The organism is Paenibacillus sp. J31P13, from assembly GCF_056269295.1.
The window spans coordinates 173,015-230,685 of the sequence record NZ_JBWDNR010000001.1; the positions used below are offsets into that span (position 1 = coordinate 173,015).

49 protein-coding genes and 2 pseudogenes (2 of these 51 running past the window's edge) are annotated in these 57,671 nt (G+C 43.6%); 36 read left to right on the plus strand and 15 right to left on the minus strand.

The annotated features are described in order from the left end of the window. The 4 genes from AC0YOD_RS00590 to AC0YOD_RS00605 form a co-directional block, all read left to right on the plus strand. Nucleotides 1–502: the 3' portion of an ABC transporter permease gene (locus AC0YOD_RS00590; RefSeq protein ID WP_475798323.1), read on the plus strand. Its footprint begins 416 nt before the window's first position; the window shows 502 of its 918 coding nt (coding positions 417–918); its start codon lies off the left edge, out of view; its stop codon occupies nucleotides 500–502. Between the two features lie 12 nt (nucleotides 503–514). Continuing rightward, entirely contained in the window at nucleotides 515–1,408 is an 894-nt protein-coding gene (locus tag AC0YOD_RS00595; RefSeq protein WP_475797317.1) for a carbohydrate ABC transporter permease, read from the plus strand. A gap of 104 nt (nucleotides 1,409–1,512) precedes the next feature. Beyond that, nucleotides 1,513–3,147 (plus strand): ABC transporter substrate-binding protein, encoded by a 1,635-nt coding sequence (locus AC0YOD_RS00600; RefSeq protein WP_475797318.1) that lies wholly within the window; start codon nucleotides 1,513–1,515, stop codon nucleotides 3,145–3,147. A gap of 25 nt (nucleotides 3,148–3,172) precedes the next feature. After that, the gene (locus tag AC0YOD_RS00605) at nucleotides 3,173–4,609 is read left to right on the plus strand and encodes an alpha-L-fucosidase (protein ID WP_475797319.1); all 1,437 of its coding nucleotides are present in this window, start codon (nucleotides 3,173–3,175) and stop codon (nucleotides 4,607–4,609) included. An 85-nt stretch (nucleotides 4,610–4,694) separates the two neighbouring features. Here the strand turns inward: AC0YOD_RS00605 and AC0YOD_RS00610 are convergent, their stop codons facing one another. Then, nucleotides 4,695–5,525 (minus strand): helix-turn-helix domain-containing protein, encoded by an 831-nt coding sequence (locus tag AC0YOD_RS00610; RefSeq protein ID WP_475797320.1) that lies wholly within the window; start codon nucleotides 5,523–5,525, stop codon nucleotides 4,695–4,697. A 115-nt stretch (nucleotides 5,526–5,640) separates the two neighbouring features. Here AC0YOD_RS00610 and AC0YOD_RS00615 point away from each other — a divergent pair, with 115 nt between their 5' ends. The 6 genes from AC0YOD_RS00615 (at nucleotide 5,641) to AC0YOD_RS00640 (ending at nucleotide 14,941) form a co-directional block, all read left to right on the plus strand. Further along, nucleotides 5,641–7,893 carry an FAD-dependent oxidoreductase gene (locus AC0YOD_RS00615; RefSeq protein WP_475797321.1) on the plus strand — a complete coding sequence of 751 codons (2,253 nt, stop codon included), beginning with the start codon at nucleotides 5,641–5,643 and terminating at the stop codon, nucleotides 7,891–7,893. A gap of 72 nt (nucleotides 7,894–7,965) precedes the next feature. After that, the gene (locus AC0YOD_RS00620; protein ID WP_475797322.1) at nucleotides 7,966–9,507 is read left to right on the plus strand and encodes a response regulator transcription factor; all 1,542 of its coding nucleotides are present in this window, start codon (nucleotides 7,966–7,968) and stop codon (nucleotides 9,505–9,507) included. Nucleotides 9,508–9,542: 35 nt separating this feature from the next. Beyond that, nucleotides 9,543–11,321 (plus strand): cache domain-containing sensor histidine kinase, encoded by a 1,779-nt coding sequence (locus tag AC0YOD_RS00625; protein ID WP_475797323.1) that lies wholly within the window; start codon nucleotides 9,543–9,545, stop codon nucleotides 11,319–11,321. 297 nt (nucleotides 11,322–11,618) lie between these two features. Beyond that, entirely contained in the window at nucleotides 11,619–12,479 is an 861-nt protein-coding gene (locus tag AC0YOD_RS00630; protein WP_475798324.1) for an ABC transporter permease, read from the plus strand. After that, the gene (locus AC0YOD_RS00635; RefSeq protein ID WP_475797324.1) at nucleotides 12,473–13,333 is read left to right on the plus strand and encodes a carbohydrate ABC transporter permease; all 861 of its coding nucleotides are present in this window, start codon (nucleotides 12,473–12,475) and stop codon (nucleotides 13,331–13,333) included. The genes AC0YOD_RS00630 and AC0YOD_RS00635 overlap by 7 nt, the downstream gene beginning before the upstream one ends. A 66-nt stretch (nucleotides 13,334–13,399) precedes the next feature. After that, entirely contained in the window at nucleotides 13,400–14,941 is a 1,542-nt protein-coding gene (locus AC0YOD_RS00640) for an extracellular solute-binding protein (RefSeq protein WP_475797325.1), read from the plus strand. Nucleotides 14,942–15,014: 73 nt separating this feature from the next. On the opposite strand, the gene AC0YOD_RS00645 is transcribed toward AC0YOD_RS00640, so the two are convergent. Continuing rightward, on the minus strand, nucleotides 15,015–15,815 hold the full coding sequence (locus tag AC0YOD_RS00645) for a helix-turn-helix domain-containing protein (protein ID WP_475797326.1): 801 nt from the start codon (nucleotides 15,813–15,815) through the stop codon (nucleotides 15,015–15,017). 114 nt (nucleotides 15,816–15,929) lie between these two features. On the opposite strand from AC0YOD_RS00645, the gene AC0YOD_RS00650 reads away from it, so the two are divergent. Next, nucleotides 15,930–16,745 (plus strand): phytanoyl-CoA dioxygenase family protein, encoded by an 816-nt coding sequence (locus tag AC0YOD_RS00650; protein WP_475797327.1) that lies wholly within the window; start codon nucleotides 15,930–15,932, stop codon nucleotides 16,743–16,745. A 92-nt stretch (nucleotides 16,746–16,837) separates the two neighbouring features. On the opposite strand, the gene AC0YOD_RS00655 is transcribed toward AC0YOD_RS00650, so the two are convergent. Continuing rightward, a complete protein-coding gene (locus AC0YOD_RS00655) occupies nucleotides 16,838–17,824 on the minus strand; it encodes a Gfo/Idh/MocA family protein (protein WP_475797328.1) in 987 nt (328 codons plus the stop codon). Next, nucleotides 17,821–18,816 (minus strand): Gfo/Idh/MocA family protein, encoded by a 996-nt coding sequence (locus AC0YOD_RS00660; RefSeq protein ID WP_475797329.1) that lies wholly within the window; start codon nucleotides 18,814–18,816, stop codon nucleotides 17,821–17,823. Before AC0YOD_RS00660 ends, AC0YOD_RS00655 begins: the two co-directional genes overlap by 4 nt. Before the next feature lie 131 nt (nucleotides 18,817–18,947). Between AC0YOD_RS00660 and AC0YOD_RS00665 the strand changes: the two genes are divergently transcribed. From AC0YOD_RS00665 to AC0YOD_RS00700, 8 genes are all read left to right on the plus strand, one after another. Further along, the gene (locus tag AC0YOD_RS00665) at nucleotides 18,948–19,832 is read left to right on the plus strand and encodes a helix-turn-helix domain-containing protein (protein WP_475797330.1); all 885 of its coding nucleotides are present in this window, start codon (nucleotides 18,948–18,950) and stop codon (nucleotides 19,830–19,832) included. Nucleotides 19,833–20,067: 235 nt separating this feature from the next. Beyond that, nucleotides 20,068–22,290: a helix-turn-helix domain-containing protein gene (locus tag AC0YOD_RS00670; protein WP_475797331.1), complete on the plus strand. Its 2,223-nt coding sequence runs from the start codon at nucleotides 20,068–20,070 to the stop codon at nucleotides 22,288–22,290. Nucleotides 22,291–22,477: 187 nt separating this feature from the next. Then, entirely contained in the window at nucleotides 22,478–23,452 is a 975-nt protein-coding gene (locus AC0YOD_RS00675; RefSeq protein WP_475797332.1) for an ABC transporter permease, read from the plus strand. A 27-nt stretch (nucleotides 23,453–23,479) separates the two neighbouring features. Further along, a complete protein-coding gene (locus AC0YOD_RS00680; RefSeq protein WP_475797333.1) occupies nucleotides 23,480–24,343 on the plus strand; it encodes a carbohydrate ABC transporter permease in 864 nt (287 codons plus the stop codon). A gap of 106 nt (nucleotides 24,344–24,449) precedes the next feature. Beyond that, complete coding sequence (locus tag AC0YOD_RS00685; RefSeq protein WP_475797334.1) at nucleotides 24,450–26,036, plus strand: extracellular solute-binding protein; 1,587 nt, start codon at nucleotides 24,450–24,452, stop codon at nucleotides 26,034–26,036. A gap of 115 nt (nucleotides 26,037–26,151) precedes the next feature. Continuing rightward, on the plus strand, nucleotides 26,152–26,409 hold the full coding sequence (locus AC0YOD_RS00690; RefSeq protein WP_475797335.1) for a hypothetical protein: 258 nt from the start codon (nucleotides 26,152–26,154) through the stop codon (nucleotides 26,407–26,409). Between the two features lie 20 nt (nucleotides 26,410–26,429). Beyond that, entirely contained in the window at nucleotides 26,430–27,590 is a 1,161-nt protein-coding gene (locus tag AC0YOD_RS00695; RefSeq protein WP_475797336.1) for a glycosyl hydrolase family 28 protein, read from the plus strand. A gap of 10 nt (nucleotides 27,591–27,600) precedes the next feature. Continuing rightward, the gene (locus tag AC0YOD_RS00700) at nucleotides 27,601–27,888 is read left to right on the plus strand and encodes a hypothetical protein (protein WP_475797337.1); all 288 of its coding nucleotides are present in this window, start codon (nucleotides 27,601–27,603) and stop codon (nucleotides 27,886–27,888) included. Nucleotides 27,889–29,014: 1,126 nt separating this feature from the next. Here the strand turns inward: AC0YOD_RS00700 and AC0YOD_RS00705 are convergent. Continuing rightward, entirely contained in the window at nucleotides 29,015–29,662 is a 648-nt protein-coding gene (locus AC0YOD_RS00705) for a transcriptional regulator (RefSeq protein ID WP_475797338.1), read from the minus strand. A 1,066-nt stretch (nucleotides 29,663–30,728) separates the two neighbouring features. Here AC0YOD_RS00705 and AC0YOD_RS00710 point away from each other — a divergent pair. The 3 genes and pseudogenes from AC0YOD_RS00710 to AC0YOD_RS00720 all read left to right on the plus strand — a co-directional run. Next, nucleotides 30,729–32,003, plus strand: a pseudogene (locus AC0YOD_RS00710) (family 8 glycosyl hydrolase); the annotation flags it as partial. 42 nt (nucleotides 32,004–32,045) lie between these two features. After that, nucleotides 32,046–32,534 (plus strand): annotated as a pseudogene (locus AC0YOD_RS00715) (CBM96 family carbohydrate-binding protein); the annotation flags it as partial. Between the two features lie 186 nt (nucleotides 32,535–32,720). Then, nucleotides 32,721–34,049 carry a multi antimicrobial extrusion protein MatE gene (locus AC0YOD_RS00720; protein WP_475797339.1) on the plus strand — a complete coding sequence of 443 codons (1,329 nt, stop codon included), beginning with the start codon at nucleotides 32,721–32,723 and terminating at the stop codon, nucleotides 34,047–34,049. A gap of 85 nt (nucleotides 34,050–34,134) precedes the next feature. Here AC0YOD_RS00720 and AC0YOD_RS00725 read toward each other — a convergent pair whose 3' ends face one another. After that, a complete protein-coding gene (locus AC0YOD_RS00725) occupies nucleotides 34,135–35,337 on the minus strand; it encodes an ROK family protein (RefSeq protein WP_475797340.1) in 1,203 nt (400 codons plus the stop codon). 312 nt (nucleotides 35,338–35,649) lie between these two features. Here AC0YOD_RS00725 and AC0YOD_RS00730 point away from each other — a divergent pair, with 312 nt between their 5' ends. The 4 genes from AC0YOD_RS00730 to AC0YOD_RS00745 all read left to right on the plus strand — a co-directional run bounded on the left by AC0YOD_RS00730 (nucleotide 35,650) and on the right by AC0YOD_RS00745 (nucleotide 38,734). Continuing rightward, a complete protein-coding gene (locus AC0YOD_RS00730; RefSeq protein WP_475797341.1) occupies nucleotides 35,650–36,261 on the plus strand; it encodes a chromate transporter in 612 nt (203 codons plus the stop codon). A gap of 12 nt (nucleotides 36,262–36,273) precedes the next feature. Then, complete coding sequence (locus tag AC0YOD_RS00735; protein WP_475797342.1) at nucleotides 36,274–36,813, plus strand: chromate transporter; 540 nt, start codon at nucleotides 36,274–36,276, stop codon at nucleotides 36,811–36,813. A gap of 117 nt (nucleotides 36,814–36,930) precedes the next feature. Further along, nucleotides 36,931–37,818, plus strand: a complete 888-nt coding sequence (locus tag AC0YOD_RS00740) for a formylglycine-generating enzyme family protein (protein WP_475798325.1) — start codon at nucleotides 36,931–36,933, stop codon at nucleotides 37,816–37,818. 298 nt (nucleotides 37,819–38,116) lie between these two features. Then, on the plus strand, nucleotides 38,117–38,734 hold the full coding sequence (locus tag AC0YOD_RS00745; RefSeq protein WP_475797343.1) for a DNA-3-methyladenine glycosylase family protein: 618 nt from the start codon (nucleotides 38,117–38,119) through the stop codon (nucleotides 38,732–38,734). A gap of 55 nt (nucleotides 38,735–38,789) precedes the next feature. Here the strand turns inward: AC0YOD_RS00745 and AC0YOD_RS00750 are convergent, their stop codons facing one another. From AC0YOD_RS00750 to AC0YOD_RS00760, 3 genes are read right to left on the minus strand one after another with little or no spacing between them, the layout of a single operon-like run. Continuing rightward, the gene (locus AC0YOD_RS00750) at nucleotides 38,790–39,608 is read right to left on the minus strand and encodes an SPL family radical SAM protein (protein ID WP_475797344.1); all 819 of its coding nucleotides are present in this window, start codon (nucleotides 39,606–39,608) and stop codon (nucleotides 38,790–38,792) included. Between the two features lie 30 nt (nucleotides 39,609–39,638). Further along, entirely contained in the window at nucleotides 39,639–40,190 is a 552-nt protein-coding gene (locus tag AC0YOD_RS00755; RefSeq protein ID WP_475797345.1) for a methylated-DNA--[protein]-cysteine S-methyltransferase, read from the minus strand. After that, on the minus strand, nucleotides 40,147–40,770 hold the full coding sequence (locus tag AC0YOD_RS00760) for a bifunctional transcriptional activator/DNA repair enzyme AdaA (RefSeq protein WP_475798326.1): 624 nt from the start codon (nucleotides 40,768–40,770) through the stop codon (nucleotides 40,147–40,149). Before AC0YOD_RS00760 ends, AC0YOD_RS00755 begins: the two co-directional genes overlap by 44 nt. 241 nt (nucleotides 40,771–41,011) lie before the next feature. On the opposite strand from AC0YOD_RS00760, the gene AC0YOD_RS00765 reads away from it, so the two are divergent. The 3 genes from AC0YOD_RS00765 (at nucleotide 41,012) to AC0YOD_RS00775 (ending at nucleotide 43,823) form a co-directional block, all read left to right on the plus strand. Further along, nucleotides 41,012–41,653, plus strand: coding sequence for a carbohydrate-binding family 9-like protein (locus tag AC0YOD_RS00765; RefSeq protein WP_475797346.1), 642 nt, complete (start codon nucleotides 41,012–41,014; stop codon nucleotides 41,651–41,653). A 262-nt stretch (nucleotides 41,654–41,915) separates the two neighbouring features. Continuing rightward, entirely contained in the window at nucleotides 41,916–42,809 is an 894-nt protein-coding gene (locus tag AC0YOD_RS00770) for a hypothetical protein (RefSeq protein WP_475797347.1), read from the plus strand. 135 nt (nucleotides 42,810–42,944) lie between these two features. Beyond that, on the plus strand, nucleotides 42,945–43,823 hold the full coding sequence (locus AC0YOD_RS00775; RefSeq protein WP_475797348.1) for a DMT family transporter: 879 nt from the start codon (nucleotides 42,945–42,947) through the stop codon (nucleotides 43,821–43,823). A 101-nt stretch (nucleotides 43,824–43,924) separates the two neighbouring features. Here AC0YOD_RS00775 and AC0YOD_RS00780 read toward each other — a convergent pair whose 3' ends face one another. Beyond that, nucleotides 43,925–44,389 (minus strand): c2 calcium-dependent domain-containing protein 4C-like protein, encoded by a 465-nt coding sequence (locus AC0YOD_RS00780; RefSeq protein WP_475797349.1) that lies wholly within the window; start codon nucleotides 44,387–44,389, stop codon nucleotides 43,925–43,927. A 750-nt stretch (nucleotides 44,390–45,139) separates the two neighbouring features. On the opposite strand from AC0YOD_RS00780, the gene AC0YOD_RS00785 reads away from it, so the two are divergent. The 3 genes from AC0YOD_RS00785 to AC0YOD_RS00795 all read left to right on the plus strand — a co-directional run bounded on the left by AC0YOD_RS00785 (nucleotide 45,140) and on the right by AC0YOD_RS00795 (nucleotide 50,683). After that, a complete protein-coding gene (locus AC0YOD_RS00785) occupies nucleotides 45,140–47,047 on the plus strand; it encodes a putative thiazole-containing bacteriocin maturation protein (RefSeq protein ID WP_475797350.1) in 1,908 nt (635 codons plus the stop codon). After that, nucleotides 47,044–48,987: a TOMM precursor leader peptide-binding protein gene (locus tag AC0YOD_RS00790; RefSeq protein WP_475797351.1), complete on the plus strand. Its 1,944-nt coding sequence runs from the start codon at nucleotides 47,044–47,046 to the stop codon at nucleotides 48,985–48,987. Before AC0YOD_RS00785 ends, AC0YOD_RS00790 begins: the two co-directional genes overlap by 4 nt. 61 nt (nucleotides 48,988–49,048) lie before the next feature. Further along, a complete protein-coding gene (locus tag AC0YOD_RS00795; RefSeq protein ID WP_475797352.1) occupies nucleotides 49,049–50,683 on the plus strand; it encodes a SagB family peptide dehydrogenase in 1,635 nt (544 codons plus the stop codon). 73 nt (nucleotides 50,684–50,756) lie between these two features. Here the strand turns inward: AC0YOD_RS00795 and AC0YOD_RS00800 are convergent, their stop codons facing one another. Next, a complete protein-coding gene (locus tag AC0YOD_RS00800; protein WP_475797353.1) occupies nucleotides 50,757–51,314 on the minus strand; it encodes a hypothetical protein in 558 nt (185 codons plus the stop codon). Nucleotides 51,315–51,441: 127 nt separating this feature from the next. Between AC0YOD_RS00800 and AC0YOD_RS00805 the strand changes: the two genes are divergently transcribed. After that, nucleotides 51,442–51,999, plus strand: a complete 558-nt coding sequence (locus tag AC0YOD_RS00805; RefSeq protein WP_475797354.1) for an STM3941 family protein — start codon at nucleotides 51,442–51,444, stop codon at nucleotides 51,997–51,999. A 90-nt stretch (nucleotides 52,000–52,089) separates the two neighbouring features. On the opposite strand, the gene AC0YOD_RS00810 is transcribed toward AC0YOD_RS00805, so the two are convergent. Further along, nucleotides 52,090–52,536, minus strand: a complete 447-nt coding sequence (locus tag AC0YOD_RS00810) for a tellurite resistance TerB family protein (protein ID WP_475797355.1) — start codon at nucleotides 52,534–52,536, stop codon at nucleotides 52,090–52,092. Between the two features lie 192 nt (nucleotides 52,537–52,728). On the opposite strand from AC0YOD_RS00810, the gene AC0YOD_RS00815 reads away from it, so the two are divergent. Further along, a complete protein-coding gene (locus AC0YOD_RS00815) occupies nucleotides 52,729–52,998 on the plus strand; it encodes a hypothetical protein (protein WP_475797356.1) in 270 nt (89 codons plus the stop codon). Between the two features lie 132 nt (nucleotides 52,999–53,130). On the opposite strand, the gene AC0YOD_RS00820 is transcribed toward AC0YOD_RS00815, so the two are convergent. From AC0YOD_RS00820 to AC0YOD_RS00830, 3 genes are read right to left on the minus strand one after another with little or no spacing between them, the layout of a single operon-like run. Beyond that, a complete protein-coding gene (locus AC0YOD_RS00820) occupies nucleotides 53,131–54,210 on the minus strand; it encodes a mannose-1-phosphate guanylyltransferase (protein WP_475797357.1) in 1,080 nt (359 codons plus the stop codon). Next, nucleotides 54,203–55,309, minus strand: coding sequence for a glycosyltransferase (locus tag AC0YOD_RS00825; protein WP_475797358.1), 1,107 nt, complete (start codon nucleotides 55,307–55,309; stop codon nucleotides 54,203–54,205). The genes AC0YOD_RS00820 and AC0YOD_RS00825 overlap by 8 nt, the downstream gene beginning before the upstream one ends. Beyond that, nucleotides 55,309–56,490, minus strand: a complete 1,182-nt coding sequence (locus AC0YOD_RS00830; RefSeq protein ID WP_475797359.1) for a glycosyltransferase family 4 protein — start codon at nucleotides 56,488–56,490, stop codon at nucleotides 55,309–55,311. Before AC0YOD_RS00830 ends, AC0YOD_RS00825 begins: the two co-directional genes overlap by 1 nt. A 199-nt stretch (nucleotides 56,491–56,689) precedes the next feature. Between AC0YOD_RS00830 and AC0YOD_RS00835 the strand changes: the two genes are divergently transcribed. Together AC0YOD_RS00835 and AC0YOD_RS00840 are read left to right on the plus strand one after the other, a co-directional pair. Beyond that, nucleotides 56,690–56,989 (plus strand): helix-turn-helix domain-containing protein, encoded by a 300-nt coding sequence (locus AC0YOD_RS00835; protein ID WP_475797360.1) that lies wholly within the window; start codon nucleotides 56,690–56,692, stop codon nucleotides 56,987–56,989. Continuing rightward, nucleotides 56,955–57,671: the 5' portion of a DUF1861 family protein gene (locus AC0YOD_RS00840; RefSeq protein ID WP_475797361.1), read on the plus strand. It continues 228 nt past the right edge of the window; the window shows 717 of its 945 coding nt (coding positions 1–717); its start codon is at nucleotides 56,955–56,957; its stop codon lies beyond the right edge, outside the window. Before AC0YOD_RS00835 ends, AC0YOD_RS00840 begins: the two co-directional genes overlap by 35 nt.

Sequence of the window (57,671 nt, forward strand, 5' to 3'; positions counted from 1 at the left end):
GAATGTAGGATTACTGAGCAATATCTATAGACTATTAGGGATGGAACCCATAGATTTCATGGCACATTCCGGATTGTTTAAGACGATTTATGTCTTATCCGACTCCTGGCAGAATACAGGCTATGGCGCCATTATATACATTGCTGCTTTATCCGGCGTTAATCCTGAATTATATGAAGCTGCAAAAGTAGACGGTGCATCAAGATTTCAAAAGATACGAAATATCGATATTCCAAGCCTGATTCCGATCATCGTCATTTTGTTGATATTGAATCTGGGATCAACGATGAGTGTTGGTTTTGAAAAAATATATCTGATGCAAAATCCGCTAAATCAAAACACCTCAGAAGTCATCTCTACTTATGTTTATAAAGTCGGGTTGCTCGGTGCTAATTTCAGCTTCTCTTCGGCTATTGGATTATTTAACTCAGTCATTAATTTCATATTACTGATTACCGTTAATTTTATTTCTAGAAGAATATCAAATAACAGCTTATGGTAGGAGGAATCAACAGTGAGCAAAGTTGCAATTCGTGAGTCGGCAGCTGATAGAGTGTTCATCGGTTTTATCTATCTGTTCCTGACGTTGGTTTTAATCATCGTTCTGTTTCCGCTTATTAATATAGTAAGCTCGTCGTTCAGCTCGCCGTCTGCTGTCACATCGGGCAAAGTATGGCTATTCCCCATTGATTTTACTCTAGTTGGCTATCAGGCGGTATTTCAAAACGCTGATATCTGGATTGGATTTCGAAATTCTGTATTCTATACGATATTCGGTACGCTGTTAAATGTCACATTCACCGTTTTGATCGCCTATCCGCTATCACGTAAAACCTTCTACGGGCGAAATGCAATGATGCTGCTCCTTGTATTTACGATGTTTTTTGATGGAGGGCTCATCCCCAATTATATGTTGGTGAAATCCTTGCATCTTCTTGATACACAACTTGCAATGATTCTTCCTGGTGCGTTTGCCGTGTTTCAAGTCATTATCGCTAGAACCTTCTTTCAGTCTTTGCCGGGAGAGCTGGCGGAGGCTTCGGAAATTGACGGATGCAGCGATATCAAATTTTTCTTGAAAATCGTTTTGCCTTTATCCAAGCCCATTTTGGCTGTATTATTTCTTATGTACGCTGTCGGACATTGGAATTCGTACTTTAATGCTTTGATTTACTTAAGCGACAGCGATAAGTTCCCTTTGCAAATATTTTTGAGGAACATTCTCATACTCAACTCTGAAAATACCGATATGTACTCCAATATCAATGCGACTCTAGTTCAGCAAGGGTTAAAGGATTTATTACAATATTCATTAATAGTGGTAGCCAGCGCACCCGTGCTAATCATTTATCCATTTGTACAAAAGCATTTCGTTAAAGGGGTCATGATTGGCTCCTTGAAAGGTTGATTTTATGACTTTCAAGGAGGTGATGTGTGGGAAAACCACAGCGGCTTTGTAATCTAATTGGGGTCAGTCAGAAAAATGAGGATAAATAATAAGGAGGAATTTTTTTGAAAAAGTCCATTTTAACCATGATTAGCTTCATGCTTGTTATTGCTTTAACTCTATCTGCATGCAGTACTTCAAAAGGGAATGATAATAATCCGTCAACTGCTGAGCCGCAGGATTCAGGCAAACCGGTAAAATTATCTGTGTTTGCACCGCAAACAGTAGGTATTGAAAACTTGGATGTAAATAAATTTTCTAAGTATATAGAAGAAAAGCTTAATATCAAATTTGATTGGCAAACAACACCTTCAAATGCTTTCAATGATAAAAAGATGTTATTGCTGGCAAGCGGTGATTATCCTGCCGTTCTATTAAGCGCAGGTATGAGCAAAGCGGATCAAATTAAATACGGCCAGCAAGGCGCCTTTATTCCACTCAATGATTTGATTGATCAATATGCACCAAATATTAAACAAGCGATGGAAGAAGTATCGTATTTGAAAGCGGGAATGACAGCGCCGGACGGTAAAATTTATGCGCTTCCTAAGATCAATGAATGTCTGCACTGTACCTATTATCAAAGGGTATGGATCAATACAGCATGGCTTGAAAAGCTAGATATGAAGATGCCAACGACTACCGATGAATTTTATGAAGTGCTCAAAGCATTCAAAGAAAAAGATCCTAATGGCAATGGTATTGCAGATGAGATTCCATTCACAACCTCTACTGATGGCGAGTGGGGCAGCGGAGTAGCCACATTCCTGATGAACTCTTATATCTATAATGATACAAGCTCGTATTTGAGCGTTAAGGATGGAAAGGTTGAATTTTCTCCTGCTCAGCCGCAATGGAAGGAAGGCATTAAATATCTTCGACAATTATTTAGTGAAGGTCTGATCGATAAAGCGGTATTCACGCAAAATGTCGATGCGGTGAAACAGCTTGCCAATAAACCGGATACAACAGTAGGTGTTATCGGATATTCAAACATCGCAAGTGCGTTTACTGATCTTACGGATGCTAATGCACGACATAAGGATTATCAGATTCTTCCTCCGCTAAAGGGGCCAGATGGCGTTCAGTTAGCTGGTTATACTGTTGGTGCGGGAGCTGGCCAATTTGTCATTACAAATAAGGCGACCAAAGAAGAGCAAATCGCAGCTATCCGCCTTGCTGATTACCTGTTCTCAGAAGAAGGAACGATCATGACAACATGGGGCTTCGAAGGGGAAGGCTGGAAAAAATCAGATAACGGCGCAAAGGATTTTAACGGTAATGAAGCGAAATATGATGTGGTAGTCACAAAACCTTCTGGAGGCGGAACTGCCTTGGCCAATACTTGGTGGCAGCTGGGAACGATGAAAATGCTGAATTCGATTCGTGAATCATTTGTAGCTCCAGCAGATCCTTACGCTGAAGGTGCAATCGACTATCGTTTATGGCAGGCTGCAAAAGAATATGAACCATTTGCAAAACCAGAAGTGGTATATCCAACTGATGTGTTTATCGATCCTGCTGATGCTTTGATTGTCTCGCAAATGCAGAGCACGCTGGGTGATTATGTGACATCCAATCTGGCTCAATTTGTAACGGGCAACAAGGATATTGAGAAAGATTGGGACAGTTATGTAGCAGGGTTTAAAGGGATGCGCTTAGATCAATATTTAGAAGTTTATCAAAAAGCATTAAAATAGTATTTGCTGCGATGGAGGTTTCAGAATGAGAGAATGGATTAAATATGCTGCGGAAGTAACACCTTCTGAAAGGCAATTAGGTCTACAGGAAATGGAATTCTATTCCTTTGTTCATTTCACCGTTAATACGTATACGGACTCCGAATGGGGATTAGGAAATGAAGACCCATCCATTTTCAATCCAGTGGAATTTGATGCGAATCAGTGGGTGGAAGCCTGCCATGCGGCTGGTATGAAGGGACTTATATTAACATGCAAGCATCATGATGGTTTTTGTCTATGGCCAAGTCAGTATACGGAGCATTCTGTAAGAAATAGCCCTTGGAAAAACGGAACGGGTGATATCGTCAAGGAAGTAGCGGACGCTTGTCGCAAGGGCGGTATCAAATTCGGTGTGTACTTGTCGCCATGGGATCGTCATGAGCAAACCTATGGCGACTCGCCTAAGTATAATGAATACTTTAAAAATCAGTTAAGAGAGCTGTTAACCAATTACGGCGATGTTTTCTGCGTATGGTTTGATGGAGCATGCGGAGAAGGACCAAATGGCAAGCGTCAGCAATATGATTGGGAAGCTTATTATGCTCTTATTCGAGAGCTGCAGCCGAACGCGGTCATATCAGTATGCGGACCAGACATTCGCTGGTGTGGGAATGAAGCTGGTCATTGCCGCGAGTCGGAGTGGAGTGTTGTTCCGGCATCTATGCGGGAGAATGAAAGCATTCAAGAAAAATCACAGCAAGTGGATGATGGGGAATTTGCAAAGCGATACGATTCAACAGATTCGGATCTTGGCAGCAGAGAAGTGATTAGTCAGGAGAGCGAATTGGTCTGGTATCCAGCTGAAGTCAATACATCGATTCGTCCAGGCTGGTTCTATCATGCTTCAGAGGATGATCAGGTCAAACCGCTTAGTAAATTGTTGGATATTTATTATAATTCGGTTGGCGGAAATGCAACATTTCTGCTTAATCTCCCGCCGGATAAACGAGGACGCATCCACGAGAATGATATGAACCGTTTGCGAGAGCTTGGCGACGTCATTCGCCATACGTTCAAAACCAATTTGGCGTCCAATGCGACTGCCAAAGCTTCTGAGACAATGAGCGGCAGCGATGCGGCTAACATGTTTAACGGAGACCGGGATTCCTATTGGTCACCAGAAGAAGGAACGGAGCAGGTATCGATAGAGATCGATCTGCAAAGTGAACAAACCTTCGACCATGTCGTGCTTCAGGAATATCGTTACAGCCAACGGATTGAACGTTTTGAGCTGGAATATAGAGACGGTGACGAATGGAAATCGTTATACAAAGGGACGATTGTCGGCTACAAACGCATTTGCCGATTTGATACGGTAGCCTCACGTTACCTTCGACTGAATATTACGGAATCAAGATGGTGTCCGACGATTTCTGCTTTTGAAGTTTATAAGAGTAATAGCGAAGTCATTCAAAATTGATACTCTGTAATTGAAACAACCCAGCTTTCACATTCGTGAAGGCTGGGTTGTTTGTTTATGAGCTCAGATCAATCTTTTGAACGCATTATACTCTGTTCATTTTCCTGTACGCAGAGGGACTGATTTTTAGTATTTTGGTAAAGACACGACTTAAATAAAACCCGTTGTTGAAGCCGCATGACAGTGCAATTTTCTCTATGGAAAGCTGGGTATCGATAAGCAAGGCTTTTACTTTCTCTAATCGAATATGGGATAGGTAGCGCGAGGGCGTCATTCCTGTACTTTTGTTGAATCGACGGCTGAGCTGCACAGGACTAATTCCGAGTTCAGCTGCAAGCTTGAGCATGCTCATGTCCCCAAATCCGTTGAGTTGCATGTAGAGCTTCGCTTGCTCGATCAAGGGGTCTAGCTGCTGCAAGCTCTTATCGGAAGCGGGAGCATCAGCTTGCTGGCAGAAAAGCCAAATATCGTTCAGCGCATGATTTTGCCTATAGTGCTTCTGTTCAAATACCGTTTCGGCATGCAGGTTTAAAAACCTCAAATTATCGGCGAGGCGCTCCATATGGCCAATGTTCAGCTTATAGGATGATGAGGCTAATTGAATGCGGACAGCCTGTTCATCCTCGTTCCTCTTAGTCGGCTCATCCGGGACGGCACAGAAAGAAAATCCAATAAAATGAAAAGATAGTGCATGTATAACGCTGCGATGAAAGCTGAGTCCCGGCGGACAAACGATAACATCGCCCATTTGGGCCATTCCTTCTGCATCGCCGATTCGGTAGGAAAAGCTGCCGCCCTCGACAGCAAACAGAACCCAATGCTCGTAAATGTCCACGCTGAATTGAAACTCCTCTTTATGATTCCAAAAGATATGATGTGAAAGAATGGGAAAAAGACTCCAGCTTTGAAGGGTCATTATTCTAAGCCTCCATCGTGAAATAAAGTATATGCTAATATGATAGCGCAGTGCATGTTAAATAACGACCCCCTCGTATAAGATGAAATTAATGACATGCTTGGAGGGGATTCATATGAAGCTTGAACAAGTAAAAACGGATATCACCGTCATTGGCGGAGGATTGGCAGGCGTATGTGCTGCCGTAGCTGCTGCGCGTCTGGGACAGACCGTATCGCTGATTAACAACAGACCTGTACTGGGGGGCAATTCCAGCAGTGAGGTTCGAGTATGGGTATGCGGTGCCACTGCTCATGGGACGCAGCGGTATGCGCGGGAAACCGGCATTATGGGAGAAATGTTCGTCGAGAACCAATATCGTAATCCTGAGGGCAATCCTTATCTATGGGATCTTGTTGTACTCGAGACTGTTCGTGCAGAGCAAAACATCCGATTGTTCCTGAACACGGATGTGCATGAGGTGGAAGCCGATGGAGAGGAAGATGATCGGGTCATTCATTCCGTTACAGGATGGATGATGGGCTCGGAGCGAAAGATTCGTTTTGAAAGTCAAATGTTCATCGACTGTACAGGGGACGGACTCGCAGGTTTTCTTGGGGGTGCCAAATACCGGATTGGACGTGAAGCCAGAGCGGAATATAACGAGGACTGGGCACCGGAGATAGCGGATGACATTACACTTGGCAGCACGCTTCTTTTCTATACGAAGGAAGCAGACCGACCGGTTAAATATATTCCGCCAAGCTTTGCCAAGGATATTACGCAAACGACGATTCCAATTAAACGAGTGATCCGCAGCGGTGATTCAGGCTGCCACTATTGGTGGATTGAATGGGGAGGAGAATTGGATACGGTTCATGATAATGAACGAATTCGCGACGAGCTCTGGTCGGTTATTTATGGAATTTGGGATTATATTAAAAATTCAGGTAATTTCGAAGCCGATAATATGACGCTGGAATGGGTAGGGTCGATTCCTGGCAAACGGGAATACCGTAGATTTGAAGGCGACTACATGCTGAATCAAAACGATATTATCGCTCAGGAACCTTTCGACGACCGCGTAGCTTTCGGAGGCTGGTCGATTGACCTCCATCCGCCGCAAGGCATGTATTCGGTTGAAAGCGGTTCGAAGCATTTATATCCTGACGGCATTTACCATATTCCATTTCGCAGCTTGTATTCCAGCAATGTAAGCAATCTGATGTTCGCGGGCAGAGACATTAGCGCTACCCATGTTGCTTTCGGAACGACTAGAGTAATGGCTACCTGTGCTGTAATCGGGGAGGCTGCCGGCAGCGGTGCGGCTTTGTCCGTCCAAAAAGGAATATCGCCGCGTATTCTTCACCGCGATCATATGAATGACTTGCAGCAAGTCATGCTGCGACAGGATGCATCAATTATCGGTATCGCAGGAGAAGACCCGCATGATATGGCGAAATCAGCCCATATCACAGCATCCAGCACGTTGAATACGATTGCTATTTCTAGCTCGTCATACACGTATCCGCTCGATAAGGATCTCGGCATTTTGTTTCCTGTTCAGCCTGCTCTCGAAACGATTGAGCTGCTATTGGATGCCGCGAAGGCTGCGACGCTTGTGGCTGAGTTATGGCACACGGGCAAGGGAGAAAATTATGTGCCTAAGCAAAGGGTAGCTACAGCTTCTGTGTCAGTAGCGGAGGGAAGCGAGCAATGGATTAAGCTGGACTTGCAATGGCAGCCGGATGCAGCCTGCAATGCTTTTCTTATTATAAAAGCTAACGAAGCGATCAAGCTTCACGGATCGGATATGCCGCTAACCGGCGTACTCTGCTTTGAGAAGGGGCCAAAGCCAGTCGTTTCATCCCTTTTGGAGGATCATCAGCCGGACCAGCCCGTGGCACAATGGAGCATGCGCCAATGGAACCGTCGTCCTTTGTGTTTGCAGATAACACCAAATACACTTGCTTACTCTGCTCAAAATGTGACGGACGGCTATATTCGGCCTTTCGCCGGTCCACATCTTTGGGTGTCCGAAGAAATGACGGCTGGTAAGCCGGAATGGTTACAGCTCCAATGGGAAGAAGAGAAAAGGATCGCTGAAATCCATATAACCTTTAATGACGACGTCAATGAGGATTTAATTAATTTGCACCATCATCGCACCGATTTTCAGGCTATACCAGAAGTCGTGCGCAGTTATCGGATCGAAGCATTCATTCAGGGGAAATGGTTCTCGGTAGCAGAGGAGCAGGATAACCACAAACGCAAAAAAGTGCATCTGCTAGATCGCGAGATCGAATCCAAGCAAATCAGATTATGGATTGACGGAACGAATGGCAGTCCACGGGCGGAGGTTGCCGAAATTAGATTATATGCTCTATAATTAGTTGAACGGAATGTTAACGCTTTCATTTTGTCGTGATTAGGAATCAGCGATTTGAAAGGAGAGGGAATCATGGCCGTGAAGCCGCTTAGCGTACTGATAGTCGACGATGAGATTCCTCTAAGACAGGAGCTTCGGATTTTTCCATGGGAGTCATGTGATGCTGTTCTAATTGGCGAAGCTAGTAACGGTGATGAGGCATTGCAACTATGCACTGTCTGTACGCCGGATGTTGTGATCACAGATATCACGATGCCGGTTATGGACGGTATCACGCTCATACGGGAATTGAAAAAACGATATCCTAATGTTCAAATTATATTACTGACCTGTCACAGCGATTTTCATTATGTGCAAGAAGCGCTCCGCCTTGGAGCGCTTGAATATATTTTGAAGGTGTCGATGGAAGAGGAAGAATTGAAGAATGCCATGGATAAAGTAAGAGCTGCGATTATCAAGGAGCGCGTTGCTCAGGAAAATGAAAAGAGGGAGAAAAGGCTGTTGCAAGCCGCATTGTTTGGCAAACTGCTGCATGGACAAGAGCTGGACAGCTCCGATTGGCATCCGATTGTGCTGAATGGGGAAAATCCCGTGTTATTGGTACGTTTGATTTTGGACGCTCCTGATTCAATATATCTCTCTTTGAAACAGAGGATTCATCAAACGCTAACCGAAATAGAAAGTTCTGATTCGAATTGGCTGACATGGTTGACGATACGTGATAAGGAATACTTTGTCCTTTTGGGTACTCGCTTACCTTCTGAGACCGTCTCAGAATCACTTGGTAAGGTCGTGGAAACCTTAACGGTCCTGTTGAAGCGGGATTCTTCGATACTCGATTATAGCGCAACGGCACATGCCATTGTCAGCAAGCCTTTCACGACCAAAGAGGAGCTTGCGCTGTCTCTCGCTTATTCGATCGAATGGAAGGATGCGCTATTTTATGACAGTTCCTTGGAAAGCCAAGTGTTCATTGGTCACCCGCTGCCTTTAATGGACATGACAGATAAGAAGGCCAAGGAAATGAATGAGTTATTAAGAAAGGCTTGCTGGTCCACTGCGAGCTTGAGAGACTGCTTGCAGGGCGAGTTCTATAATTGGTGCATAAAGCATCGCATTAAGCCTGAGCAGCTAAAGGAACGTATGTTGAATTGGCAAGTGGAATGGCTAAAGGTACAGGAAGGCGCAGAGCTTGACGGCACCAGAATTGCGCATTTGATGGGGTCATATACTTTGGCTCATATGATCGCCTGCATCAACCGTGATATCGCTGCAGTGGAGGTAGGGAGGACGCGCTCGCGCTTCGAAATTCGCTCAGCTGTTCAATGGATCAAAGACCATATGCAAGAGCCGATCGCTCTTCCCCATATTGCCGAGCAGGTGGGTCTTAGCCCGCATTACGTCAGTAAATTGTTTCGCGAAGAAACGGGAAGCTCAGTCAGTCAATATATAACCCGGCTGCGCATGGAGAAGGCAGTCGAGCTGCTGAAGCATACGAATAAAAAAGTGTATGAAATTGCGGAAGAGGTTGGAATTCCGAGCTATCGCTATTTTACCGTTACGTTTCGGAATTGGACCGGGGTGTCTCCAACGGATTATAAAAGGCATAGTTGACTGCATGAGATACCATGCGCGGGGGAATGGAGAATATGTCGAAGCTGTTTAATTGGTATGCCAGCCTTGGTCTTGCCACCAAGCAGTTTATCTATTTATTTATCGTCACTCTTCTGCTGGTTCTGGTGCTTGCATGGCGCAATCTGCATGAGGCTGAGAGCTTGCTGCAAAATCAAGTGGTTCGTGATGCTGAGCTGCTCGTAAGCCGGACCAACCAATATATTGATGCCAGTTTGGACAATGTAGAAAATATGCTGCTGCTGCTCTCAACCCGCGCGGATTTGCTGGAGGAGGGAAATGAGGAGGGGGCCGTCGATACGCTGCGCAAATTCGCCGATTATAACAATTCGATAGCTAAGATGCTATACATGGTTCGAGCCGACGGCAAGGTTTTTGCGAGCGCACAGGTCTATTATGAGATCATCGGCAATCCCCGCTTGCAGGAGCTCTATGAGCTTGCTCTACAAAACTATGGGGCTATTAACGTTAGCGAACCCTATTATTCACCGATGTCCGGACATACGATTGCCTATGTATTGCCGATTACTGATGAGAATAAACAAGTGCAAGGAGTAGCCTTTGTCGAGTTGAATTTGGATTTGCTTACTGAACGAATAGCACCAATGATCTATCAATCCTATGTATTGTTTACGAAGGATGGTAATGTTATTAACCGTCTGGATTCTCGCGATAGGCTTCTTCCTTTTCAACAAGCTTCCTATCCGCCGCAGCTCCAGGACGACTTTCTTAAGCAGCTCGTTTCACTTAAAGTCGGTGTTAGCGGTATTGAAGGGAATTCCTTGAAACCGCTAGTAGCTGTGAAATCGACGAAAAACCGTTTGGGCTGGTCTTTGGCTGCTTTTATCGAAGAGGACTATTTCTATCAAGACCTGCAGAAGCTGAACAATAATTATCGGACGGCGATCATCGTATGGATCGTCGTATTGCTGCTCAGCGCGTATCTGCTCAGCCGATCCTTCACTCATCCGATCCGCAGATTTGTCGAGAAAATGGACAGGCTAGAAAACCTGCAAGTCGTGGCGAAGCTGCCAGTTACGAGAAGGGATGAGATCGGAAGGCTGACGCAAAGCTATAATGCCATGCTCGAGAGGATCCAGAGCCTGCTGCAGAAAACGAAGTCGGCGGAGGAGCAAAAGAAGGAATATGAGCTGAAGATGCTGCGAAGTCAGATCGCGCCGCACTTTCTGTATAATACACTTGCTTGCATAAGCAGCTTGGCCAAGCAGCAGCGGATTGACGAGGTGCGCGATACGATCCGCTCTTTGGTTAAGTTATTGAGCTTTAGCTTTGACAAGCAATCAGAGTATGTTTCGTTGGAAGAAGAGCTGGAAGGGCTGCGGATGTATATGCACATCCAACAAGTCCGTTATGGAGAACAATACAAATATAAGATTGATATCGATCCTGACCTGCTGCATTACCGGATTCTTAAGCTTACTCTTCAGCCGCTCGTAGAAAATGCGTTGTTTCATGGAATAACGCCGCATAACGGAGGCCTTATAATCATTAAAGGTCAGCTGGAGAAGAGCATGTTGAGACTCTATGTGCGTGATGACGGTATAGGTATCCCAAGGGAGAAAATGAAAAAGCTTCTACAAGACGAGCTCGCTCAGGAGCGCTCTGCGTACAGATTTACAGGCATTGGGCTGCGCAATGTGCATGAAAGGATACGAATTCATTACGGTGAGCCGTACGGTTTGCGTATCGGAAGCGCGAGAGAAGCAGGAACCGTTATTCGTGTCGATATGCCTATTCTAACGGAAAGCGATGAACGTTTAGGCATATGGCGTTAAGCTCATATTGGAGTAGTAGAGGCTGTCCCGCGGGACAGCCTCTTTACGTATGTAGTCGTCTTTAAGAGGTGCAGTGCGATCTAATTATCCGTAAATCTGTACATTATTTACGTATTTGTGTATATCGGCGCTGGTTGAAGGTGTTTATACTTACATTATTGGAAGCGCATTCATAAAAGGAGGGAAACGATGGAAGCCAATCAAAACCTGACACCCGCCCCTCAGATACGACCTGCTCCGCTTACGAAGCTGCAGTCGATTCTCAGAGCCATCTGGCGATTCCGGGCATTTTACATCATGCTGCTGCCTGGTGTCATTTATTTCATCATATTTCGTTATTTTCCGATGTATGGAGTTATTATTGCTTTTAAAGATTTTGCCATCCTAGATGGTATAACGGGTAGCTCATGGATCAATCCGTGGTATAAGCATTTTCAGGACTTCTATCAATCGCCCTATTTTGGTCAGCTGTTGACCAATACGATATTAATCAGCTTATACAAGCTGGTCTGGGGTACGCTGCCTCCGATCGTACTGGCGCTGCTGCTGAATGAATGCCGTGTTCGCTGGTTAAAGTCTATCGTTCAAACGCTTACTTATATGCCGCACTTCTTATCATGGGTCATTATTTTCGGTATTCTTCTAACGCTATTCTCTCAAAACGGCGGTTTGATAAATCGCTGGATTGTAGAAGCGGGGGGCAGCTCAGTCCCATTTCTAACCTCCACGGATTATTTCCGAAGCATTCTGGTAGGCTCTGAGGTTTGGCAAAATCTTGGCTGGGGAGCGATTATTTATTTAGCTGCGATGGCAGGAATCGATCCTACTCTCTACGAAGCAGCTAAAGTAGACGGTGCCAGCCGATTGCGCATGATCTGGCATATTACGCTGCCGGGAATCAGAAGCATTATCGTCCTGCTGTTTGTTCTAAAGCTTGGTCATCTGCTTGATGCCGGTTTCGATCAAATCTACATCCTCTACAATATTCAGGTTTATCCGGTTGCTGATATTCTTGACACCTGGGTCTATCGAACAGGCTTACAGCAATTGAATTTCAGCTTGGCGTCGGCTGTCGGATTGTTCAAGTCCATCATTGGACTGATACTTGTACTAGGAGCCAACCGTATCGCGAAAAAGTGGGGTGAGGGCATATGGTAAAAAGCCTCGATGATAAAATTTTCAACTGCATCGTGTATGTCATTTTAGGGTTATGCGGCCTTGCTGCCATTCTGCCGATCCTGTATGTCGTATCGGTATCCATCACCCCATTCGGGGAAGTATTGCGTAATGGCGGATTTATTTTGATCCCAAAAGAAATTACATTCTCTGCCTACCGGACGCTGTTAACGGAGTCGAATATTCCAAAGGCGTTTCAAATTACCGTTCTTATAACGGTTATTGGCACCGCAGTTAATCTTATATTGACCGCCCTGATGGCTTATCCGCTTAGTCGCAGAAATTTGCCGGCAAGAAACTTTTTTCTGCTAATGATCGTGTTTACCCTGTTGTTCAGCGGAGGAATCATTCCAACTTATTTGATTGTTAAGTCAATGGGACTGCTTGACTCCATCTGGGCTATGATTTTGCCTAACGCGGTTTGGAGCTTTAATGTGCTCATTATGAAGAGCTTTTTTGAAGGGCTGCCTGAGGAACTGTTCGAATCCGCTAGGATGGACGGAGCCAAAGAGTTTCGTATATTGCTTCAAATTGTAACCCCGCTCTCGATTCCTGTTTTGCTTACCGTAGGCTTGTTTTATCTAGTCGGCCATTGGAATGAATTTTTTCAAGCGATTTTCTATGTAACCGATCGCTCGTTATTCCCGCTGCAGGTTATTGTCAGGGAAATTCTAATGCAAAGCCAGCAGCCGCTTGAGAATGCGGAGAATATGATGCCCACCCAAACGATGCAAATGGCTTCCGTAATGATCGCCAGTCTGCCGGTCATCATTATTTATCCGTTTCTTCAGAAGCATTTTACGAAGGGTATGCTTCTCGGCTCTATTAAAGGTTGACCAAGGCTGCATAGATAACTGGCCAGCTATGCGGACCTATAAAATAGCAAGATTCAGAAAGGGGATATGAAGATGAAAAAAATATTTTCCTTAATGTTAACCGTTTCGATTCTAGGTGCTCTGCTTGCAGCCTGTTCGGGAGGAGACGGCAATAAAAATGTTGGCAATGACCCAAGCCCTACTGCCAAACCAAGCGCTGAAACAACACAGCCAAACAGTAAGCCGGTTAAGCTCGAAATTATCGAGAGCGGGAACAACCTGCCATCGCCGGATAAGGATATTATTAAACAGGAGCTGGATAAAGCTCTGAATATCGACGTAAACCTGACCGTTTATCCATCGGCAGATGATTACGGCAACCAATTGAATGTCCGTATGGCCTCAGGAAATTTTCCAGATTTGTTTATGGTTGACCGCCAGCAGCTTATTCAGTTTTCCAAACAAGGCTTGCTGCTTGATTTAACGCCATATATGGATAAATTGGAGCAAACGGTAGCTTTCATTGGTGAGGACAGTGTCAAAAAAGGGATGGTAAATGGAAAGGTATACGCTATTTCCAAATCTCCGCAAATTCCTTACAATACCTACTGGATTCGCAAGGACTGGTTGGATAAGTTGCAACTGGAGGTGCCAACGACAGTAGAGCAATTATCATCCGTAGCGGAAGCATTCACCAAAAATGATCCGGACGGGAATGGCAAACCTGACACCTTCGGTTTGACGGGCGGCAAGCTCGGAGCATTCTCTCCGATATTTGGAGCATTCGGCGTTGGGATGCCCGGCAACTTCTATGAGAAGGATGGGGCAGTCGTCAATGCTCTGTATGACCCGGCAATGAAGAATGCGTTGGAATTCATAAGGAAAATGATTGCTTCAGGGTCTGTTGATCCCGAGCTGCTGGCTAATAGCGGACTACAGCATCAAGAGAAGGCAATCAAAGGGCAGGCGGGCATTGTATATCTCGATTGGCCGAATATCACTAAGGAGCAGTTCGTTGAGCAAATCAAAACCGTTAATCCGAACGCGGAATGGCTGCAGATAGCAGCACCAACCGGTGAAGGTGGGCAATTCGACGGATCATGGGATATTGGTGCGACGCCAGGCCGATTCGCCATTCCGAAGGCGCTAGAGAAGGATCCGGAAAAGCTGCAGCGGGTATTCGATCTGCTTAATTATATTTCCAATCCGGAAGGCGGTTCGATGCTTGTGCAATTTGGGGTGAAGGATACACACTTCACGCTTGAAAATGGTAAACCGACGATGACAGATAAAGCTAGCGAAGTTGGTTATTCCTGGCTGTACCAATTTACCGGCAGACCTGAAATGGACTATTTGCAGGCCAAGTTCGCCTCGCAGTCTGCTGCAATTGAATTTGCCAATGACCAACCGCGTGTTGAAGCACTGAACGGATTCATCGATAATCCGGAGGGCTTTAATAAGGCTGATGCGGATCGTTATATGGATGAAGAAATTGCGAAATTTATTTATAATAAACGCCCATTAAGTGAGTATGACGCCTTTATCAAGACGCTGGAGACGTCCATGAACTATAAATCATTAATGGAAAGTGCTCTTGAGCAGCTTAAAACGCTGGGCTACGGAAGTTAGATAATCTGAGAACTTAAAACAAGCCGACCATTTCAATCATGGTCGGCTTGTCCTTCTTTATACCATCGTAGGGTTAGACGCTATATGTTTTTCTATAAGAAGACGGGTTGATGCTGTAAAGCCTCTTGAAGCTTTTGCTTAAATGATGCTCATCTGTAAATCCGCAATGCTCTGCTATTTGGGCAAGGGTCAGTGAGGAATGAACGAGCAGCTGCTTGACTTTGTCCATTCGTAGATTAGAGGCATATGCGCTGGGAGCGATGCGGAACTCACGCTTGAAGAGCCTGGTCAATTGCACCTGACTTATACCAAGCTCTGAAGCGACCTCTTTTAGTGAAATTCCAAACTCAGCTTGCTGCTGCAGCATATGAATAGCTCGCTGAAGCAGAGGTTCTTCGCTGTACAAGGGAGTCGTTTGCTGGTCGGATAATTCAATCTGCAAGAGATAGAGCAGATCCTTAAGAAGATGTTTTTTGTACTGAAAAGCAAGGTTTGCATGTAAGTAATGAGCTTCGCGAAACTGGGAGAGGGAAGACAGAAATCTCTTGTTGTTCTTAAGGCGGAGCTTCCCGATTAGCGGGAAATCTTTGGAACTTGTATGAGTAAAGCCGGGTTCAGGGACCCATTGGAATCCCATTAGATGAAACGATAAACCGTTCGTTTTACGATAAAAGGTCAAATCAGGAGGACAAAGCACGACGTCATCTTTAACCGCCCTGCCGCTTTGATCGCCCATTCTATAGTCAAAGCTGCCATCCTCCACAATAAACAAAGCCCAGTGATCATAAGTGTCATGTGTTTTCTGGAAATGCACGGCGTCTTTCACGTAGACGTGGTAATTCAGATCAGGCTCATGAAATAGAGTCAGCTCCAAAAAAGGTCCCCTCCGATTATGAAATTATATACAAGGGTTTTTAAAGATTCATACATTATAACACGTATATTCTCTATATATAATTAAATTAAATACAAGTAGGAGGAATGAATAATGAAGACAGCCGAGCTGAATATTCCGGAATTAATGAATCAATTTAATGAGCAGGGTTACTTGATTTTACCGGGCGTATTATCGCAAGAAAAGGTGAATCGTCTGAATGCCGCAATCGATGAAGTGGTTGCAAATGAGCCAGACACGCTTGCTCATAATATATATAACAGCGTGGAGCGTCATCCTGAGATTGCTTCCTTGATCGATCAACCGTCTATTCTTCCGTTAATCGTTAATTTGCTCGGTCATAATATTCAGCTGCATATTTCCCACCTGACGATAAGAAAGCCGAATCCGAATGAAGCCAAGACAGCTTCGCATAGCTTTATCGATTGGCATCAGGATGGACCACATCCGCAATTTCCCGTCATTGCTGGCCTTACAGCTACCTATTACATTAAAGCTTGTTATATTTTAAGTGATATGTCGAAGCCTGACCGCGGCAATACGAAAGTTATTCCAGGCAGTCATAAGCAGCCTTACAACCCCAACAATACAGATGTAAGGCAGCAGCTAGATGGGGAAGTTCAAGTGTGCGGAAAACCGGGAGACGTATTCATTTTTGCGCAAAATTTATGGCATGCCGGTTCTCCTAACCTATCCGAATTTACAAGAAGACAGCTGTTTCTCGGCTATAGTCCGATCTGGATGCGTCCAATCGATTACCATACGGCTTCGGAAAGCCTCCTAAAGGATGCTGATCCCATCCGCCGTCAATTGCTCGGTCAAATCAGCGATAACAAATTCAAATATTATGTTCCTGATGATTCGATGGTACCTCTTAAATCTCTGCTTATTAGTGAATCATCGAAGTAATCTGGACGTCACCTCTATAATGAAAACAGGATTTGCCGTTAGCTCATTGGCAAATCCTGTTTTTATGTGTGACATACTATAATTGCTGAATGTTAGATGGAAACGGGCTGACCTTCTTTAATTGAACGATAGCCGGCTAATGCAGCAAGGGTGGAGCGCATACCGTCTTCTCCTGAGATAGGAACAGGCTGACCGCTCCGAATGGCCTGTAAAAATGCACGTACCAGATGCTCATCCATATTATCACCCCAATAATTCCATTGACCTGCCGAATTTTGACGGCTGTACAGCTCATTGACCTGAGCAAGACCATTTACAGAAATGACGCCCTTCGTACCGATGATGTCCAAATTAACATCGCCCCAAGTTGGATAAGGTGCTTTTCTTGACCAGCTCGTATCAAGAACGCCGAAGACGCCGTTCTCAAATTTCACATGAATCATACCCGTATCGTCTACAGTGAGCTTGTCGTCGAATAAAGTGGCAGCATAGGCATAAACTTCTTTCGCTTCAGAGCCATTGAACCAATTCATCAGATCCATGACGTGCACGGTATGATCCAGCAATGCGCCACCGCCGGATAGCTTAGGGTCAACGAACCAACCATCTGGAGCAGTACCGTGATTCGATCCTTTGAAGGCAACAATATCACCGATCTCGCCTCGATCAATTGCATGTTTGGCTTGAACGACAGCTGCCAAGTATCGGCAAGGGAAAGCGGTCATAAGCTGAACATTATGGTCTTGGCAAGTGGAGATCATCTCCTTCATATCTTCTACTTGGATGCCAAGCGGCTTCTCACATAATACATGTTTTCCTTTTTTTGCAGCAGCGATGGTAATCTCAGCGTGAAATGAATTTTCCGAGCAGATGACGACTGCATCTACATCAGTATCAAGAAGTTGATGATAATCGGCGTAATAAGGCAATGAATGCTTGCTGACAACATGACTTACTCTGCTTTCAATAGGATCAGCGATGCCTACAACTTCTACTTCGGGCAAAGCGAGTAAAGATTGAAGATAAGAGAATGCATGCCCATGGGCAAAGCTAATTAATCCAACTTTTAGTTTTTTCATTTTGTGCTTCCTCCTAATGGGAGATGAACGGCTTTGCCTGTACGGATGCTCTCCTTGGCAGCTTGCGCCAGCTCCAATGCTTTATAAGCATCGTTAGCCGTTACGATGGGCTCCAAGCCGGTTTTGATACATGTTATAAAATGCTCAAGCTCAAGCTCATAAGGACTGCGGAAGCCAGGGCTTTCAGGCACGGTTACAAAGGAGCTGCTCTCTGAAGATGCTGCCTTATGAATTTGAAGGGAGCTGCTCTTTAAGCTATTCGCTGTAATAAGCCCATCGCTTCCTGCCATTTCTGCTTTTGTATGGAATGGTCCTGGGAATCCCCAATTCGATTCGACGTTAGCGACTGCTCCGTTGCTGAATTGAAGGGTTACCAAGGCATAGTCCAATTGCTCGCTTGTATGACCCATCGCATATACAGTATCAATCTCACCGAAGCTCCATCTCAAGAAATCCAAATCATGAATCATTAAGTCGGTAATGACACCACCGCTCTTGGATTCATCCTTATACCAGTCTTTGGTATCCCCTGGATGCGGGCCAATGCGGCTGGCATGTGCTACGGCAGGTCTGCCAATCATTCCTTGATCAATCGTATGTTTCATGTTTATATATTCGGGAAAAAAACGGACAACATGTCCAACAAATAGACGAACACCGTTTTCTTCGCAGCAATCAATCATCTCTTTTGCATCTTCTAAAGTGAGTGCGATTGGCTTCTCGCTTATGACATGTTTTCTTGCTTTTGCAGCTAAGAGAGTATATTCTTTGTGTAAATAACTTGGTAGAGTAATGCTTATGGCATCAAATTCAGCCTCAGCGAGCATTTGCTCAAAGGACTGGAAAGCAGGTGCTCCTGTCTTTTTGGACAGTGCATTAGCGAATTCGATTTGTATGTCACATAAACCAGTCAACTCCACACCATCGAGCTTGGAGTAAATTCCTGCGTGGACATTTCCGAGTCCGCCGCAACCTAATACAGCAACTTTCATGATCCGTCTCCTTTGTAACGATGATTTGTTTTTCTAAATCAAATGATACATGCTGAGCAGTAAGAACGTATATGCGATTATTTAGTCAATTTGTATCCATATTCAATCTATCATAGTGAGAAGGAGATAATATGGACAGCTTTCAAGAGCCTATACTCTATCAAAATCCGCAACTCTGCATTAAGGTGTGGAAATTTTCCCATAGTGGCGACGAACAGTATGGTTTACAGCCATGGCATTATCACAAGGAGATTGAATTCATTCTTGTATTGGATGGCATCCACGAAATGTATACGCCTAGCAGAGCCTACATTCTCCATCCAGGAGAAGTCATGGTTATCGGCTCTTCGCAGCTTCACAAAGCACAAATACGATTAGGACAGCATGCTCAATATATTGTACTCCATGTAGATTTAGAGCCTTATTTCGATCCGGCGATGATGCATTATACGAGACATTTCATGGAGATCATGAATCCGCTGGACGATCTGAACTATTTGTTCAGCAAATTTCCCCATGTTCAAGCGGAAGTGGGGGACATTCTGCTGCATATACACGAAGAAGTGATGGAGAAAAAAAAGGGCTATGAGATTGCAGTTAGTATGCATATTAAACATCTACTGCTAACATTGCTTCGTAATGACGACCAGCAGCTGCTATCCGCGCATGAGTACGTGGATGCTGATTTATTGCGACCAGTAGTCGCTTACATTGAGAAGCATCTCACTGAGAAGATAGACATGACGGAGGTCAGTAAGCTTGCTGGTATGAGTTATGTTTATTTTTCAAAATATTTTAAGAAAAAGATGGGGATATCCTTTACTGAATTCGTAAACCGCAAACGGATAGCGAAAGCGAAACGCATGCTCGTAATGGGTAATATGAATATCACAGACATAGCTGTTGCAGCAGGGCTTGAGAATATGGCTCATTTCTATGAGCTGTTCAAGCGTTTCAATGGCTGCACGCCCAAGCAGTTCAAGGAGAACATGAAGGGGCAAGAGGAAGTGTTGTAATTTTTTAGTTGTACCAATAATAGGGCTTCCCTCGTTTTGACGAGAGGAAGCTTTTTTAGTTTTTTAAAGCAAGATAGCCCAAATAATAGCTTAAGTGAACAATATCCCAGTTGCATTTTTATTAAGATGAAAATTTTATAATAGATAAAGCCTGTGCAATTTAGTATCTTTAATTACAATTGCTTTCATTTACACAGAAGCGTTATTGATTTTTTTAGGTAATAGGGGGGAGCTTATGATTAGAATTGGCAAATACAAAAAAGGGGGATCTTTCTTCACCCATCTGATCTTATCATTCACCTTATTGGCGGTTACCTTGATCGGACTCGTAGGAGGATATCTTTATGTGCAGGCCAATCGGTTGATGGTGGATGAGATTGCTAGAGACAGTCAGCAGCGTTTGGCTACATCCAGTGATTTTATTGAAAATACGCTGTTGAAAAAATATGAGAATAGTGTTCGCAACCGTGCTTTATCAACGTTATCGCTAGAGAGCCAATCCATGCTTAATTATTTGCTGGACAGCAATTGGGAAGGGAATGCGAGTCGGATCGCGGCTTTTCGTAAAGACCTTGAAATTTTCAAACTTGCAAATGAAGGCGTTTACAATGTGACGGTGTACTTCCAGAAAGGAAATTATATTGTTGATAGCAGTCAGTTTTATATGAAACCGGATAACTCACCTGATGCCGTTTTTATTAATGAAGGGTTAAGTTCAGCTATAAATCAATGGATGTTTAGAACGTTGTCTGATGAAGAAGAAGTCATGACTTATGCGATTGCCCTTCCATATGGTTCCTTGACGAAGCAGTCCGCAGGGGTGATGTATCTTGATGTGAGTCTGGAATATTTGAATGGGATGGTCTCTAGCACAATGAGCTCGCCGCTTGAAAAATTGTATGCCTTTAATGAAGAAGGCAGCTTAATGATGCATACTGGGCCGGATGATGAAGAGGGCCTTTTGATGGCTAAACAATGGATGGCATCTAATCAGGTTGTCAAGGATATCTATTACAGCAAGAAAGATAAATTTGTATTATCTTATATGAATAACCCGAATTCAGAGATTAACTGGAGTTATGCTTTAATCCGTCCCATGAATATATTTGTATCATCGTCGGAACAGCTTAAAGGTAAAATATTTGGAAGCTGTCTTCTTGTATTAATTATTGGTTTATTCATCTCTTATATTATTTCCAAACAGGTATATGTCCCGATGAAGAAGCTGGTTGCTAATATTCGCAGCTTTTATACGCCAGGTTCCGGAAATCAAATATGGAATGAATACGCTATCATAGGAAGCACGATAAATACAATGGGAAGTAAGATAGAAAATTTGGAGTCCAGGGCTAAAGTAAATGAACTGAAAAACCTAGTATTAGGCGCTGGGAATGGATTGGAATATGATGATTACTTACCTCAAGGATGCCATTTTATAGTTAGCTACATCCGATTGCTGGAGGGCAACGCAGAAATCTTCAAGACCAAATATGAACAACATGCGGTTTATGCCCACTATAAATTTATTACATTAAACACACATGAAGCAGCTGTCATCTATTATTGCGAGGCTGACGTAACTCGTGATGAAATGGAAACGATGTTCCTAACAGAATTGAACGGCATCAAAGGTACAACAGCTGGTGAATGGCGATTCGGCGCTGCCATTGGTTCGTTAGTCCATACGGCTGAAGAAATACCATTTTCATATCAAAGCGCCAATCATGCTTACCGATATTGCTTCTTTTACGGACTGGAAGCCAATGTTCTTCATTCTCGTGTATCAGCCTATAATCGGAAGCCCCATCTGTTTTCCTTCGAGATTTACAAAAATGCCTTAAAGGCGGGGAATGACATTGCTATGCATCGTTTTATCGATGACTTTCAAAAGGCAATGGAAGAAGGCGATACACAGCTGGAAACCGTTGAGCTGGGATTGCTGCAATTAGTAACGGTTTTGTATCAAGTGATCATCGAACTAGATCTCCAGCAAATCGTTCAACCCTCGAGCTTATTCGATGAGTTGAAAATGGAAACGTTAGCTGAAACGATTGTATCTATACGTGGCTTGTCAGATCAAATTGCTGTTCATGTACGGGAAACAGGGAATCATGCTCATACTGAGATTATTTATAAACTAAAGAAGTTTATTGATGAACATATTCATGAAGACTTATCGCTTCAAAAGCTCTCAGAAGTTGCCTCGCTGGCGCCATCCTATATCTCTACACTATTTGGAACGGTTATGAATGAATCTTTTACCGAATATGTGACTCGAATTCGATTGGAGAAGGCCGCTTACTTATTAAGAGAGGATAAGAGATTGTCCGTTGCAGAAATATCGGCACTCGTTGGTTACCGCAATCCGCAGTATTTTCACAACAAGTTTAAAACGCGTTATGGTGTTACGCCAGTGCAATATCGGAATGTTGGCAATGCTGAAGCCTTGTCAAATTAATAAGAAAAAGAAAAAGCAGCCGAAATTCGGTTGCTTTTTCTTTTGTCTCAAAAATTGCAATGGATTTAAGAAGAATGTTGAATGATTTTAATAAAAATCCAATAGAAAAAGCGCTTACAAAACCTTATGTTTGGATTGTCAGAACAACACCAGCACTTAACTTATCTTCTGAAAGGAGTTAGCAACAATGAACCGAGCAGGTACTGCTGGTATCCATGATCAGCAGAAAGGCCTAGAACCCCAAATTCCGAGGTTGAAATCAATTTGGCGCCAATACGTGAAAAATAAGTACTTATTCTTTTTGTTAGCTCCCGTGCTCATTTGGTATGCCATATTTGCTTATGGTCCGATGTATGGTATCCAATTAGCCTTTAAGGATTATTTCATACGTGATGGAATATGGGGGAGCCCTTGGGTAGGTTTTAAGCATTTCGAATATCTATTTACGGCTTCGCCAGACTTTTGGAAAATTATTAAAAATACCATTGTCATCAGTTTTTATCATATTTTATTTGGTTTTCCGGCTCCGATAATATTAGCTCTTCTATTTAATGAGCTTCGGTTTACTTTATTTAAGAAAATTGCCCAAACGATATCCTATTTACCTCACTTTTTATCATGGATCGTTATTGGCGGCATTATGATCACAATGCTGTCTCCAAACTCGGGTGTGGTCAACTATATTATTCAATGGTTAGGTTTTGATTCAATATACTTTCTGGGCAGCGAGAAGTACTTCCGGTTTACGTTAGTCATGTCGGGCATCTGGAAGGAAATTGGATGGGGAACGATCATCTATCTGGCTGCGTTATCCGGCATAGATTCCCAAATGTACGAGGCGGCCGTGCTCGACGGAGCGAATCGTTGGAAGCAAACATTGTATATTACGATTCCGTCCATTCTTCCTGTTATTGCGATTCTGCTTATCTTACGTGTTGGCGGTGTGTTGGATGCGGGGTTTGATCAAATATTAACGCTGTACTCGCCTGCTGTATACGGGGTAGCGGACACTTTGGATACGTATGTGTACCGAATTGGATTGCAAAATTTTCAGTTTAGTTTGACGACGGCTGTTGGTTTATTCAAAAATGTCGTTGGACTTATGTTGGTCTTGTTCGCAAACATTATTGTTAAGAAAATGGGGCAGGAAGGGCTCTACTGATAAATAGTAGGAAAGGCGTGATCAAAATTGCGATTATCTTCTGGAGAGAAAATATTTCAAGTATTTCTAATCTTGTTCGTTACCGCTCTGAGTATAACGATGCTCTATCCCTTTATGCATGTACTCTCTATATCATTAAGCACACCCGCAGAGGCACTGCGTCCAGGGGTTCATTTCTACCCCAAAGAGATATCATTTTTTGCTTGGAAGCGTGTGCTCACGACTGATACGGTATGGCAAACCTTTGGGAATACCGTCTTTCGGACCGTCGTCGGGACATTATTAAGTCTCTTGTTTATGGCCCTCGGTGCTTACCCGTTATCTCGGAAATATCTCCCTCATCGCGGGTTTTATACGATGTTTATTGTTGTGACGATGTTTTTTAGCGGTGGACTAATTCCTACCTATCTCTTGATCAAATGGCTTGGGTTGATTAATTCACTTTGGGTGTATGTTATCCCTGGTCTTCTTAGTACCTTCTCTCTTCTTATCCTCCGCAACTTCTTCATGGGCATACCAGAGGAATTAGAGGATTCGGCGAAAATGGACGGAGCTAATGATCTTCGCATTCTCTTTACGATTATTATTCCGCTTTCGAAGCCAGTACTGGCGACTCTCGCTTTATGGTCTGCTGTTGGCCATTGGAATGCCTGGTTTGATGCCATGCTGTATATGCAGGATCAATCAAAGATTGTACTCCAGCTATTCTTAAGACGACTCGTCATAACGGCCGAGGGAGATCCGATGCTTCCAGTTCCGACTGCCGAACAAGCTCCAGAGATGGTTAAAGCGGCAATTATTATGTTTACCGCTCTTCCAATATTAATGGTCTATCCGTTTCTTCAGCGTTTCTTTGTCAAAGGTATCATGGTTGGATCGCTTAAAGGCTAGTTCAGGCTGATTTTGGATTGTTCTTGTAATGATTTAAACAGCTCGCTTTATCCGCGAACTGTCTAAATATATAATATGGAATAGAAAAGGGAGGAAGTAAAAAAACATGAATCACACAAAAAAGAAATGGTTGGGACTAGCGGCAGCAGCTCTTTCGGTATCGCTTGTAATGAGTGGCTGCAGCAGCAATAACGGTGGTAATGCTGCAACAAACAAGCCAAAGGCTACAAATGGTGCAGAAACTCCCGCTGTTGAAGCCCCTATTGAAATTACTTGGGCAAATAACTTTAATACGCCTGAAAAGGATGGCAACTACGTACAGACTGAACTAGAGAAAAAATTTAACGTAAAAATAAAAAATATTAAATTGGAGCGCGGTACTTGGAAAGAACAGTTTACAGTGCTGCTTGCCTCTGGCGACATTCCCGATATTTTCCCGATTGATGCAACAGAGACCGATATGGTGTTATGGGCAGACCAAAGCATAATAGCAAGTATTGATCCTGCAGAAATAGAAAAGTATATGCCTAAATTTACTGCAGCCTTGAATTCTGTTGATTCCGGTGCATGGGGTGTAGGTCAATACAACGGAAAAAACTGGGGTATTCCGAAAGTTTGGCCAGGCGGCTTGGATGCATTTATTCCGGGCTACAATCAAGCTTGGCTAACAAATATCGGCTATGAAGCGCCTCCTAAAACATTAGAGGAGCTAGAGGATGTGCTTACGAAATTCGTTAATGATGATCCGGATAAAAACAATAAAAAGGATACTTATGGCTTAACCGGCCGAGGCAAGCTTCCGATTCAAATGTTTACTTCTATATTCTCAGCTTTCGGCGTTTCCCCTTACCAATTTAAGCTGGATGCTTCGGGATCTATCGTTTATGGCGGTGTAACAGAAGAAACGCGTAATGCGCTAACATTATTGAATAAATGGTATCAAGCAGGTCTTATTGATCCGGAATTTATCACAACGGATAACAATGAAATTAATATTAAATTTGCTGACCAAAAAATTGGTATGGTTGATAACGGCAAGTGGGGCAACTTTTACAAGGAATCAGGTTTCGTAGCAGCTCCTGGTCTGGAGAAGGGGCAAGTATTCCAAGCTGGAACGCCGATAATTGGACCAGCTGGTGTTGGATACGCTTTCGCATATGGCGCAAGGCAGGCTCCTGTATTATTAGGCGCTCAATTGGAAAAGGATGATAAGAAACGTCAAAAAATTATGGAGATTTTAGAGTATGTAGCTACTGATCCTGAGGGTTACCTGTTAACGGGCTTCGGACAGTTGGGTGTGAGCTATGATATGGAAGGCGATTTGGCTATCGGCAAAACAGATGAAGCTGTTGCTGCGCCTAAGATGGGAGCAGGTAACTTCTATAATCCATTAAGCTCTACAGATGTATCTATGCAAAAATATACGATGTTGCCTGAACTATTGGAGTTGAAAGAAAAGTTGAGCGTAGGAGTAACACCAATGTTTGATATATTGGGACCTGCAGTATTGACAAGCAAACCGAAATATTGGGGTAATTTGCAAACGCTGCAAGATAGCTATCTCATAAAAGCGATTACTGGAGAATCGAACACCGCGAAGGATTTTGACAGCTTCAAGGAAAGCTGGCTGCGCGCTGGCGGACAAGAAATAACGGATGAAGTCATTAAAGTTTATGAAGAGAGAAAGGAATAATCGTAATTTCTGAATAGAGAAGGGTTTATAGGCTGAAGCATGAGTGAGATGCTTCAGCCTATTTTACTGTCGGGACAATGGCACTCAAAGGAATCGAATTGGAGGATAGGATCACATGAGTCAATTAATCGTTTATGAACAACCCTATGAGGCAGTAGAAAATGATGATTTCTCAGTGCGTGTACGTAAGCAAGGCGGGGAATGGAAGTCTTTGTTTGTTTTTGAAGCGAAGGTAGATATGCATGATGTACGATCTGCATCTATGGCTTATTTTGATATGGAGGATGATGTTGAGGTCTGCGTGTTCTCTAATAAGTTGCAGGTTGAAGAAGCGGTTATTCGCCCTTTATCTTTTATATTCCTTTTCAAATAGAGGAGAATGCCATAACTTTCATGTTGGATCAGCCGCGTAAGCTCTCGATTGAAATAAACGGGGAACGCTTTAGCAATTTACATCTATTCGCCAATCCTATCGAGACAGACTCGCCTAGTCCTGATGATACAAATGTACTGCTTGTCCATTCAGGCAAACATCGTTCTATGGATATTGCAGATGGTGTGCAGCGATTGCGGGAGTCGAACTTAGGAGTGAACAAGATTATCTACTTCGCGCCGGGTGTTCATTATTTTGAAGAGTACATGCTGCATGTGCCATCGGATACTACGGTTTATATCTCTGGAGGAGCCATTTTATATTGTTCATTGATCTGCAAGCATGCAGAGAATATTATCATTCGCGGCAGAGGCATATTGTATATGTCCGAATTGGAGAAAACGACCTATTTAAGGGGAGTGCAAATCACATTTTCGAATAATATTGAAGTGGAAGGCATCATTCTTCTTGATCCACCGCATTACAGCATTTATATGGGTCAGTCTGAGAACATTCGTGTTCGAAATTTCAAATCATTCAGTACGCGAGGCTGGTGCGACGGAATCGATATGATGGCAAGCTCGAATGTGAATATTCAGGATGTTTTTCTAAGAACGTCGGATGATTGTATTGCGATATATGGCAGCCGCGGCGAATATGATGGAGATTCGCGAAATATCAGAGTTAGCGATTCTGTACTTTGGGCGGATGTCGCTCATGCGATGCATATTGGCATCCATGGTAATCACCAGAAAAATGGCGATATGATCGAGCATATTCGCTTTGACAATATTGATGTGCTTGAGCATCATGAGCCGCAGGAAAATTATTGGGGTGTCATGGCGATTTGCGCAGGCGACAATAATATAGTTCGCGATGTCATTTTTAATGATATCCGGGTAGAAGATTTTGAGCTGGGTCAGCTTTTCGATGTTCGAGTGATCTGGAATGAGACATATAATCCGGTGCCAGGCAGACGAATCGAAAACATTCAATTCATAAATATCGATTACAAAGGAGCAAATGTGAATCCGTCCCGAATCTATGGGTATGACGAGGAACGGATCGTAGACAATGTTAAGTTCGTAAACGTGCGAATCAATGGTGAAGTAATTAGAGACGCAGCTCATGGTAATATGCGATGCAATGAGTTTGCACATCAAGTTGAATTTGAGAGCTAGTGGGTTAACTGTGGGGAATCGGAGTCTAGGCAACTGCTTGTATGCACATTCTGTGCTAGCGATCTACACATGTATGGTCAGCGGCTTGTATGCACATTCTGTGCTAGCGATCTACACATGTATGGTCAGCGGCTTGGATACACATTCTGTGCTAGCGATCTACACATGTATGGTCAGCGGCTTGGATACACATTCTGTGCTAGCGATCTACACATGTATGGTCAGCGGCTTGGACACACATTCTGTGCTAGCGATCTACACATGTATGGTCAGCGGCTTGATGCACACTATGAGCTAACAGACAACAGTTCCGCTATTTTAGAATTTTAGAGGTTTATGTTGGTATTACGGACATATAATCCGTTATTTGTGTTTAAACACACCTAATTCACGTATTTATTGCAAATAACGGAACCAATGTCCACAAATAGCACGAAACAGATTTTTTTGCACAAATAGCGTATTATATGTCCGCACACGCATCGCCGTAGCTGCAAACCGCAAACTAGTAGGCAAAATCACACGTAGGCGACTTGTACATAGTATCTATTGAATCTAATGGAGTAACCTAGCTTATCGATTTGTTCCAAGCTCTGTGCTACCAATTTGATACACGTTCAGAGTTGGCGGCTAGATGCACATTGTGAGTTAGTGATCTGATACACGTTCAGAGTTGGCGGCTAGATGCACATTGTGAGTTAGTGGTCTGATAAACGTTCAGAGTTGGCGGCCAGATGCACATTGTGAGTCAGTGATCTGATAAACGTTCAGAGTTGATAGCTAGATGCACACTCTGAGTTAGTGATCTGATACACGTTCAGAGTTGGCGGCTAGATGCACATTGTGAGTTAGTGATCTGATACACGTTCAGAGTTGATAGCTTGATACATATTCTGAGTTAGTGATCTGATACACGTTCAGAGTTAATAGCTTGATACATATTCTGAGTTAGCGATCAGATACACATGCAGAGCTAGTTGAATGCACTTTATGTGCTAGCAGACATCAGTTCCGCTATTTTAGAATTTTCGAGGCTTATGTTGGTATTACGGACATGTATTCCGCTATTTGTACTTTAACATCCTAAATTCACGGATTTATCGAAAATAACGGAACCTATGTCCACAAACAGCACGAAATAGAGTTATTTGCACCAATAGCGTATTCAATGTCCGTAAATGTCGCCGCCGTAGCTGCGAATAGTAACCTCATGATTAGTATTATGATTCAAGTAGATGGAATAATCCTAACAAACAAACAGCGACTATATGCAAGTCATAGAATATAGCCGAACACACAATAGCAGAAGCAATTCACAAGTAACAAAATATAGTTTTTCTCATAATAGCACTAGCAAAATACAAACATCAGGATGTAACCGTAGTCACAACTGCAATTCGTCGATGATTTTCAATATGTTGAGATTACAAACGAAGTTTATAAGTACGAGAGCGAAGTTGGCCACTTGAAACCTCAAGGAGGTGTAACTCTACTAGCTTATGCAGAATACGTCTGGCGTGTCGATCGCTTACTCTGAGGTGACTTGCGAGTTCAATGGGAGTAAATGGGCGCAGTAAACGTCTGGCTAGTCTTAGTGTCTCGGCTTCTAAACACATTAGCTGTGAAGGTACATCTGAAGCGATAAACTTTCCGACGAACGCGAGTACGAGCTGCTTGCATTGTTGAGGTTCATCGGTAATGGATGGATAGGCGATAGGGAGGAAAATCCAACCATCAAGTGCTAATAAACTATGTCGTCTGCATAGATCCTTGAAACGTCTTACATCAAGATCTCTGGCATGAGGGCCAAATCCCTGAATTTCAATCCCACCTTTTGCGTTTCCTGGCATGTAGGCGAGATCAAGATAGCGATAGCCATTATTGAAGTCGCGCACTTCCCATTCGGGAAACAGATGATCGAAATGACCAACAGCAGGAAACCATATTGTCCGAAGGAACTCGACCGTGCCGTGACCAAGCCCTTTGTTGAGCAGTTCTCTTCTTCTGTGATTACTCTCTGAATCAATATTCGATTGCAGCCATTCCTCATATTTTTGGTCAAATTGAGACATGTTGATCCACTCCCCTCTACAAAATAAAAACGCCGCATTCATACAAACAAACCCGAGCTGGGATTGGTTGTATAAATGCGGCGTGTTCTTCACGACCTATGTAGTTAGTATAACGCTAGCTGCTTCATTCATCAACAGACAACATATCCGTTCTTTCAGGAGTAAATGGTTACAGTGGTATAGTGGGCATAAAGTCTGTTCTTCCAGCTGCGAGAGGTTAGGGTTGGTATTGTGGACATGAAGGCCGTTAATCCGGCATTCAAGGGGGTTCTTTTGGTTTTACGGACATATAAGCCGTTAAATGTGCTGAAATACCACAAATTCAAGGATTTATTGGTGATAACGGAACTAATGTCCGTAACTATCGCAATACAAAGCAAATTGAACAAATAGCGTATTCTATGTCCTCAACGGCACCCGAAGCCGAAGCCGAAGCCGAAGCCGAAGGTGAACCCGAACCCGAACCCGAACCCGAACCCGAACCCGAACCCGAACCCGAACCCGAACCCCGAACCCCGAACCCCGAACCCCGAACCCCGAACCCCGAACCCCGAACCCCGAACCCCGAACCCCGAACCCCGAACCCCAAACCCCGAACTCGAAGCCGAAGCCGAAGCCGAAGCCGAAGCCGAAGCCGAAGCCGAAGCCGAACCCGAACCCGAGCCCGAACCCGAAGCCGAACCCGAACCCGAAGCCGGACCCGGACCCGGACCCGGACCCGGACCCAAACCCCAAACCCCAAACCCCAAACCCCAAACCCCAAACCCCGAACCCCAAACCTGCATCATCCGCTAATACATCGGTTTTTTGAGAAGCAAGAGATTAGAGTTGGGAATTCCATTATAAATTAAAGCGATTAAACAATAGTAGAAAGAGTTCTAAATCTAAAAGTATCAGAAAATTTAGAAATTTTGTAAAATTCATATTCAACTCGTTATTTTTATGATAATATTACCAAATAGCGCTGTTCTTGGATAGCTGGATATATAGGGAATCTACAAAAACGGAATTCCTTCAATATTTTCCGGCTTAAAAGTTAAAGCGTTTTAACTTTGAAGGAGGCGAAATGATGTACAAAAATCTTTATCGAACGGTTGGCACGGTTAAGAAGGCTGCAATAATTGGACTTGCTACAATTATTGTTGCGGGGTTGTCTTATGTTCCTACATCGTTTGTAAAGAACGCGCAGGCTGCGGGTGAAGCAAAGCCATTTCCTCAGCAGGTCAGTTACACCGGTATTATTAAGCCCAATCATGTTAGCCAATCGTCAATGAATTCTTCCGTTTCGTCCTACTATGATTACTGGAAGGGCAAGTATCTCAAGAACAATCTATCCTCACTTCCCGGCGGTTATTATGTGAAAGGAGAAAGTACAGGGAGTACAGATGGATTCACTCCGCTCGGCACCTCTGAAGGTCAAGGCTTCGGAATGGTTATTACTGCTCTGATGGCAGGCTATGATTCCAATGCGAAGACCATCTACGATGGATTGTTCAAAACGGCCAGAGCGTTCAAGAGCTCCGAAAATTCAAGTTTGATGGGTTGGGTTGTTGCGGATAGCGCAAGTGCGCAAGGTCATTTCGACTCAGCAACGGATGGAGATTTGGATATTGCCTATTCCCTAATTCTTGCTCATAACCAATGGGGGTCAGGCGGGACAATCAACTACTTATCAGAAGCTAAAAAAATGATTAACGCAATCAAAGCGAGCAATGTGACGACTAATAATCGCCTCAATCTTGGTGATTGGGACTCGAAGAGCGCATTAAATTCAAGACCATCGGATTGGATGTTAAGTCATTTGCGAGCATTTCATGAAGTGACAGGAGATCAGACCTGGATCAATGTCATTGATAGCCTGTATACTGCCTATTCACAAGTTAGTAATAATTATGCTTCATCCACGGGACTGATTTCTGACTTTATCGTAGATAATCCTGCTAAGCCGGCACCTGAGTGGTATTTGGATGAGTTTAAAGAGACGAATCAATTTTCTTATAACGCTTCAAGAGTACCGCTACGGATTGTTATGGACTACGCGCTATATGGTGACACAAGGGCCAAGACAATAGCTGATAAAATTGCGGTATGGATCAAAGGAAAAACAAGCGGCTCACCATCTTCAGTGAAAGCCGGCTATACATTAAGCGGTACAGCACTGGTTACTTATAGCTCTGCAGTATTTACTGCACCTATGATATCAGCCGCAACAACGAGCACGGCCCATCAGGCATGGGTGAATGCCGGCTGGGATTGGATGAAGAGCGCAAAATCTAGTTACTTTAGCGATACTTACAATCTTATGAATATGCTTTATGTCTCCGGAAACTGGTGGAAGCCAGGGAGCAGCGGTCCAGTCGTTCCGGGCGGCTCCACACTTGCCGTAACAGAAGACAGCTTCGTGCGCGGCGGTACGTATGATGGGGATAATTACGGTACTCAAACGACGATTACCCTTAAGAAAAGAGATTCAAATGCCTCTTTTGTACGTGAAGGTTATTTAAAATTTAATAAATCAGCTTTTACAGGAACGGTGAATTCTGCAGTATTGAAACTGTACGTTAATAGTCTTCACAGCAATACGACTTCATTTTCACTGCAAGCGATTGGAATAAACAATAATTCATGGACGGAGTCTGCAATTAAATATTCCAATCGGCCGACCGAGTCTGGAACAGCTCTGGGCACTGCTACTGCAAATGCAGCAGGGGCCTATGTAGAGCTTGATGTTACGTCTTTTGTGAAAAACTATACGGGCAATATTTTATCATTCAGAATCGTAGGCTTGATTGAGGATGCGGGAGCAGACATAGCTTCGAAAGAGAATAGTACATCCTCTAAACGTCCAGTCCTTATTATTAACGGAGGCTAGTGTTAAAGGTTTAGGAAGGCCCTCCACGCTCACATGCTAAATGTGTGAGTGTGGAGGGCCTTTTTTTCTGACTAATGACAGGATTAGAATGATAGGCATCTGCTAGATTGGAAAAAGATGCTATGATAGAGCTGGAAACCAATTCGTGTAGATGACAAGTCAACTAGCCATGAAGGAGTCGAATCTATGAGCGAGCCGCTATCCAAACCGATTAGTCAGTCGGTGACCATGAAGAAGCTTTGGTATTTTTTTATACCGCTAGGCGTTTCGGCAAGCTTAGTGACGATTTCACATGTCATTATTAATAGTACACTAAGCCGTGCAGCTGATCCTGAACATGTTATAGCCAGCTATGCCATTGCAATGAGCCTGCTTGGCATTACAGAACGGCCAGCAGTGCTGCTCCGGCAAACCTGTTCGGCTCTAGTTCGGGACAGGCAATCGTTCAAAGCGACGCTAACCGTTGCTCAGCTTGTATTTGCCAGCATAATCGCGATGGGTTTTGTTTTAAGCTATACACCGCTGGGAACATTTATTTTCAAAAATATATTCGGCGTACAGGATGACAATGTTCAGTCCGTCATCAACGTCTATCGGGTGCTCATGTTTGTCAGCTTATTTTCTGGCATCCGTTGTCTTTACCAAGGCGTTATTATTTATCAATTACGAACGAAGTGGTTGACCATAGGCATGGCAATTAGGCTTGCTGGTATGTATATGCTATCTCTTTATTTTGTGCACACAGGGGTAAAGAGCGGGATCGTAGGAGCAATTATATTTTTGTTCGGAATGATGATTGAAGCGGCAGTGAGCTTCTCAGAGGGACGCTTGCTTGTTCGTAAGCTGCCGGAAAGGGTGGAGAAGCATGCAGTAGAAAGCAAACGCCATGTATTCTCCTTTTACCGACCGCTGCTAATGTCGTCCGTTATATCCGTGTGGATTGGACCAGCGATTAACGCTATGCTCGGGAAAACATGGGATGCTCAATTAGCGATATCTTCCTTTGCTATCGCCGCTAGTTTGGTCATGCTGCTCAGCAGCTTTTTTAGTTATTTGCATCAGATCGTTATAAATTTTTATCGTATTGATGCTGCTGCGGTAAGAAAATTTGTATTGATGCTTGGATTCATTCCTGCTTTGCTAATGGGAATCATTGCGTTTACACCTGTGGGGGTGTTGCTGCTGGAGCATGTGATTGGCATTCACGGCAGGCTTCAAGAGGAGAGCATAAGGGTACTGCAAGCCTTCGTATTGTTCGCGTTTGTTATGCCTTGGCTTGACGTTCTTAATGGTCTTGTTCTTGTACGCGGACAAACGAAGCTTATTGTTGGCTCTCAGTTTTTCAATTTATTGTTTACCCTCATCACGCTCATTATTAGTGTGGCGTTGTCACCGGAATGGAACGGTACAATCGGAGCTTGGGCGCAATCTATTGGTATGACAGCGGAGTGTATTTTCGTAGCGCTGGCACTTCGTTTTATTAAGCCTATGAATACCTTTTCTACGGTAAAATGAAACTAGAAATCTAGCACATTTACGGATTGTCCATTATAAATACTGAGAAAGAGCCGCGTTCTTGTGCATGCGGCTCTTTCTTATTTTACATCTCCATACCTCTCCACACCATTAAAGCTGAACCAGCGGAAACTGCTTCTTCTTTAAGTTCCCCTTTGGAGAAGGAGGGCTGATGGTCAGGGAAATAATAGGAATTTTTTTGTGCGATCTCTATGGCTGTTTGGTAGAACTGCTCACTTGAATTTACGAGCACACCGCCAAGGATGATTTTTTGTGGATGGAAGACATTAATTAAGTTGGCAAGTCCAATGCCGAAATAGACAGCAGATTGCTTAAATAGCTCTCGAACATAAGGGTTGTCTTGAGAGTAGGCTTGCAGCAGCATATCGTAATTGATTTTCTCAGGAGAAATATCAGTTCCATTCAATAAGTCTGTTCGACCTAGCTTTGCATGAGTTCTTGCTTGGGTCTCCAAAGCTTGTAAGGATACGAAAGCTTCCAGCGCCCCATAGTTTCCATGCTCATTTAATCTGGGACCGTCCATTTGGATGATCATTTGACCGATAGAGCCTTCCATATCGATAGATCCATGTACGATTTGACCGTATGACATCATCGCGGATCGAAGTCCAACACCGGCGTGGACATATAGCATATGCTGTAGATTTTGACTTCTCATTGCCCACTGTTCACCGAGTAAAGCGGCATTGGCTCCGTTTTCGAGCTGAGCGGGTATGCCTGTTTTCTCTTCCAGAATACTGCAAATAGGTACGTTATTCCAGCCTGCTGCTGGGAAGTTCAGGGGACGAAGAATAACGCCATTATCGCGATCGAGCGGGCCAACAGCGCCAACCCCAATTCCGATAACTCGGCTGCGATCAAGATTGTGATCCAATAGAATGGAGCGAATATTGTTCGAGACGTATTCTACGAATTGATGAGGTGTCATCGCTTCATCCATCCGCCAGCGAATCGAGGATTTGAGATTCATTTTCATATCATAAAAACCGAGTGAAGAGTATCTTCGGGATATTTCCAATCCAAAAAAATAACTGTAATCGGGATTAATTTCATAAAGAATCGGTCTTCTGCCGCCATTTGAAGGGCCAAGACCAGACATAATTAATAATTGCTCAGCTACCATTTCATCAAGCAAACGAGTTAGGGAGCTGCTTGTGAGTGAGAAGGCTGCCAGCAATTCTGCTTTTGAGACGATGCCTTGCTCTGCTATTCGGTTATAAAGCTGCTTCTTGGAAGAGGGAATTTTATTTAAAGATGAGTTACTCATATTGTACCTCTTTTTCCGATTGAAGTAATGGGGATTAATCTAAATGTATTATATCGTAAGTCAGAAAGGTGCGCTACTTCTTATATGTCCTAGCATTAACGGGTCCCATTCATATCAAGTTGCAACATTTAAAACCAAAATGAATTTAACTAAATCTAACCTCTCTTCCGTAAGAGTAATTTTGATCATTTTTAGTTAGGTTATACCCTTTTTCATTCGATTTCAAAATTATTTACACCTATTTTTGAAAACTTTATTTCAAAATGAAATAAAGATGCTATACTATAAGTAGTTGAGTTGAGGAGGAATATGATGAACCTCGAACGTTGGAGTAAAATATGGCATTTATTTATTATGTTTCTTAAAATCGGTCCAGTTACATTCGGCGGCGGCTACGCCATGATTCCTGTTATTGAACGCGAAGTTGTTGAGAAGCGGAATTGGCTGCAATCCGATGATGTTGCTGATGTTTTTGCAGTTGCAGGCTCTGTGCCGGGTGCAATCGCCATTAATTCGGCAACTTTCATTGGTTATCGAATTGCAGGTATTGCAGGTGCTATTGCCGCAACAATCGGAATTTTGCTTCCTACCTTTTGTATCGTCTTAGGATTTTCTATCTTTTTCGTAGAAATGAAGGATAATCCGAAAATTGAGGCAGCATTTATTTCAATTCGAGCGACAATTGTCGCACTGATCGTCTATGCCGCATACAAGACCGGCAAAACAGCTGCAGTAGATATGGCTTCCGTGATGCTTATTCTTGTTACTGTCGCACTTATGTACTTCACTCATAACCAAATTCATCCGATCTTTCTCATTATAGGAGGAGCAATAGCAGGGATGACGATTGTGGGTATTCGAACAAAGCTCGGGAAAAAAACAATACATCATGAAAAAGAGCAAGTGTTTGATTACATGATATAGTGGGGAGTTACTATGTTAATCGAATTGTTTATTACGTTTTTTCTGATCGGATTGGTTTCATTCGGCGGCGGTTATGCGATGATACCATTAATTCAGGAGCAAATTGTTAATCAACATGGTTGGATGGAGCAGCAGCACTTTATTGATACGATTGCCATTGCCAGTATGGCGCCTGGTCCGATCGCTACCAACATTGCCGTATTAATTGGTTACGATGAGTATGGACTAATCGGTGCTATCGTTGCTACACTAGGAACAATTATGCCATCGGTCATTATTATTCTTATCTTGGGCAGGATTTTTTATAAAATTAAAGATAATCATTTGGTTACTTCCTCATTTTATGGCTTAAGAGCAGTTATTACCGGTCTCATTATATACACCGCTTACATGTTCGCCGATACTAATGGTATGCTGGCCTCGATGTCTTGGTATACTTGGAGTCAGATTATTATATTTCTAGGCTCGCTAGCTGCTTTTCTTTTCTTTCGCAAGCATCCCGTCTCGGTTCTAATCATATCAGCACTTGTTGGTATCGCCGTATATGGGTAGATAAAAACCTTATTAGCAAAGGGGAATGGGAACTTGGATTCAAAAAAATCTTGCTGCGCAGCCAGCAGGGAGCAAGTGCTTTCTGAAGGCGGAGAACGGGGTGTTGAGACCGCTCAAATGGTTCAATCATCCCTAATCGCAGCTCATCCAATGAAACATCTCATTACGCTCTCTGGTGGAGAGTTTGATATGGGAACCGATACAACGGAAGGGTTTCCTGCTGATGGGGAGGGACCTATTCGCAAGGTGACTGTTGCTCCGTTTCGAATTTCGCCTTATGCGGTAACGAATGAGGAATTCCAAGCATTCGTTCAAGCCACAGGCTATGTAACAGAAGCAGAAACCTTTGGATGGTCTTTCGTCTTTCATTTGCTCGCATCTGAAGAAACCAAGGCGAAGGTCAAGGATGTTCCGCAGCAGGTTCCTTGGTGGCTTGTTGTGGAGGGAGCATATTGGGCGAAGCCGGAAGGACCGGATTCCAGTATTGAGGATCGTATGGATCATCCCGTAGTACATGTTTCCTGGCAGGATGCAGAAGCTTTCTGTCAATGGTCTGGCACACGCCTCCCGACGGAAGCCGAGTGGGAATATGCCGCAAGAGGAGGACTCTCAAGGAAAACCTATCCTTGGGGCGATCTGCTCAAATTAGATGGCAAGCATATGTGCAACATATGGCAAGGTAAGTTTCCTGTCAAAAATAACGCAAGCGACGGTTATGTTGGCACAGCGCCCGTTCATGCTTATGAGCCTAACGGCTATGGCCTCTATAACATGTCAGGCAACGTATGGGAATGGTGCTGGGATTGGTTCAGCCCAGGCTATCACAAGCAAACGGCTAGCGATAATCCTAAATTTGTACAGCCTACAGGCAGCAGGTCCATGAGGGGTGGCTCCTATTTATGCCATCGTTCTTATTGCAATCGTTATCGGTTAGCAGCCAGAAGCTCCAATACACCGGACAGCTCGACAGGGAATTGTGGATTTCGTGTTGCCGCAGACATATAATCGAGCAGCTTTCATCTATATTCAAAATGATTCAGAACAGCAACAATTTATCCACAAACCTCTCGGTCGAAATCTGATCGAAAGGTTTTTTTATTTCAGAGAAATGAACTCGTTTAATTGTTTCTTTAATTGTATCTCGTTAATTGTATTTCTTTAATTGTGCTTCTTAAGTTTGTGTTTCGTTATATTGCGGTTATATTCGGTTATTCTTTCATTATCGATTCCATGAAGTATAGTAGGGTGTAGAGAATGAGTATGAATCCCGTGACAATTATTTATAATAAGGTGGGATAACCGTATGGGAACCGTCATTACCAAAAATTTTCACTATGGACAAGAGGAAATCGATTACTTGAAAAGTGCAGATGAAACGCTTGGGGCAGCGATAGAACGGTTGGGCAAAATCGAACGTGCTGTTATGCCTGATTTATTCGCAGCGCTCGTCTATGCTATTGTCGGTCAGCTTATTTCTGTCAAAGCAGTCTATACCATTTGGGAGAGAATGCAAAATCAATTTCGAGAAATTACTCCGGATAATATAGCAAAGCAGGACGTAAATGACATTCAAAAATGTGGATTGACGATGAAAAAAGCAGTTTGCATCAAAAATGTTGCCCTTTCGATTAAGGAAGGTATTATTAATCTGGATGAGTTGTATGACTTGTCGGACGAGGAGGTCATCAACAGGTTGATGACCATAAATGGTGTTGGAAAATGGACGGCTGAGATGCTGCTCATCCATGCAATGGAGCGTCGAGATGTCGTCAGCTGGGGAGATATTGCTATACGTCGCGGGATGATGAAGCTATATAGTCTTCAAGATCTGACAAAGGAGCAATTCCAACAATACCGTATTGCCTATTCACCCTTTGGATCTGTAGCCTCCATTTATTTATGGCAAATCTCGTCCGAATAATGGCATGACAGAAGCTATGCGGGAGGAAAAAAGAAGAAGTCAGTCCACCAGTCCACTAAGGTTCAAAACCTTCTTGGCTCACATAAATCTGATCCTCTGAGAAAAAATTGCGCATACGATCATAAACCATACGATAAGCATGGGGATGGTACCATTCTTCTAAGCCGAGCTTCTGATACAGAGCTTGGATACCTAAGTTGCGCGTACGTCTTCCACCGCTCCCATCACCCATAAAATAATCATCCACGCATACACGATCAACGACTTCACGTAATATTTCCGGAAACTTTTCACTGCTTGGCAGCATAGGCGCAATCGTAGCTTGCGTTGGAACACCGGCTTCAGCTAATAAGCGAAGTGTATGTATTCGAGCGCTAATCGGCGGGGCAGACGGTGAGAAATGTTTTCGAATATCTTCTCGATCTGTTTCCACCGTCATGCTGACACGTACGCTATCTCCTAAACGCAATAATAGATCAATGTCTCGAGATACGAGGGGACTTCGGGTCTGCACGAACAAAAAATGAGGCGGATCATTGACCATGACCTCCAGTAAGGAGCGAGTGACCTCTTCTTTGTATTCAATAGGCTGATAAGGATCTGTGCTTGATGACATGAAGATCGTTACGGGTCCTTTCTTCTTGGCTCTCTGAAGCTCCTTCTGAAAAATGGCAGCAGCTTCTTTTTTTATATCGACCCATGTTCCCCACTCTGCTTTGCGAAAGGTAGAGACTGGCATTTGTCGTACATAGCAATAAGAGCAGCCAAATGAACAGCCCGTATAGGGATTTAAGGAATGACTATAGCCAGATAGAAAGCCAGTTCCTTTGTTTAGCAGTGTTTTTGGATATTTGTATAAGAATTCTGTTTTCATTTTTTTCCTCCCATACGCTTTTCGAGAGAATCAGACCTGCTGAGAGACTCCATCAGCCGATATCGCGACTTTTTCCAATTGGAGGAGCTTAGCCTTCATGTCCATACCTCCGCGGAAGCCGGTTAGTGAGCCGTTTTTTCCAATTACACGATGGCAGGGTACACTAATCAAAATAGGGTTGGCGCCAATGGCTGCTCCGACTGCGCGAACGGCAGTTGGTTTTTGAATGTGATCTGCGATTTCTGAATAAGACTTCGTTTGTCCATAAGGAATTTCGCGTAAGGCTTGCCAAACCGCTTGTTGGAAAGCAGTTCCGCGGAAATCGAAGGGCATAGCAAAGCTTTGGCGGGTACCATTCAAATATTGAATATACTCATCTGCATATCGCTTCAGCTTCTCATCATCTCTAATTAACGCCGCTGGAAATCGTTTTTTTGACCACTCAGCGAGTTCTTCAAAGGGCTGCCCCTGAGAGCCGACATAACACATTCCCTTCGAAGTGGCAGCGAGGTACATTTGCCAATCCTCATATTCGAATTTAGTCCAATAAATGATTGCATTGGTGTTGGTTTTTGAGCTCATGATTTAAGATCTCCTTACGAATGGGATTATGAAGCTGGCGGTAGCTGGCGGGCGTATGACTAGTCAGTTTCTTGAACAGGGTTATAAAATAGGGAGCGTTTGACAGGCCTACACTGACACCGACCTCAGCGACTGATATCCCTGTCGAAATCAGTTTTTCTTTAGCATGATGAATACGAGTTAGTTGCAAATATTCAAGCGGTGTTATGCCTTTCATTCTCTTGAATGTCCGATGGAGATGATAGGGGCTGCCATGAGAAATCGTTGCGAGAGTGTCCAGGGTCAACGGTTCCCAATAATTTTTATCTATATAGGCAGTCACCAAAGCTATCCATTCATCATCAGGCAATCGCTGGCCGTTTGGCTTGCATCGTTTGCAAGGACGATATTGAGCGGACAATGCTTGCGCGGCATCTTGAAATATCGTTATATTTTCTTTCTTTGGCGGTCTGGATTTACAGGAAGGACGGCAAAAAATACCTGTCGTTTTTACGGCGTAAAAAAATTGACCATCATAAGCAGCATCATTACCGGTGATGGCTTGCCATCTTTCATCCGTAAGAGATAATAAGCTTGCCATGCCATCAGATTCTTCTCGCCTAGAAGCAGCGTCCTCTAAGTTCTGGAGCTTTTGTTTTCTCATTTTCAATCGCCTCCACGAACAGTATACCCTCATCGATAAACGTTTGTACGCAAAAATGAATGTAATAGCAAGATAACAAAATAATAGGGCGCTATGCAAATTGCTGAAATAAGCTTGTATATTCATCCGATATTGCTAAACTAACAACATAACGAAAATTACATAATGGAGGAAAGTCATGGAGAGCGTGAGAAGCAAAAATGATGACGTATACATTTGTAAACAAATCCAATCGAATAGCAAGGATGTAGATTGGAGCTCGATTGATTGGAATAGCTGCAACGCTGTAGAGTTGACGGATACGGTTACAGGCCTTCCTTCCAAAGAACACACAGAACTGCGGGCTTGCTGGAGTTCTGATGCCTTGTATGTCCGGTTTCTATGTAAGGATACGAATGTCGTATCGGATTTTGAGCAAAGAGATGATCCGCTTTATGAACAGGATGTCGTTGAGATTTTTATTGATGAGGCTGGTACGGGTATTCACTATTTGGAGCTGGAAGTGAGCCCGAAAAATATCGTATTTGATGCGCAAATCCAGAATAATGGAATAGATGCTATTGCTGCTACGGATTTAGCTTGGTCCTTCCAAGATTTACGTACGTCTGTCGAAATGAACAAGGATGAGAGTATGAGTGTGTTCATATGCATTCCAGCAATCAACTTCAAAGGTCCTTTGGAACGCGGGGTGCGCTGGCGGGTTAATTTCTACCGGATTGACGAGGATTTGGACGGCATACGAGAGTATCAGGCGTGGAGGCCTACAGGTGCTGTCAACTACCATATTCCTTCAAAATTTGGTACATTGCTTTTCGATTAAAGAAGAGAAACGTTTGCTAATAAGCAAACGTTTTTTTATTTGCTTTTAGGGGAAATTAGGAATAAATAAATGAATTTATGACTACAGTACATTGCGATTTTGATTAAAAGGAAATATTTTGGCATCTACTTTATGACTGATTATTGCTAATGTGAAAGAGGAGAGAGGTTCGGCTGCATTGATTTATCGTGAATATATCGCATAGTTGGCCTGATTTAGCTTCAAATGTGCGAATGGTTATACAGAAAGGTGATGATCTAAAATGGTGAAAAAAATGTGTTTATTTTGTGATGATGTTGTACCGATCGAAGCAATTGATGATTTTGAAAAATTTATAGGATGCTCCTGTTCGCCTGAGGGCTTTTATAGCATGTTAAAAGAGAGCTATGATCCCATTAACTCGTTCTCTTATTCGCAGAAACGAAAGCTTTTTCCGATTGTGTCGGCTTATATCCGAGAGCTGACGGATTGCGAGGAAGAGGTTCAATTATCGCTTGAAGAGATGGATGCGATTGAGCACTCACCAAGAATACCAGTATCCATTGATGAGAAGGGATTGCGTTTGCTGCAATACTTACACAGACATTCCGATGCGCCAGGCGAATCTGTTCTTATCTATCCACTTGCTAATCATTATAATTTGACGTACTCGCCAAACTTGCAAGAGTTTGTTTATATTATCGAGAAGCTGCGAGAAGAACAGTTTATTATTAGGGAAGGCATGAACTTTATCCTTACGGAGAAAGGAAGAAGTGAGGCTGTCGCTAGAGCATGGGGAAGAAAACTGAAGTCCTGCTTCGTATTAGTATCAGATAACGAATCCTTACGTGCGGAATGGTCTGAAAAAGTGCTCCCTAAAATTCAACAGTGCGGCTATCTTCCGCGATTATTTCATTACTCAGGGGGAGAGCATAACGAGAATCATGCGATAGAGCTGATATCTGAAAGCAAGCTTATTATTGCGGATATATCGGATCTCTCACCGGAGGTTTATTTTGCAGCAGGCTATGCGCTTAGTAAGAACATTCCTATTGTATGGACAGTGAGAAGAAATGACTTGGAGAAGCTGAATATCCAGACATATCCGATTCGACCTATCGTATGGGATACGACAGAGGAATTGGCAGATGTGCTGCAGCAAAAACTGAGCTTGTAAGAAGATAGATTCAGATATGCACCCGAACCTGAAACATGAAGGATCAGGTTTGGGTTGATAACTTTAATGAAGGGGCGTATGATAAATGACTGACATTCAATAGTTAGCAACAAGAACAACAAGGAGTCTTCCATGATGGGGACACTATCGAAAAAACAATCTTTTCTGCTTATTTTATTTTTAGTGACGGTTTGGGGCATAAATTGGCCGCTATCGAAAATTGCATTAGCGTACATGCCGCCTGTCCTTTTTTCTGGTGTTAGAACGTTGCTGGGCGGGCTTCTTCTGCTTGCAATCGCGATCCCACGCTACCAGAAGCTACATATTAGAAAAACATGGTCCATTTATTGCATATCCGCTGTCGTAAATGTGATCTTATATTATGGTTTGCAAACCATTGGGCTTAATTATTTGCCTGCTGGACTGTTCTCAGCAATTGTTTTTCTCCAACCTGTGTTAGTTGGTATATTCTCTTGGCTGTGGCTGGGAGAAAGCATGAACAGGCTGAAAATTACGGGACTCGTATTAGGATTCGCAGGCGTCGGCGTTATTTGCAGCGGTGCTGGCGGGTTGTCAGGCCATATTTCGGTTGCTGGCGTGTTGTTAGCGCTGGGCTCGGCACTAAGTTGGGCTTTAGGTACAATTTTTGTCAAGAAAAATGGACCTTCTGTAGATCCGATTTGGCTTGTGACCCTTCAATTGATTATAGGCGGAATGTTCATGTCTATTGTAGGTACTAGCATAGAGAGCTGGTCCGAGGTAGTGTGGAGCCCAATATTTATATTCAGTCTCTTATTCATCTCCATTTTTGTTATTGCTATAGGCTGGTTAGTGTTCTATAAGCTGATCGATTCTGGCGAGGCTAGTAAGGTAGCTTCTTATACGTTTCTTATTCCATTAATCGCCATTCTGACAGGAACCCTTTTCTTAAACGAACCGTTTACCATTTCTCTTCTAATCGGACTAGTTTTCATCCTGCTCAGTATTTATTTTGTAAATCGCAAATCGAAATAGCGCATGTCGAATATGGAAGTGGAATGAAAATCAGGTTGTCGAGAACTCTCGACAACCTGATTTCATTTGTTCCAGCTTGCTTGGTTTCACATGTACTCCAATTAGCAGTTGCCTTGAGAACCGCCAGTAGGGCTAGCTTGTGCCCCACCAGTACGATTGCCTCGCGGTCCACCAGTACGGTTACCTTGCGCTCCGCCAATACGATTGCCTCGGGAGCCACCAGTACGGTTACCTTGCGCTCCGCCAGTACGATTGCCTCGGGAGCCACCAGTACGGTTACCTTGCGCCCCGCCAGTACGATTGCCTCGGGAGCCACCAGTACGGTTACCTTGCGCCCCGCCAGTACGGTTGCCTCGAGAGCCACCAGTACGGTTACCCTGTGCCCCGCCAGTACGATTGCCTCGTGATCCTCCAGGAGGATTACCTTGTGCCCCTGCTGTGCGATTACCTTGGGACCCACCCGTGCGGTTGCCGCGCGAGCCTCCCGTGCGATTACCTTGTAAACCGCCTGAGCGGTTGCCTTGTGAACCTGCTATGCGATTTCCTCTTGAACGTGGTCCTGGCATGAAATCTCCTCCTCTTTTTGAATCTATATACTCTATGTTTAGAATCTATCATCTGTGATAGACGCTAGCTTATTCTGCTAGAAAATAGACTTCCTTCATATTACGAGAGTAATGGCGTCGCTCCATCGAGCGGTTGCTTTATTTTGTCGATATGCAGGGGAATTTCGAAGGTCAATGCTTCGAATAGGAACACTAGCGGAGAAATTTTCATAAATATATAGGGTGAATGGTCATTGGCATCTCAAACAATTTTGCCAGTTGGATAATTGACTTCAAAAATTCTTTCTTGCCGGTGGTTAAGTAACGAATAGACAACGGAGGTTATAAGGATGACTGATTTTAAAAACGAACTTCAGAATTTGAATATTGACGCATTCCAAGCAAGCGGAATGACACCAAACGGTGGCCAACAAGGCCCGAATGTACCTACTGATCCACGTCTTTGTATAGGCTTTTGTATTGGTTTCTGTATCGGTTTTTGCGGAGGCTGTGCAGGCTGTGGTAACTGTGGAGGAGGCTGTGCCCGCTGTGCCCGCTGTGGAGGTTGTGCGCGCTGCGCAGGCTGCGCCCGCTGCCGCTAAGGAAATGAAGAAAATATTTACCTTCTGAATCAAGAGGTGCCCTTGCTGATATTTCGGCAAAGGCACCTCTCTTTAAGTTCTAGCATGTAGGACAAATAGCCTTACATAACATAAAAGAGGATAAAAGAGCATCAAATGAATGAAAATTGAAGGTAAGGAGGAATAGAATTTGAATCCTTCTATGCGTCTTAAAGTGAAAGGGGATATGTTTTTTCTCCCTGAACCGGACGGAGGCGTCTATTTTCGAAATAATGTCGGTTCATTCCGAATGCAAGGCAACACGATTAGTCAATGGATTGAAAAATTGATTCCTATGTTCAATGGTGAGCATACGATGGAGCAATTAACGGATGGATTGCCTGTACCCTACAAGGAAAGGGTTTATGAAATTGCAGAAGTGCTATATGCCAACGGTTATGTCCGTGATATAAGCGGGGATCATCCGCATCAATTAGAGGATGGGATTTTGAGACGATACGTGAACCAAATTGAATTTTTGGATAGCTTTGGCGGTTCAGGCGCATATCGTTTTCAGCTTTATCGAGAAAAGAAAGTGCTTGCCGTCGGCTCAGGAACTTTTTTAGTATCTCTTATTAAGTCACTATTGGAATCCGGAGTGCCTAAATTTCAGTTCATTGTCATGGATGGTGAAGAGACTAATCGAGAGAGGATTGCAAAACTTGTTCAGCATGCCCGCAAAACAGACCTCTCGGTTGAACTGCAGGAGATTAGTATGCCTGTATATGATGAGAGTGCATGGCGTGCCGTTATTCAGCCCTTCGATTCCATCCTTTATGTTTCGCAGGAATGCGGCGGCATGGAGTGGAGAATGATTCACAAGCTTGGTAAGGAAGAGAATAAAATCCTTATTCCGGCCATGTTCATCGAGCAGACCGGTGTGGGGGGTCCTCTTGTCCATCCCGCTTTGGATGTCTGCTGGGAATCAGCAAGGAGACGATTGCATTTAGCTGCGATTTCTAGGGACGCTGAGCTGCATGCAAGATCTTCTACATCAGAGGCGCTCCTTGCGAATGTAATCGTCTTCGAGTGGCTCAAAACGGCTGCTGAAGCGACGGTATCAGAGCTGGAAAATAGAGTGTATTTGCTTAATTTAGAGACATTGGAGGGAGGCTGGTATTTCATTCTTCCTCATCCGCTCGTAAACGGCTCTCTGTCGATCGATCAGGTAGAGGATTGGGAAGGTTTATTTGAAAGAGCTCCAAATCAAGAATCTACTGATGAATTAATTCCTTATTTTAACGGTTTAACCGCTAGGGAAACAGGTATATTCCATTTGTGGGAAGAGGGAGATTTGAAGCAACTTCCGCTTGCTCAGTGCCGTATCCAAGTCGTCGATCCGTTATCGGAAGGTCCAGCGGAGCTGCTGCCAGAAATCATTTGCAATGGCTTAAATCATATAGAAGCACGGAGGGAAGCGGGCTTAATCGGATTAGAGGCTTATGTATCACGATTATCTGGTCTATCGGATTCATTGGCTTATATAGGAGTTGGAACAGGAGAGACGATCGCGGAAGGGATTTGCCGTGGACTGCAGAAATGCCTGAATGATGAGCTGCGCATAGCGTTCGCCGCTGGTGAGCCAGTAGTCAATCATGTGAGGCTCAGTAAGGTTGAAGATGAGTCATGCAGTTTTTATTTAACCGCGCTAACAGCTATGCAAGGAGCTCCAATGATCGGAATAGGTGAGGAAGTAGATGGTTTTCCTACGGTATGGGTAGGTATGAATGACAAATGGTATGGCAGTGTCGGTATGAATGTAACGATGGCACTGCGCAGCGCCCTTCAGCAAGCATTATTGCATGCTCAGAATAAAGTCAATCTTCTTAAGCAACAGTCGGTGTTCTCAACAGTCCGAATAAAAGAAGAGGCAAGCAGGGACATGTCGATCACCTCATGTCGAAATCGGGATCATAGAGAGATTCTGCGATCTGCTAAGCAAATATTGCATGAGAACCATAAGCGGCTTCTCGTCTACGATCTGACTTCTGAACCGTTCTTAAGACAAGAACTGGCAGGAGTGTTTGGCGTGTCGCTGCGAGAGGAGGTGTTGGAGTGAGTGCCAGCGTAGCGGTAATTGGTAATGGTTTGCTTTCTGAATTTGTTTGTGAGGAATTATCTACCCGCTATCAGCTTCATCGTCAAAAGGACTTTTCTACTGAAGTGCCTGGGAACGCTGCTTTAGCGCTAGTATTAAATGATGCATGGGAACCTGCATATCATGAAATGGCAGAAGAGACTTTTCAGAAATCCAGAACGCCTTGGCTGCGAGGTTTTGTGTTTTTTGGAGAGGGCATAGTTGGTCCGTTGGTTCGTCCAGGTGAGCAAGGCTGCTCACAGTGTGCGGATATGAGGCGATTATTAGCAGGTAACGATCGCCAAGAAATGTGGGAGCTGCAAACAAGACAGTCTGGGCAAAGCTTAGTGAAGAGTGATGTGTGGGCTTCGCGTTCAGGACTTTTTCAGGTCGCTCAGCTTGTTGCTGCAGAAGCTGGAAGGATCATGCAAGGCAGAAGAGCGCATACGGAAGAGCAGCTACTTTTGGTTGATTTACGAACGCTAAAAAGCTCAGCTCATTTCTTTCTGCCAGATCCGCAATGTCCCATTTGCAGTCATGTGCCTGAAGACACTGCTGAAGCAGCGCAGATTTCGTTACAACCAAGCCCAAAGATTAATAGCAATAGCTATCGCTGTCGTTCAATGGACGAACTGAAGGGCATTCTTAACCATGATTATATGGACCCCCAAACCGGTTTTTTGAATGGTAAAATGATTGATCTGATGTCCCCTTTTGCTGATTCGAGTATCAATCTTCCGTTCTTCAATGGGGATGAGGCTTGTGCGGGCCGAACGAATTCCTATGCAGACAGTGAAATGACGGCTATTTTGGAAGGGCTGGAGCGTTATTGCGGCATGTCGCCTCGCGGTAAAAGAACGGTTGTATACGACAGCTTTCACAATTTGAAGGATGCAGCGCTAAATCCCATGAACGTAGGCGTTCATGAAAAACACCAGTACGAGAGGCCTGACTTTCCATTTAAACCCTTTGATCCTGAGGAGCCCATTAATTGGGTATGGGGCTATTCCTTTTTACAACAGCGTTCGATTCTTGTCCCTGAGCGACTCGCCTACTACAGCTCAGGCTGTGGACATGGCTTTGTCTATGAAACTTCCAACGGCTGTGCTTTAGGAGGCAGTTTGGAGGAAAGTATTTTTTACGGTATTTTGGAAGCGGTAGAACGAGACTCCTTCTTAATGACCTGGTACGCACAGCTGCCAATTCCGCGTCTTGATCCTTATTCGGCTGGCGACCTAGAATTGACTTTAATGGTGGATCGTTTAAAAGAGGTGCTTGGCTACGAGGTGTATTTGTTTAATTCCACGATGGAGCATGGCATTCCAAGCATCTGGGCGTTAGCGAAAAATAAAACAAACAAAGGGGTAAATCTGATCTGTGCAGCTGGAGCTCATCCAGACCCCGTTAGAGCGGTGAAAAGTGCCATTCATGAGGTGGCAGGTATGCTGCTTCCTTTAAATGGCAAGCTTGAAGAGAATCGCGAGCAGTATGAAGCGATGCTCCGTGATCCTTATTTGGTAAAGGATATGGATGATCACGCTATGCTGTATAGTTTGCCGCAGGCGGAAGAGAGATTTCATTTTTTGCTGAGCGATAATCGTCCTCTGCAAACGTTTGAAGAGGCGTTCAAGCCAAAGGCTAAGCATGCGGATTTGACCGAGGATCTAAAAGATTTTCTAGACGTTTTCCGCGGAAGGAATCTAGACGTTATTGTGGTGGATCAGACAACGCCTGAAACGCTGCGCAACGGACTATACTGTGTTAAAGTATTGATTCCAGGCCTGCTGCCGATGACGTTCGGACAGCATCTTATTCGTTTATCTGGGCTGGAGCGGGCGTTAACGGTGCCGATGGAACTTGGTTATGTGAAGGAGCCGCTTACTCCAGAACAACTAAATCCATATCCGCATCCTTTTCCTTGAGAAAGGAATATGGATTGTTTATGGTGGTCTTGCTACTGCAAAACCTTGAGGAGGAAAAAGGATGAGCTTGAAGGCCTTTTTGCATCAGCTGCAATTTGATCCTGATAAGGTGAAGCCCTTAGACTGGCATGCAGATTGGGATGATGCGCCTCTTCCGTATAAGCTTTACCGACGGTTACCGACGTTCCCGCTCTGTGCGGAGGTTCCGCTTACGCTTACTGGAGAGGAATTTGTGGGAACTTCGGATTCCCACGCCGATCCTAACTCTGACTTCCACTCGAGCAGCGGGACTCAACCGACCCTTCGTGATATTGGTCATTTTCTTTGGTATGTGTACGGACTTACAACACTAAGCCAAACTATTGGAACTCCCGATTCAATGGAGGAGGAAGCTTTTCCTTTACAGATGTACAGACGCTTCCTTCCTTCCGGGGGAGGACTGTATCCAAATGAATTATATATGTATTTGAAATTGGAGAACTTACCTACAGGTGTCTACCATTATGATGCAGCCCACCATCGGCTGGTGTTGCTTCGGGAGGGGAATTTCGATACCTATTTGAGCGAAGCGCTTGGAAATCGTTGTGAAGTGCCTGCTTGTTTTGGCGTAGCATTTGTTTCAACCATGTTCTGGAAAAATTTTTTTAAATACAATCAGTTCTCATATCGGCTGCAAGGATTGGATGCGGGTGTTCTAATTGGTCAGCTGTTGGAAGTAGCGAAGCGTTTTCGTTTTGAGGCAAGCGTATATTTTCAGTATCTCGACTTGGCGGTCAATCATTTATTAGGGTTATCCCAGCAGGAAGAGAGTGTGTATGCGGTTATTCCGCTGAGCATTTCGTCTTCTGCCAATTGGTTCACCTATGGGAAAAGTGAAGTAGGGAGGAACACTTCTGCTGCTTTGGTGAGAGAACTGCCGTCGGTTCAGCATGAGCACTTTGTTCGATCGAGGAAGGTACTGGATTATCCTTTGCTGGAGAGGATGAACGAGGCATCTCTGCTGGAGAAAGCTTCTTTATTTCGAGTAATGGAAAGCGCGGATGATAACATACCTAAGTATGATCGACAAGCTTTGCCTAGCGTGGAGAGACTATCCCATGATTTGGCGTCGGCATGCAGAAATCGATATTCGCCAGAAGCGGATTATGTTCTAAGCGAGCTTAGTTTGGTGCAGCTGGCCGCTTTACTGCATAGCGCGACAGCATCCTTCCTGTATCGAAATGATTTGGACGGAGAGAGAATGAATGCGCAGCCTCGTGTTTCCCTATTCGGATGCTTTTACGGGTTGAGAGATATTGGGAATGGCGCTTACCGCTACGATGGCAGTACTCATTCATTAGTGAAAATTAGAGCAGGTGATCACAGAGCATGGCTTCAACGCGGTATGTCACTGGATAATGTTAATTTATCGCAGGTGCCTCTCTGCATGCATGTGGCTGGCGACAGAAGCTATTATTATGCACAGCTCGGTTATCGAGGCTATCGCATTCAACAAATGGAAGCGGGGATGTTGGTACAGCGTCTATTGCTGGAAGCTGCTTCTATGGGTCTAGGTGGGCGACCGCTTCTTGGTTTTGATGTGAATTTGAGTGACGACATTTATAGGATGGCTTCGCAAGAAAAAACAAGCCTGATACAAATTCCGATTGGTGCCTATCGCAGACGTTCGCGGTTAGAGGGAAGTTTGGGAGGCTAATCGCTTAGCAGCAAAGAGACCAAATGGAAGCAATCCATTTGGTCTCTTTTTATGCCAAAGCATGGAATTCATTCTACCAGATCGGAGCATAGCCGTCCCAAGGACGTTTTGCAGGGTAGGCAGGAGGGCCTTGATTGGCAGTTGGTTGTGTCCATTCATGAGGGTAGTCAGCTGTGGGTTGATCCCATCCAGTTGGAGCATAGGGATGGTAAGGCTGAGCTGGGTGATCCCAGTGGGCATGGTGATCCCAATGACCATGATGATCCCATGGATGATACATGTGAGGATGGAAATCATGCATGGCATGATAGTCATACATCGGATGGTAGTCATGCATAGGATGGAAGTCGTGCATCCCATCGTGCATTCCATCGTGCATTCCATCGTGCATACCGTAGAAGTCATGCATGGCATGGAAATGGTGCATGGCATAGAAATCATGCATAGGATAAGCTTCATGGAAGCAAATGCAATGAGGTTTGTGTGATGCAGGCTGTTCAGGCATTGGACTTTTATTCATGCTTGCGTTCGTATTGATAGTAGGTTGATTCGGCTCCATTGGCTTTGACGGAAAGAAATTATTCATATTCATATTTTCTTGTTTGGGATTGAAAGGTTGATTCGGTATCATGTTGTTCCTCCTCTTTATCATACTTTACAATATGCTGGGATCAGAAAAAGGGCACATAACCATATAAATTGGGCACTATTCAAGGGACAACTTATGTTATATTTTTATTCAGAGGGGAAGTGTGAGGATGAATGACATGGAGACAAAGGAATTTGTAATTGTATTGTATCCGAGTAAAAAGAAGCTATTAGGGCTTGTTCTGTTGGCTGCTGTTTTTGTTATGTTTGGAGGCGTATTTATTTCGGTTGGTTTATCAACAGCGATAAACTCCATTTTCTTACTTATTTTAGGCTTCATATGTGTGGCTTTTTTCGGTTTTTCTCTTGTTTATATGCTAGGACGGTTAATTAATAAAAAACCATCTATAATAGTAACCGATGAGGGCGTTGTGGACGATTCTTCTTTCAATAGCGGCGGAAGCTTGAAGTGGACGGAGATTGAGGATATTCTCTTATTTGAATATATGGGGAAAAAATTTATCGGATTGAAGCTGCATAATATGGAGCAGTATATGGCGAGGCAAAGCGTTTTGAAGAGGCTTTTGATGAACGTGAATAATAGAATGGTTCATGCACCCATCAATATCGCTGGATCTACACTGACGATTCCGCTCATGGATTTATTCAATATGATGGAGGAGAGTTGGAGTCGGGCTCTGAAATCTAGCAATGAAGGAGAGAAATGAGTTGCAAAAAAAATGCAACAGATAAGCTAATTTAGAACGCATTAGGCTCTAAAAAATGCTCTCTGTTGCATCAATGACAACGATAACCTATTACAGGCTGAATTCGCTAGGGTTTAATCCAAGTGTATTGCAGATTTCGCTGACAGCTGCTTTTTCTTTCGCATCGAAATCGCCGTCTGCTGCGCCAATTGCACTACATACGCCTACAATAACACGGCCGATTTCTGGTTTGCTGCGAAATTTAGCGATTGTTTTTAGTGCTTCTTGTTTGCCGATCATAGCGTCAAATTCGTAGTTTCCTACATAATGATTGAAACGGTTGATAACATCCGTAACATCAAATACTTTAAGCTCTTCGCTCCGGCTTATGTATCCAACCATTTTTTGCTTCTCGGAAGCATCAACTGAACCGTCAGCACCTGCAACAATGGCGCAACCGGCAACGACTGCATCCATGAAGTCTTTGTTCTTGAATTTTTTGACTTGATCGGTTAGTCCTTGTTTACTGTTCTGCAACCAAGTTTTGAATGTACTCATTCTTATAACCCTCCTGAATTGGATATGATCTTTTCTTACCTCTATTGTAGATGTAATAGGCCTTCCAATGCAAATTTTGTAGATTGATGTCCCAATACTGCATATGCTCATGCATGGTACTAAGAAAACATAGTACTATGTGGATAGATCTTCCTATTGTATAGTGGTGGAAGGAGCTAGGAAGGTGAGTATATGGTGAAAATTAAAGTGAACAAGAAGCATGAGCTGCAGCGAAAAGCGGAGATTCTAAAGCATTATGAGGCTTATAGTTATCAAGTAGCTTATTATTTACTTGAAGATGAATCGCTGGCCATGCAGGCGGCTACTGGTGCCTTATCTCAATTACTTAGAGATGATGCATTCTTTACTGACGATCCATATGATCAGAAGCAAAAAACAAAACAAGCTAGCATGAAGCAATCCCTGTTAACCAAAGCGTCGATTCTGCGAGCGGCTTATTAAGGGGACTAATAGGTTTCGAATATATAAAAAAGAGAAAAAAGGCTTTAGTGGCCATAGAGAAAAACAACGAAAAATGCCGGAAAAGCATTCACGTTGTTTTTTTGTTTGTTCGCAGATAGAGGTGCCAAATGATTAAATATATTCTATCATTTCTTTCTCTTTCAATAATTCGACAATTTCTTTGACCGATTGTGCTTTATCCTTCGGACAGATTAATAACGCATCACCTGTATCTGCGATGATGAAGCTATCTACACCAATCGTTGTTATGAGTCTTCCATTTCCATATATGATCGAATTGCAAGTATCTATACCAATATGATTTGCTTTGATAATGTTGCCCTTCTCATCTGGAGGGAATATCGCACCAAGCGTATCCCAGCTGCCGATATCATTCCAACCAAACTGACCAGAAAGTACAACCACATCATCGGAGCGCTCCAAAATGCCATAATCTATTGAAATGTTTTGAAGCGTCGGATAGATGTCCTTCAACAGCTCGGCTTCCTCTTCCATGCCTAGAGCGGGAATGATCGGAAGCATCATCTTATAAAGACGCGGCAAGTAACGCTTGAAATTATTAATAATGACGGAGGTTTTCCAAATGAATATTCCGCTGTTCCATAAATAATTGCCTGATTCTAAATAACTTTGCGCTCTTAGAAAATTTGGCTTTTCTACAAACTCGGCTACTTCATACACGGATACTGGTACGGAAGAAAAAGGCTCTTTATCAAAGGCGATATAACCATAACCAGTAGAAGGGAAGGTCGGTTTTATGCCGATCGTAACAATCTTATCCGTTTTCATCGCAACTGTGCAGGCTTCATCCAGAGTAAGTCTGAACTGCTCCTCATCCGTAATATAATGATCGGAAGGCAAAACGACCATCAATGAGTCTCCATGGAATTTTTCGATAAACAACGCTGCAAAGAGGATGCTGGCGGCTGTGTTTCTTGCTACAGGCTCTATCAATATATTTTGTTTCGATACACTGCTGTGCATAATACTCTCCAGCAATACGGCCTGCGAGCGATTCGTCACAATGACTGTGTTCTCTTGAGGAATGATGCCCTTGAATCGTTCAATCGTGTCATTCAACATAATATCGTTTCCACTAATATTTAGAAGCTGCTTCGGCGTTTCTTGTCTAGACAGCGGCCAAAAGCGGGTACCGCCACCGCCGGCAAGGATAGTCGCAAACTTATCCATGATGCGTCACCAAATGGGCGATTGAGAAGGATATGATGCTCTCTGAGCCTTGATTGAGATTCAGACCCGTTGCGTGAATACCGTCAAAGCAAGCGCCTGATTGGGGGTCTATAAGTGACATTTTCAAAGAATTATTACCTAAGTACCATTCGTAGCACAGGTCAGCGTACTTCGCATACGCGGGGTCTTGCAGATGGAGAGCAGCTTCCTTGCAAGCAAGAATCATTTCACATGCTTCTATCGGCTGTTCGTCGTAGAGAGCGGCGTTTTCCCCTCGCATCAGCCAACCATGACTGCCAATGGGTTTAAAGTACCCTTCTTTGGAGAATGTTTTGGAGATAAGAAAATCTAAGCTTTCTTCAGCTGTTTCCTTAAAGTTAATATGATCTGTACATCGGAATGCTTTGAACATCGCCAGAGGAAGCATCGAGTTTCCATAAGTGAGGCTGTCTTCAAACCAATTCCAACCTTTGCCCTTATTGCTTGTATATTGTTGATGCAGCCGATCTCCCAAATGTGAGATCAGATCAATGATGAATGCTCCTGGGAGCGTGGATTTCTCTTGTGCAGCGCTAGGTGATCGGTGATAAGGAAAGGAGTAGTGGAGGGCATTAGGGGTTTCAATCAGATAGCTTAGACCAACCATGGCATAGGCCCAAGCGCGAGGAGATACGAGTGCTTGGATATGGGATAATGACTGTTCCATTAAATAACGGCAAGTATTTAGTAAATTACTTGGCAGTGTGGAGCACTGGGAGAGAGCGAATCCAAGTGCCCATAATGTACGTCCCTGACAATCCTCAGAACCATTTTCCTCTATAAAGGAACGATTATAATCCATAAAGTTTCTAAAATTCCCATCTTTGTTTTGAGCATGATGGATGAAGGATATATAAGTATGAATAAGGTCTAGTGAGACATCATCCTTGTTCCGATTGTACAATAAAACGGCTGCGATTAATGCCCGGGCGTTGTCATCCGTTGTATAGCCCTTTGAGCGGTCAGGAGTCCCAAACTTAGTATGTTGAAATATTCCCGTATCATCTGTCATTCTACGTAAATAATCGGTTTTAAATTGCAGTTTCGTTTGTACTTCCATTAAATCACACTCCTATTTGTTAACTCAGACATCGCTATTTCATCCTGAAATATGGCGGCATAGGTTTTAGCGACCTCACTCCAAAGCATAGTGCTTCCAAGCTGAAGAGTACGCTGCTCCATCTCTTGAATTAAGGCGGGATTATCCAGCAATAGAAGGATGCATGCTTCCAAAGAAGGGGAGTCGCGGAAGTTTGCGAGCAGACCTCTGCCTTCGGCAAGCATTTCCTCTGCATAACGATAAGGCGTGGAAACGATAACTCTGCCATAACCGACTCCGTATGCGAGAGTTCCGCTAACGGCTTGATCTTTACCTAAATAAGGTGTCATATAAATGTCAGACATGACGAGTGATTGAATAACTTCCTCTTGTGTCAGCAGCTTATCTACGAAGATAACGTTTTGGCTTAATTGGAATTGCTGAACGAGATCCATCAGCTTTTGTCGGTATTCCTCGCCCCTTTCTTGCTTCACTACAGGATGTGTTTTGCCCCAAACGATGTAGAGGGCATCTGGATGCTGTTTCACCACTCCACACATGGCTTCTATGCTGTATTCAATTCCTTTTCCAGGGCTTAAAAACCCAAATGTAGATAAAATTTTACGGTCAGCAAAGCCGTATTGCTCTTTGAGCTTAGATCTTGTTTCCGTTTTGACATAGGGAACGCCATGATGGATGAAAGCAATTTTAGCTGGATCAACATCATATATGGATTGAAGATCCTTAACGGTTGACTGTGCCATCGTGATGACTTTTTGACTTAGTTCTGCTACTCGATTCATGATGTGACGCTGCTTGGGGGAAGGGGTTGTTAATACGGTATGAAAAATAACGATGTATGGCATACTGAGTTTCTCGACAAATGGAATCAAAAATTCTCCGCTTTCTCCACCATAAATGCCAAATTCATGCTGAATAACGAGAAGATCAACGTCTGAGGTGTCAAGGAAGTCGGCTGTTTCTAAATAATCGGACAGCTTATGTTGGTCAATTTCTCTTATCACCTGCTCTTGATACTCGTAAGTTTCATTATTGTTGATGGCAATAACACGAGGTTTGTTGAAGCCTGGGATGTTCTCGAATTGGTCTATTAGGTCTTGTGTAAATGTAGCGATGCCGCATTCTCTCGGCAGACTAGTACCTAGAAAAACGATATTTCGATTGCTGTTTTTATTTATCATTGAAAGAGCCTCCATTGGGGATTTGTCTTTTTTTGAATAAAAAAAGAAAATAAAGTCGTCTTTATTTTCAGGGGAGAGGTTTTATTATTTTCAGAAAATTCCATTAATTTCCTGTCAACAATATAACATGACCATTTTTTCTTGTCAATTTATTGACTCTGCATCCTTCTCCATATATATTGATTTAGGGGGTGTATGTATGTCAGTCATAAGAAGTAAATTAAAAGATGTTATGGAAATGCATGATCCAAAATTATCGATACGCAAGCTTGCAAAAGATATTAATTACCATTTTGATTCCGTAAGACGTATGTATAAAGATGAGATGGTCCAGTATCCGAGAGACTTATTGTTAAAGCTATGTCTATATTTTAATGTTCAGCCGGGACAACTTATTGGTATACAGGATGATGAAGAAAACGACAATATGAATCATGAATCGATCCACCATCAGGAGGACGAATATGACAAGGAAACCGAAGGAAACGGAAACCTGTAAGCAGCTTCTTGAGACTTTTTATGCGAACCCGCGCAAGACTAAGGTGGAGAAGCTAACGTTTGCTGGCGTTGGAAATCGTGATGTATACAACATAACGGCTCCGTTTCAATATGACGGGGAGGAAGTCATATTAGGAAGAGTTGAGGAACGGAACAGCGAGTTCTCTCAAGTCTTCTTTTTTACATGCTGTCAAGGCAAGGAATGGAGTCCTCGTCCACATACGCATACTTATAATTTACAAGATCCTTGTATTGCTTTTATCCAAGGCGAATTGATTATTGGCGGAGTAGAAGTCATTACGGCAGCTGATAATCCAGATAAAATAGTGTCGTGGGTCACGCAATTTTACCGAGGTCACCATATAGATTCTTTATGTCACTTTTCCTCTGGGCCTGGCACAATGAAAGACATCCGGTTAATTGAGCTCATCAACGGCAAAGTAGGTATATTTACAAGGCCGCAAGGAGCTAGAGGTGGAAGAGGGCAAATTGGTTTTACGATTATTAATTCACTGGATGATCTAGAGGAGCAAACCTTTATTGATGCAGAAATGCTGCGAGATCAATTCGTACCTGAGGAATGGGGTGGAGCAAATGAGGCTCATTTATTGAAAAATGGCCATGTGGGTATTCTTGGTCATATCGCTTGCTTTGACCCCTTAGGCAATAAGCATTATTACTCC

Coding starts and splice junctions, on each gene's coding strand:
- AC0YOD_RS00670 (WP_475797331.1), top strand. CDS start 20,068: ATGATTAGAATTGGCAAATACAAAAAAGGGGGATCTTTCTTCACCCAT.
- AC0YOD_RS00740 (WP_475798325.1), top strand. CDS start 36,931: ATGGTTCAATCATCCCTAATCGCAGCTCATCCAATGAAACATCTCATT.
- AC0YOD_RS00745 (WP_475797343.1), top strand. CDS start 38,117: ATGGGAACCGTCATTACCAAAAATTTTCACTATGGACAAGAGGAAATC.
- AC0YOD_RS00625 (WP_475797323.1), top strand. CDS start 9,543: ATGTCGAAGCTGTTTAATTGGTATGCCAGCCTTGGTCTTGCCACCAAG.
- AC0YOD_RS00815 (WP_475797356.1), top strand. CDS start 52,729: ATGGTGAAAATTAAAGTGAACAAGAAGCATGAGCTGCAGCGAAAAGCG.
- AC0YOD_RS00760 (WP_475798326.1), bottom strand. CDS start 40,770: ATGGCAAGCTTATTATCTCTTACGGATGAAAGATGGCAAGCCATCACC.
- AC0YOD_RS00695 (WP_475797336.1), top strand. CDS start 26,430: ATGTTGGATCAGCCGCGTAAGCTCTCGATTGAAATAAACGGGGAACGC.
- AC0YOD_RS00810 (WP_475797355.1), bottom strand. CDS start 52,536: ATGAGTACATTCAAAACTTGGTTGCAGAACAGTAAACAAGGACTAACC.
- AC0YOD_RS00820 (WP_475797357.1), bottom strand. CDS start 54,210: ATGGATAAGTTTGCGACTATCCTTGCCGGCGGTGGCGGTACCCGCTTT.
- AC0YOD_RS00725 (WP_475797340.1), bottom strand. CDS start 35,337: ATGAGTAACTCATCTTTAAATAAAATTCCCTCTTCCAAGAAGCAGCTT.
- AC0YOD_RS00805 (WP_475797354.1), top strand. CDS start 51,442: ATGAATGACATGGAGACAAAGGAATTTGTAATTGTATTGTATCCGAGT.
- AC0YOD_RS00675 (WP_475797332.1), top strand. CDS start 22,478: ATGAACCGAGCAGGTACTGCTGGTATCCATGATCAGCAGAAAGGCCTA.
- AC0YOD_RS00685 (WP_475797334.1), top strand. CDS start 24,450: ATGAATCACACAAAAAAGAAATGGTTGGGACTAGCGGCAGCAGCTCTT.
- AC0YOD_RS00655 (WP_475797328.1), bottom strand. CDS start 17,824: ATGAAAAAACTAAAAGTTGGATTAATTAGCTTTGCCCATGGGCATGCA.
- AC0YOD_RS00610 (WP_475797320.1), bottom strand. CDS start 5,525: ATGACCCTTCAAAGCTGGAGTCTTTTTCCCATTCTTTCACATCATATC.
- AC0YOD_RS00635 (WP_475797324.1), top strand. CDS start 12,473: ATGGTAAAAAGCCTCGATGATAAAATTTTCAACTGCATCGTGTATGTC.
- AC0YOD_RS00620 (WP_475797322.1), top strand. CDS start 7,966: ATGGCCGTGAAGCCGCTTAGCGTACTGATAGTCGACGATGAGATTCCT.
- AC0YOD_RS00690 (WP_475797335.1), top strand. CDS start 26,152: ATGAGTCAATTAATCGTTTATGAACAACCCTATGAGGCAGTAGAAAAT.
- AC0YOD_RS00720 (WP_475797339.1), top strand. CDS start 32,721: ATGAGCGAGCCGCTATCCAAACCGATTAGTCAGTCGGTGACCATGAAG.
- AC0YOD_RS00825 (WP_475797358.1), bottom strand. CDS start 55,309: ATGGAAGTACAAACGAAACTGCAATTTAAAACCGATTATTTACGTAGA.
- AC0YOD_RS00630 (WP_475798324.1), top strand. CDS start 11,619: ATGCTGCTGCCTGGTGTCATTTATTTCATCATATTTCGTTATTTTCCG.
- AC0YOD_RS00765 (WP_475797346.1), top strand. CDS start 41,012: ATGGAGAGCGTGAGAAGCAAAAATGATGACGTATACATTTGTAAACAA.
- AC0YOD_RS00735 (WP_475797342.1), top strand. CDS start 36,274: ATGTTAATCGAATTGTTTATTACGTTTTTTCTGATCGGATTGGTTTCA.
- AC0YOD_RS00605 (WP_475797319.1), top strand. CDS start 3,173: ATGAGAGAATGGATTAAATATGCTGCGGAAGTAACACCTTCTGAAAGG.
- AC0YOD_RS00660 (WP_475797329.1), bottom strand. CDS start 18,816: ATGAAAGTTGCTGTATTAGGTTGCGGCGGACTCGGAAATGTCCACGCA.
- AC0YOD_RS00750 (WP_475797344.1), bottom strand. CDS start 39,608: ATGAAAACAGAATTCTTATACAAATATCCAAAAACACTGCTAAACAAA.
- AC0YOD_RS00615 (WP_475797321.1), top strand. CDS start 5,641: ATGAAGCTTGAACAAGTAAAAACGGATATCACCGTCATTGGCGGAGGA.
- AC0YOD_RS00835 (WP_475797360.1), top strand. CDS start 56,690: ATGTCAGTCATAAGAAGTAAATTAAAAGATGTTATGGAAATGCATGAT.
- AC0YOD_RS00830 (WP_475797359.1), bottom strand. CDS start 56,490: ATGATAAATAAAAACAGCAATCGAAATATCGTTTTTCTAGGTACTAGT.
- AC0YOD_RS00770 (WP_475797347.1), top strand. CDS start 41,916: ATGGTGAAAAAAATGTGTTTATTTTGTGATGATGTTGTACCGATCGAA.
- AC0YOD_RS00775 (WP_475797348.1), top strand. CDS start 42,945: ATGGGGACACTATCGAAAAAACAATCTTTTCTGCTTATTTTATTTTTA.
- AC0YOD_RS00780 (WP_475797349.1), bottom strand. CDS start 44,389: ATGCCAGGACCACGTTCAAGAGGAAATCGCATAGCAGGTTCACAAGGC.
- AC0YOD_RS00650 (WP_475797327.1), top strand. CDS start 15,930: ATGAAGACAGCCGAGCTGAATATTCCGGAATTAATGAATCAATTTAAT.
- AC0YOD_RS00730 (WP_475797341.1), top strand. CDS start 35,650: ATGAACCTCGAACGTTGGAGTAAAATATGGCATTTATTTATTATGTTT.
- AC0YOD_RS00795 (WP_475797352.1), top strand. CDS start 49,049: ATGAGCTTGAAGGCCTTTTTGCATCAGCTGCAATTTGATCCTGATAAG.
- AC0YOD_RS00665 (WP_475797330.1), top strand. CDS start 18,948: ATGGACAGCTTTCAAGAGCCTATACTCTATCAAAATCCGCAACTCTGC.
- AC0YOD_RS00705 (WP_475797338.1), bottom strand. CDS start 29,662: ATGTCTCAATTTGACCAAAAATATGAGGAATGGCTGCAATCGAATATT.
- AC0YOD_RS00640 (WP_475797325.1), top strand. CDS start 13,400: ATGAAGATGAAAAAAATATTTTCCTTAATGTTAACCGTTTCGATTCTA.
- AC0YOD_RS00800 (WP_475797353.1), bottom strand. CDS start 51,314: ATGATACCGAATCAACCTTTCAATCCCAAACAAGAAAATATGAATATG.
- AC0YOD_RS00755 (WP_475797345.1), bottom strand. CDS start 40,190: ATGAGCTCAAAAACCAACACCAATGCAATCATTTATTGGACTAAATTC.